28 protein-coding genes (1 of these 28 running past the window's edge) are annotated in these 41,103 nt (G+C 34.6%); 9 read left to right on the forward strand and 19 right to left on the reverse strand.

Annotation, left to right across the window (positions count from 1 at the left end):
• The 4 genes in view from HNQ00_RS05790 to mraZ are tightly spaced (at most 9 nt apart) and all read right to left on the reverse strand, a layout consistent with a single transcriptional unit that may run on beyond the window.
• Window positions 1-1,517: the 5' portion of a penicillin-binding protein gene (locus HNQ00_RS05790; protein WP_173837370.1), read on the reverse strand. The gene continues 487 nt to the left of window position 1, outside the view; only the first 1,517 of its 2,004 coding nucleotides appear in the window; its start codon is at window positions 1,515-1,517; the stop codon falls past the left edge of the window.
• Window positions 1,508-1,855: an FtsL-like putative cell division protein gene (locus HNQ00_RS05795; protein WP_173837371.1), complete on the reverse strand. Its 348-nt coding sequence runs from the start codon at window positions 1,853-1,855 to the stop codon at window positions 1,508-1,510. The genes HNQ00_RS05790 and HNQ00_RS05795 overlap by 10 nt, the downstream gene beginning before the upstream one ends.
• Window positions 1,856-1,864: 9 nt before the next feature.
• Window positions 1,865-2,773, reverse strand: a complete 909-nt coding sequence (gene rsmH / locus HNQ00_RS05800; RefSeq protein WP_173837372.1) for a 16S rRNA (cytosine(1402)-N(4))-methyltransferase RsmH — start codon at window positions 2,771-2,773, stop codon at window positions 1,865-1,867.
• On the reverse strand, window positions 2,748-3,221 hold the full coding sequence (mraZ, locus tag HNQ00_RS05805) for a division/cell wall cluster transcriptional repressor MraZ (protein WP_173837411.1): 474 nt from the start codon (window positions 3,219-3,221) through the stop codon (window positions 2,748-2,750). The genes rsmH and mraZ overlap by 26 nt, the downstream gene beginning before the upstream one ends.
• A gap of 385 nt (window positions 3,222-3,606) precedes the next feature.
• Between mraZ and HNQ00_RS05810 the strand changes: the two genes are divergently transcribed.
• From HNQ00_RS05810 to HNQ00_RS05820, 3 genes are read left to right on the forward strand one after another with little or no spacing between them, the layout of a single operon-like run.
• Window positions 3,607-4,371 (forward strand): alpha/beta fold hydrolase, encoded by a 765-nt coding sequence (locus tag HNQ00_RS05810; protein ID WP_173837373.1) that lies wholly within the window; start codon window positions 3,607-3,609, stop codon window positions 4,369-4,371.
• Window positions 4,372-4,410: 39 nt separating this feature from the next.
• Window positions 4,411-5,031, forward strand: coding sequence for a ribosome biogenesis GTP-binding protein YihA/YsxC (yihA, locus tag HNQ00_RS05815; RefSeq protein WP_173837374.1), 621 nt, complete (start codon window positions 4,411-4,413; stop codon window positions 5,029-5,031).
• Window positions 5,032-5,047: 16 nt separating this feature from the next.
• Window positions 5,048-5,689 (forward strand): hypothetical protein, encoded by a 642-nt coding sequence (locus HNQ00_RS05820; RefSeq protein ID WP_173837375.1) that lies wholly within the window; start codon window positions 5,048-5,050, stop codon window positions 5,687-5,689.
• 37 nt (window positions 5,690-5,726) lie between these two features.
• Here HNQ00_RS05820 and gldC read toward each other — a convergent pair whose 3' ends face one another.
• The gene (gene gldC, locus HNQ00_RS05825; protein ID WP_173837376.1) at window positions 5,727-6,065 is read right to left on the reverse strand and encodes a gliding motility protein GldC; all 339 of its coding nucleotides are present in this window, start codon (window positions 6,063-6,065) and stop codon (window positions 5,727-5,729) included.
• Window positions 6,065-7,021 (reverse strand): gliding motility lipoprotein GldB, encoded by a 957-nt coding sequence (gene gldB, locus HNQ00_RS05830; protein ID WP_173837377.1) that lies wholly within the window; start codon window positions 7,019-7,021, stop codon window positions 6,065-6,067. Before gldB ends, gldC begins: the two co-directional genes overlap by 1 nt.
• A 100-nt stretch (window positions 7,022-7,121) precedes the next feature.
• Here gldB and nadE point away from each other — a divergent pair, with 100 nt between their 5' ends.
• Together nadE and HNQ00_RS05840 are read left to right on the forward strand one after the other, a co-directional pair.
• Window positions 7,122-7,925 carry an NAD(+) synthase gene (nadE, locus tag HNQ00_RS05835; RefSeq protein WP_173837378.1) on the forward strand — a complete coding sequence of 268 codons (804 nt, stop codon included), beginning with the start codon at window positions 7,122-7,124 and terminating at the stop codon, window positions 7,923-7,925.
• Window positions 7,926-8,013: 88 nt separating this feature from the next.
• On the forward strand, window positions 8,014-8,643 hold the full coding sequence (locus HNQ00_RS05840; protein ID WP_173837379.1) for a response regulator transcription factor: 630 nt from the start codon (window positions 8,014-8,016) through the stop codon (window positions 8,641-8,643).
• Here HNQ00_RS05840 and dnaG read toward each other — a convergent pair whose 3' ends face one another.
• The 5 genes from dnaG to HNQ00_RS05865 all read right to left on the reverse strand — a co-directional run bounded on the left by dnaG (window position 8,644) and on the right by HNQ00_RS05865 (window position 14,778).
• Window positions 8,644-10,617 (reverse strand): DNA primase, encoded by a 1,974-nt coding sequence (dnaG, locus tag HNQ00_RS05845; RefSeq protein WP_173837380.1) that lies wholly within the window; start codon window positions 10,615-10,617, stop codon window positions 8,644-8,646.
• A gap of 111 nt (window positions 10,618-10,728) precedes the next feature.
• Window positions 10,729-12,345 carry a hypothetical protein gene (locus HNQ00_RS05850; RefSeq protein ID WP_173837381.1) on the reverse strand — a complete coding sequence of 539 codons (1,617 nt, stop codon included), beginning with the start codon at window positions 12,343-12,345 and terminating at the stop codon, window positions 10,729-10,731.
• 52 nt (window positions 12,346-12,397) lie between these two features.
• On the reverse strand, window positions 12,398-13,147 hold the full coding sequence (locus HNQ00_RS05855) for a hypothetical protein (protein ID WP_173837382.1): 750 nt from the start codon (window positions 13,145-13,147) through the stop codon (window positions 12,398-12,400).
• On the reverse strand, window positions 13,113-13,673 hold the full coding sequence (locus HNQ00_RS05860; RefSeq protein WP_173837383.1) for an RNA polymerase sigma factor: 561 nt from the start codon (window positions 13,671-13,673) through the stop codon (window positions 13,113-13,115). Before HNQ00_RS05860 ends, HNQ00_RS05855 begins: the two co-directional genes overlap by 35 nt.
• Before the next feature lie 127 nt (window positions 13,674-13,800).
• Entirely contained in the window at window positions 13,801-14,778 is a 978-nt protein-coding gene (locus HNQ00_RS05865; RefSeq protein WP_173837384.1) for a polyprenyl synthetase family protein, read from the reverse strand.
• Between the two features lie 193 nt (window positions 14,779-14,971).
• Between HNQ00_RS05865 and HNQ00_RS05870 the strand changes: the two genes are divergently transcribed.
• The 3 genes from HNQ00_RS05870 to HNQ00_RS05880 are packed head-to-tail and all read left to right on the forward strand — an operon-like array spanning window position 14,972 to window position 20,577.
• Window positions 14,972-18,061 (forward strand): SusC/RagA family TonB-linked outer membrane protein, encoded by a 3,090-nt coding sequence (locus tag HNQ00_RS05870; protein ID WP_173837385.1) that lies wholly within the window; start codon window positions 14,972-14,974, stop codon window positions 18,059-18,061.
• A gap of 10 nt (window positions 18,062-18,071) precedes the next feature.
• Entirely contained in the window at window positions 18,072-19,481 is a 1,410-nt protein-coding gene (locus HNQ00_RS05875; protein WP_173837386.1) for a SusD/RagB family nutrient-binding outer membrane lipoprotein, read from the forward strand.
• A gap of 13 nt (window positions 19,482-19,494) precedes the next feature.
• On the forward strand, window positions 19,495-20,577 hold the full coding sequence (locus HNQ00_RS05880) for an alkaline phosphatase family protein (RefSeq protein ID WP_173837387.1): 1,083 nt from the start codon (window positions 19,495-19,497) through the stop codon (window positions 20,575-20,577).
• Between the two features lie 93 nt (window positions 20,578-20,670).
• Here the strand turns inward: HNQ00_RS05880 and HNQ00_RS05885 are convergent, their stop codons facing one another.
• From HNQ00_RS05885 to HNQ00_RS05900, 4 genes are all read right to left on the reverse strand, one after another.
• Window positions 20,671-22,935, reverse strand: coding sequence for a glycoside hydrolase family 3 N-terminal domain-containing protein (locus HNQ00_RS05885; RefSeq protein ID WP_173837388.1), 2,265 nt, complete (start codon window positions 22,933-22,935; stop codon window positions 20,671-20,673).
• Window positions 22,936-22,998: 63 nt separating this feature from the next.
• Entirely contained in the window at window positions 22,999-24,450 is a 1,452-nt protein-coding gene (locus HNQ00_RS05890) for a glycoside hydrolase family 30 protein (RefSeq protein ID WP_173837389.1), read from the reverse strand.
• A 117-nt stretch (window positions 24,451-24,567) separates the two neighbouring features.
• Window positions 24,568-26,085, reverse strand: a complete 1,518-nt coding sequence (locus tag HNQ00_RS05895) for a RagB/SusD family nutrient uptake outer membrane protein (RefSeq protein WP_173837390.1) — start codon at window positions 26,083-26,085, stop codon at window positions 24,568-24,570.
• A gap of 16 nt (window positions 26,086-26,101) precedes the next feature.
• Window positions 26,102-29,224 carry a SusC/RagA family TonB-linked outer membrane protein gene (locus HNQ00_RS05900; RefSeq protein WP_173837391.1) on the reverse strand — a complete coding sequence of 1,041 codons (3,123 nt, stop codon included), beginning with the start codon at window positions 29,222-29,224 and terminating at the stop codon, window positions 26,102-26,104.
• A gap of 313 nt (window positions 29,225-29,537) precedes the next feature.
• Between HNQ00_RS05900 and HNQ00_RS05905 the strand changes: the two genes are divergently transcribed.
• Window positions 29,538-32,414: a triple tyrosine motif-containing protein gene (locus HNQ00_RS05905; protein ID WP_173837392.1), complete on the forward strand. Its 2,877-nt coding sequence runs from the start codon at window positions 29,538-29,540 to the stop codon at window positions 32,412-32,414.
• 89 nt (window positions 32,415-32,503) lie between these two features.
• Here HNQ00_RS05905 and rlmN read toward each other — a convergent pair whose 3' ends face one another.
• The 4 genes from rlmN to HNQ00_RS05925 all read right to left on the reverse strand — a co-directional run.
• Entirely contained in the window at window positions 32,504-33,547 is a 1,044-nt protein-coding gene (rlmN, locus tag HNQ00_RS05910) for a dual-specificity RNA methyltransferase RlmN (protein ID WP_173837393.1), read from the reverse strand.
• 172 nt (window positions 33,548-33,719) lie between these two features.
• Window positions 33,720-35,309, reverse strand: coding sequence for an OmpA family protein (locus HNQ00_RS05915; RefSeq protein ID WP_173837394.1), 1,590 nt, complete (start codon window positions 35,307-35,309; stop codon window positions 33,720-33,722).
• A 12-nt stretch (window positions 35,310-35,321) separates the two neighbouring features.
• The gene (locus tag HNQ00_RS05920) at window positions 35,322-36,227 is read right to left on the reverse strand and encodes a PorP/SprF family type IX secretion system membrane protein (protein ID WP_173837395.1); all 906 of its coding nucleotides are present in this window, start codon (window positions 36,225-36,227) and stop codon (window positions 35,322-35,324) included.
• A 70-nt stretch (window positions 36,228-36,297) separates the two neighbouring features.
• Window positions 36,298-41,103: T9SS type B sorting domain-containing protein (locus tag HNQ00_RS05925; RefSeq protein WP_173837396.1), on the reverse strand; the 4,806-nt coding region annotated here is incomplete at its 5' end.

Consider the following 41,103-nt stretch of genomic DNA (forward strand, 5'->3'; position numbering starts at 1 on the left):
AAATCTTTCGAATATAATTTTGCTGCAGTTCCTTTTTTGACAACATTAGCCAGTACAGCTTTTAATTTTTTTATTGTTTCAGGCGAACAAACTCTAGGATTGATTACTTCTTTTTCGACCTTTAAAATTGTTTTATTCCATTCTTTAATTTCCGAGATAAATTGCGGTTTAACCATAACACCGTTGTTAGCAACTGCATTATAAAAAGTTAAGGTTTGCATTGGTGTTACCGAAACACCATATCCAAAGGCCATCCATTGCAATGAAATATTACTCCAGTGTTTATCTGTAGGTTGCGGAATGTGCGGTCTTCCTTCTCCTTCAAAATCCATGTGTAACTTTTTATTGAAACCCCACGAATTAACATGGTTTACAAATTTAGAAGGGCGGTCTTTATAGTTATCATAAACAGATTGTACCATAACTGTATTAGAAGACAGTTCAAATCCTCTAGCTAGAGATATTTTACCATATCCACCATGATGTGAGTCTCTAACTACTTTACCCGAATAGCGAATTTCACCGTTAAATGTGTTATACACCGTACTAGTATCGGCTACCTTGTCCTCAAGAAGCGCCATCATATCAACCAACTTAAACGTAGATCCAGGTTCGTGTGACTCTGCTACTGCATAATTTGTCGTTTCGTAATAGGTACCATCATTAGCTCTACCTAAATTAGAAATTGCTTTTACTTGACCCGTTTCAGTCTCCATAACAACAACACAGCCATGATCTGCTTGATATTCTTGTAATTGCTTTAATAAGGCATGGTGTGCAATGTCTTGAATATATACGTCGATTGTTGAAATCACATCGTATCCATCCTGAGGATCTACCTCATTAATATCACGAATAGGTTTCCACTGTCCTTTAGCAATTTTTTGTTTTAAAATTTTACCGTCTTTACCATTTAAATATTTACGATAAGCCCACTCAATTCCTTTTCCATCAGACTCACCATTTGCAGAGGTGCGCTCGTATCCTATTGTACGTTCCGCAATTTTACCTATTGGGTGCTCTCTAACTGTTTTTTGTTCGACAATAATCCCTCCTTTATAAGCACCTAACTTAAACATAGGAAAGCTTTTAATCTTGACGTAATCAGTATAACTTAAATCTCTTGAGATCAAATAATACCTATTATTGTTAGCGCGTGCTTTTCTTAATTCATTTTGATAATACGAACCCGATTTCCCTAGCACCGTAGTAAGAGAATCTGCTAATGCACCTACATTTTTTTCGAATACTTCAGCAGTGGGAGCCTTAGCGTCAAAACGGATTTCGTAATTAGGAATCGAAGTAGCTAGCAAGCTACCATCTGCCGAATAGATATTCCCTTTATTTGCAGGGATAACAAAATTTCTAACCGTGCGTTCTTTGGCTAATTTTCGGTAATAATCACCATCAACCCACTGTATATTAGTCAGTTTTACAGCGATTCCCGCAGCCATTATAAAAATGAAAATAGCTACGACATAAATGCGATATGATATGTTTTTATCTTCTAATGCCATATTTTTTTCAGAAAAGATTTTTCTGCTTCTTTTTTAACTTTGATTTTTACTGGAGGAACGGTAGAAGGATAAATTTCTTTTGCAATCATTTTATCCGAAACAGTCGATTCCATCCTCAACTTCATTAATTGTGATCGTCTGTCAACAAACTCTGATCGTAGTTCTTTTACTTCACTCGTAAGCTCAGCAATTTTAAATACTTTTTGCTCAAACCGCTGCGTATTTGCAATCATTATTATTGCTAATAGAATTACAAAAACTATAAAACGCCAGTTCTTTATCGCATCGTCATCAATTAAAAACCGTGCTTTTAATATGCCGTAAATACCCGTTTTCATAAATCTAGTTTATATTTTTTGAGCAATTCTTAATTTTGCACTACGCGCTCTATTATTCTCTTTAATTTCAACCGCGTTAGGAATCACTAATTTTCCAACAGTTTTAAAGGGAACTGAAAAATTCCCAAAGAAATCTCTCTCAGGCTCACCCTCAAACATTCCGTTTTTCATAAACCTTTTAACTAATCTATCTTCTAAGGAATGATATGATATCACACTTAATCTACCCTCTGGTTTTAAAACTTCTAAGGATTGCTCTAAAAATTCCTTTAAAACATCCATCTCGTGATTCACCTCAATTCTTATCGCTTGGTAAATTTGTGCTAAGATTTTATTTCGAACCTTCTCAGGTAAAAATTTTGCCAATATATCTTTTAATTCATCTGTAGTTTTCACAGGATGAACCTCTCTAGCTTCAACAATTGTTCTTGCTAATGCAGGAGCACTTTTTAATTCTCCGTAATCTAAAAACACTCTTTTTAAATTAGCTTCATCATACTCATTAACAACCTTATAAGCATTTAAGTCATTTTTTTGACTCATTCTCATATCTAGATCAGCGTCAAAGCGAGTAGAAAATCCTCTTTCAGGAACGTCAAATTGATGCGATGAAACCCCTAGATCTCCTAGAATACCATCTACACTTTTTACGCCATTAAATCTAAGGAAGCGCTTTAAGTGTCTAAAATTCTCATTAATCAAAACAAAACGATCGTCTTGCAAAGCATTTGCTAGCGCATCTTCATCTTGATCAAATGCAAACAACCTACCTTCTGGCCCGAGCCTACTTAAAATCTCTCTCGAATGACCACCGCCACCAAAAGTTACATCTACATATATACCGTCAGGTTTAATCGCTAAACCGTCAACTGATTCTTTTAATAATACTGGATTATGATATTCCATTGTCATCGTCATTTAAATTTCCCATTACATCTTCTGCTAAGTCAGCAAAATCTACATCATCACCACTTATCGATTTTTCATACAAATCTTTATCCCAAATCTCCACGATATTTACCGCAGAAGAGAAAACAACATCTTTAGCAATTGTTGCAAAAGAGACTAAATCCTTAGGAATCAATAATCGCCCTAATGAATCAATCTCAACCATTTTAACCCCTGCAGTAAAGCGACGGATGAAATCATTGTTCTTTTTTACAAAGCGATTTAGTTTATTGATTTTTTGCATCATCACATTCCATTCTTCCATTGGGTACAACTCTAAACAAGGTTGAAATACAGAGCGCTTCAAGACAAAACCGTCTTGAAGAGAAGTCGCCAACTGCTTTTTAAGAGGTGCAGGCATTAATACCCTCCCCTTAGCATCGACTTTACACTCGTATGTACCTACAATTGAATTCAAATGAAATTGATAAAATGATTTAAGCAAAAATATAAAATATTTACCACTATTTACCACTATATCCCACTTTGTTGATAAGTTTACCCACTTCCCACTGTAACCCCCTAATTTTTAGTAAATCAAGCTGTTAACATCTTAAAAAGTTAGCTGTAAGAATATTCATTACGACTCATTTCTTACTGAATTATCGCCATACTTTTAACGAAATAGAGGGAGGATTTGCGAAATTTAAAGCTATCGAAAAGTAGAATTAGCGGCTTTTACAGCGCTATCAAATAAAATTCTAACAACAGCTAAAATATTCTCTTCAAAAAGGGTTAACAAAAATTCATATTAATGTATTAAATCCTATATTTGTCAAAATTGAAAATTCGCATTTTAACACATGGATAAAAACTATAAAAAAGAAGGTAAATACAGCTATTATGAAGCTGGAGAAGGAACGCCTATTGTAATTTTGCATGGTCTAATGGGAGGGCTAAGTAATTTTGACGCTGTTGCTAGTTACTTTTCTGAAAAAGGATATAAAATAGTTATTCCAGATTTACCAATTTACACTCAGAATATCTTAAAAACCAACGTGAAGAGCTTTGCAAAATATGTGAAAGACTTTATCACTTTTAAAGGGTTTAATCGTGTTATCCTTTTAGGGAATTCTCTTGGTGGACATATCGCCTTATATCATACAAAAATGTATCCTGAAAAAGTTGCAGGCTTAGTAATCACTGGAAGTTCTGGTCTTTATGAAAGCGCAATGGGAGACAGCTATCCTAAAAGAGGAGATTATGAATACATTAAAAAGAAAGCCGAAGATGTATTTTACGACCCTAAAATAGCCACGCCAGAATTAATTGATGAAGTATACGCCACAGTAAATGATCGTATAAAACTAATCAAGACACTTACAATAGCTAAAAGTGCTATTCGTCATAATATGGCAAAGGACCTTCCTAATATGAATGCAGAAACTTGCATTATCTGGGGAAAGAACGATAAAGTAACACCACCTGATGTAGCCGAAGAGTTTAATAAATTGTTACCAAATTCCACTTTATACTGGATTGATAAATGTGGCCATGCTGCAATGATGGAACAACCTGAGGAATTTAATCGTGCTCTTGAAGAATGGTTAATCAAATCAAAGCTATAAGCACTTTCGAAAAAAAGAAAGGCCTTAAAAAATAAAATTATGAAAATTAATACTGCCGAATTTATAATAAGCAATTCTGATGTATCTAAATGTCCTAAAGACTTTTTGCCAGAGTATGCATTTATAGGTAGGTCAAATGTTGGTAAGTCATCATTAATTAATATGATTACGAACCAAAAAAAATTAGCAAAAACGTCTGGTCGTCCTGGGAAAACCCAGCTAATAAACCACTTTTTAATCAACAATAATTGGTTCTTAGTAGATTTACCTGGCTATGGTTATGCTAAAGTTTCGAAAAAAACAAAATCGGTTTTTCAACAATTCATTACTGATTACTTCGAGACAAGACAACAACTAGTATGTGCCTTTGTATTAATAGACATACGTCATGAAGCCCAAGCTATTGACGTAGAATTCATGTCGTACATGGGGGAAAGCGAAATTCCGTTTTGTATTATTTTCACAAAAGCAGATAAAATCAGTAAAGTAAAAATTGATTCGCATATCGCTGCTTACAAGAAAAACATGTTTGCAAACAACTGGGCCGAGATGCCACAATACTTTGTAACATCAGCAACAGAATCTATTGGAAAGGAAGAATTACTAGGCTATATAGACGAAGTAAATCAGGAGGTTTTCAAGAACAATAATCAGTTCTAGTATAAAATCAACATTTATGAAAAAAACTATTATTACTCTTATTAAACTATTAGTAATAATAGTTTTTTTTGTTTCATGCAAAAGCAGCAGTTATTTGCTCACCAATAATGACTATTCAACAGGAGTAGATTTCACCACTGGAAAATGGCTTTTAAACAACCTTGACTTTCCTGCAAACAATAATGAAAAACTTACTAATACGACCACTTCATATTTTATCGAACAATTAAACGACCGTTACCATTATAGAGAGAATACTACTGGATTATTAATTCCTCATCAAATAGCTTTTAATCCTAACAAACAAAAATTAAAAGAATTAAAGATAGGTACAGGATTCGATTACTTTATCAATATCACCAGTAAAAAAATTAAAGATGACATAGGTAGTATTGGTCTATACGAGGATGATTATTCCGAAGGAAAAAATCAAAGTGAAGTATCAATAGAGATATACGATTTAAACTTGTTAGAAATCATCTACAAGCAAAGAGTAATAAGTACTGTACATGCCAACCAACAAAAATCAGTATGGGACGATCAAAAGTCAGATAAATTAATTGACAACATCACATTTCATAAAAGCGCTGATAAATTACTGCTTGGCTCATTAAAAAAAGTTCTTAAAGATTTAAAAAACAAATCTATCAAAAACTAAAAAAGACTGCCTTTTCAGACAGTCTCTTAACTCTTTCTTACTTCTTTGTAAGCTCTAATTTTTCAGCAAAATAATCACAAAAATCTTTCATGGTGTCTGCCATTTTCTCATCACCTGTAGCTCTATGAAAAGTATCTGCCATAGCCACTAATGTTTGATGAAAGAAAATCTTCATTTCGTCTACAGGCATTTCTTTTGTCCATAAATCAATGCGCATACTCTCTTTAGCCTTACTATCCCAAACTGAAAGCATGATTGCTTTTGCTTCTTCTAATTCTACCCCACCGTCTTTTGCTGACCACAACAACTTTTCTGGTACACGATTATCATCTAGTTCTACTAGAAACTTAATTTCTGATCTATTTTTATCTGACATTACTTCTTAGGTTTATATTTTGATTTTTCGAATAATTCTTTAGCATCCATATCTAATAATTGTTGTAACGGACTTTCGTTACTATTCATGTATGAACGTACGATTTGCCACCCTATCCACGCCCCTACTCGTCCCGGAGATTCATTATCTATTTCGAGATAGAATTTTGAAAATGGAGCAGGCTCTATAAATCGCGAACTTAATTTTGCATCGTCACTGTACAACAATTCTCTTTCGATAAAATAACGCCACATATAACTCTCATTTTCTTGGCACCATTTTAATTGCTCTGCTGTATATCCCATTTTATCTTCATCACTATACGACGGCAATAAAACGTCTTTTAAGTACAACTTCTTTCCTTCTTGAACTATCTTAGTGATGAAATTTTTACTCTTTTGGGGCTTTATTTTACCATTTGCAAAACTATTTACAACATCAGGCATTATTTGTTTTGGTTCAAAATTAGCTTTTATATAATTTGGAAATTGATAAAAGCGATGCTCTTTTCCCAAATAAAGTTCGAGTGAAACAATCACCAAACTATCGGCATAAATACTTTTATTAGTATAATCCATTTCTGAGATCACTGTGACTAACTTTGGCGTTTTTGTTTCAGGAAAATAATACTTCATTCGCTTCACTAAATCCGTCAAATCAGTGGTAACAGGGCTTAAGTCGTTAAATTTCTTTTCTACCTCACCATATAATTCTCTCCATTGTGGATTTGTCATTTTATCAATCCAGACTTGATCATCATTTCCTACAGGAAAAAAATAAGGAAATTGCTTTTTAACTTCAGATAAGTTTTCGGGAGCTGTTTCAAAGAAAATTTTATCAAATCGCTCTACCTTTATTGTTACAGAAGTCTCATTTATCTCTCTTTCAATCTTATCTTTCTTTCCACAAGACACAAAAAAGACGCATAGAACCAAACTATAAATATATATTTTCATTTTTTTTAATTAAATTTGCATCAGAAATACCACTCAAAAACAAAATCCTAATATTTGATCTTGCAAATATACATTGCTCGTAGTTAAAAGTTAAACTATTATGACTAAAAAAAGTACTATTCAAGTTGAAGAAGTAAATGATCATATTGTAAGCTGGCTAAAAGATTATGCCAAAAACGCAAACGTAAACGGGTTTGTCGTAGGCATATCAGGGGGAATTGATTCCGCAGTTACCTCCACTCTTTGTGCCCAAACGGGACTAAAAGTTTTATGCATTGAAATGCCCATACATCAACATGCTAGCCATGTGAGTAGAGGCAAAGAACACATTAAGCAGTTGCAAGACAAATTTACTAATGTTTCAAGCGTAGAAGCAGACTTAACTGCTAGTTTTGAAACGTTTAAAAAAGCATTACCCACAGAACAAGTTGACGAGACCAAGCTAAATCTTACTCTAGCTAATACTAGAGCTAGACTACGCATGACCACTCTTTACTATTTTGCTGGAATACACGGCTTACTAGTTGCTGGCACAGGAAACAAAGTCGAAGATTTCGGCGTTGGTTTCTATACTAAGTACGGTGATGGCGGCGTAGATTTAAGTCCGATAGCAGATTTAATGAAATCAGAAGTTTTTGCTTTAGGCGCTTATTTAAAAGTACCACAATCTATTTTAATTGCACAGCCATCTGATGGTTTGTTTGGAGACGACAAGTCAGACGAAGATCAGTTAGGCGCGAGCTATGATGAATTAGAATGGGCTATGATAAGCGACGAAAAGGGAGTTAGTTTAGATGGTTTTACTGAGAGAGAAAAAGTTGTGTTTTCGATCTACAAAAAATTAAATAGGATAAATCAACATAAGATGAACCCTATTCCGGTATGTTTAATAAATAGAAAGTAAGATAATTACTTATTAAATTTGGAATTCTCCAATATTTTAACTATTTTTAATAAAACATTCCACTAACAACTCTTAAAAAAATAAAATTATGATAAAAGTTTGTTTAGCTGATAACTATCCCGTGGTACACTTTGGGGTGAAATCTTACTTTAAAGACCATTCAGACATTTCAATTACTGCCAATGTAGGTAGTTTTTTAATGATTCGTGACATTCTTCTAACAAAGGAGATAGACGTATTGTTACTAGACCTAGAACTAGAAGGACTTGCAAGTATTTTTGAAGTAAAAGCAATGTTAAAAAATTTCCCCAATACTAGAATTATCATTTATAGTGGTCTTTCTGAACAAATTTATGCCCCTAATGCGATTAAAGCAGGAGCTTCTGGATATGTTCACAAGAAGGAAAAATTAGAAACATTAGGTCAATCGATTGTAAAGGTTTACCAAGGAAAAATAATCATGAATGAAACCGTTAAGAAAAACTTGGCTCTTATTGCTAAGCAAAGTAAAAGCGAACGTTTATACCGTAAATTATCTAACCGTGAAGTTGAAGTATTACGTTACTTAAGCGGTGGTAAAAAGAACCATGAAATTGCTGAAATTTTAGGACTTAATGAAAAAACAATTAGTACTTATAAATTGCGTCTTTTGACAAAGTTAAACGTAACCAACCTTGTTGATTTAGTAAACAAAGCTAAAACGTTAGAAATTGTCTAATTAAAATCGCGACATTACCCTCCCCAACTTTTTAGAAAATGCTAGCGTTAGTCCGTTATAATCTTGAATCATAGTCATCGACTCAATATTATCTGCGCCTGGAGCAATAGTAGCTTTCAATTCTTCTATAATTCTACCTACGAGGTACCATCGCATAGTCAATATTGTTTCTGCAACATTCTGTGCTATGGTATCGTTTTTAGATTTCGGAAAAATATTTTGACCTTCCCAATTATGCATAATTAGTCGCTCGTCTTCCATTAGGATATCTGTGACTTCTTGTGCAAATTCTGGTTGTAGATGCATCAAATATTGTTCTAGACTAAAAGCTTCATTTTGTAGATAATAATTTATTAAGTCATTAAATATATCTTTGAATAAAGGATTAGCAAGTTCGACCTCATCCTCTTGCAGACTAAGATAAATTCTTTGAAAAACTTTATATTCCTTCTTCTCAGTTACCATTACAATCTCACCATCTTCATTGGTACGCATAAAGGTATCTTCAAACTCTTCAGTTTTATTACCATACAACAATAAAATCTCGATGATCTTTCGCTCCAAGCGATATAAAATATCTACTTTTTCAACTTCACCTTGCTCCTCATTTCTAACAACTTCAAAAGCTTGTTTCCCTTGTTCTTGTTTTTGTTTCTTACTAATCTCGGCACTATCTTTTTGAGACAGCTGCGCTAATGTACTTACTAAAACCTGTTCTGAAATATCCATGATACGCGAACACTCTTGTATGTAAACTTCGCGTTGAATACGATCTGGAATTTTAGAAATACTCGTGACCATATCTCTAATCAGGTCGGCTTTTTTAATAGGATCGTTCTTTGCCTCATCCATTAAGGTCGATGCTTTGAACTGTATAAAATCTTTAGCGTTTTCATCTAAGTACGCAACCAATTCGTCATGAGAGGTTTTCTTGGCAAAGCTATCAGGGTCTTCTCCATCAGGAAAAGTACACACTTTTACATTCATACCTTCTTCAAGAATCAAATCAATTCCACGAATTGCGGCACGTAAACCTGCAGCATCACCGTCAAATAGCACCGTAATATTCTTAGTCAATCTATTAACCAAACGAATTTGATCCGGAGTTAAAGCAGTTCCTGAAGACGAAACGACATTCTCTATACCCGCCTGATTAAACTGAATCACATCAGTATATCCTTCAACTAAATAACAATTATTCAATTTTGCAATGGATTGTTTCGCTTGAAAAATACCGTATAGTACTTTACTTTTATGGTAAATATCACTTTCGGGTGAATTGAGGTATTTTGCGGCTTTCTTATCATTAGTTAAAATTCGACCACCAAAACCCAATATACGGCCAGACATACTTTGAATAGGAAACATTACACGCCCTTTAAAACGGTCAAAAGGTCGGTCTTCACGAGCAATAGTTAAACCTGTACTTTCTAGAAATTCTAATTTATATCCTTTTCCAAGGGCTTCTTTAGTAAAAGCATCCCATGATTCTGGTGAATATCCTAAGCTAAATTTTTCGATTGTTTCAGCCTTAAAACCCCTTTCTTTAAAATAAGAAAGTCCAATTGCTTTACCTTCTTCTGACTTTAAAAGTGTTTTATGAAAATATTCTTTTGCAAACTCTGATACAAGATACATACTTTCACGAACATCAGTAATAGCTTTTTCGGCATCTGTTTGCTCAGTTTCTTCGATTTCGATATTGTACTTGTTAGCCAAATATCGAATAGCTTCTGGATAGGTAAAATGAGAATGCTCCATTAAAAACGCAACAGAATTTCCTCCTTTTCCAGAACTAAAATCTTTCCAAATTCCCTTTGCAGGCGAAACCATAAAGGATGGTGAACGCTCATCAGAAAACGGACTCAAGCCTTTGAAATTACTACCGGCACGTTTTAAATTAACAAAATCACCAATAACTTCCTCTACTCGAGCAGTTTCGAAAACAGTATCTATAGTCGCTTTTGAAATCAATTTATTTTGGGGTAAAAGTTATAAAAAGTCAAAGTTACAAAGTTTTTAAATAGCAAAACCCTTTCGAGATTTATTATCTGAAAGGGGTTTGCCAACTAACTCAAAAACGTTCTAATTAAAATCAAAACGAACACCAAGTGACACGTTATTTTGTTTTACTACATTGTCTTTAAACAAAGGATTTAGATCATATTTTAAGTATAAACTTGTCGCTCCATAACCTACGTAAGTACTTAACCCATATATAAAATTACTGGTATTAAAACCTCCTTTGTACTTATCCGTAACATCATGATTATCTACCTGATATTCTAGTATTTGTTTCGTTTTTAACCTTGCTCCAGCGTAACCTCCAAAACCTATTCTCCAGGATTGATGCGATTTATAATAGATACGATCTTCTTTTACCGTTTTCCCTGAAAAATCAAGTTCTAAATGCAGTGGCACTACTAAATAGACATTTCTCAATCGCGCATCATCAATTCGAATACTATTAAACGCTGGGTTAGAGCTATTCGTTTGAAGAATAGTTTGCTTGCCGCTCGTTTCAAAAAATCGATTATCAGTAGGTTTCAAATTATTATACATTAAAGACAAACCATATTTTGCATGCAATAAATTATTATTTTCAACAAGTCGAGTATTGTACGTAACTCCCCATTCGTAAAAATGAGAAGCGGCATATCTAAAATCAGATTTGTTTACTGAGCCATTAGTTACAAGATTATTTAATCCCGCTGCTACAACAAGCTGACTTGTGGTACGTTTAGATTGACGTTCCTCTTTGTCCTCTTGTCCATTGTACACTTTTAAAGAAGTGATATTGATCTCGGTTTGTCTCTCCCCTATTTCACCAGTATTATTCCCCATAATGATTGTCCTGCCCCCACTACGGGTATCTTTTTCCTCGGTTATTTTTCCATTTACTTTATCTTGAACTAATTGATTCAGTTTTCCTTGTTCTAAAGTTACTCGTGTTTCGATTACGGCGGCATGAACTTTTGCTCTTTCCAGTTTCAGTTCGTCTGCGTTTGCTTTAGTAATTACACCATCAGCAAGATCTTTATCGATTTTTTCAATTTCAGTTTTTAAGGCTTCTTTCTCACCTTCAGTTATTTTCTTGATTTCATTAGCGATTGCCTTTGCTCTTTTCTCGAATGAAATGACTTTATGATCTCTACCTTTGTTGTAACCAGTCTCAGGAATGCTATCGTCAACAATCTCTAATTTTACATCTTTAAACCAAATTTGTCCTGTGCCATCTAACAATACACCGTATGAAATAGAAGTTGCTTCTTGAGGAACAAATAAAACCACTTCGTATTTTTCCCAATCGTTAGTTCTTTTAATTCCTCTATTTTGCATGTTATCGAAAGCTAGAACATCGGTACTGTAATAATCAACACGCATCCATAAACCAGCCCAGCTTCTTACATTTTCGCTTTTTACATAGCCCGTCATTTTAACTGTTTTACCTAAATACCCCTCTGATTTTATCGTTTTCATAAGTGTGCCAAACCCATAAACCTTATTTTTGATTGATTTAATTTTAAATGTATTTTGATTATCAGACGCTGCATTTTTTTCAAGGCTCATTTCATAATTTGGTGATTCTGCTTGCCAATAGCTCCAGTCTTGAATATATTTATAACTGCCTTTATCCTGGGCATGTATTTTTACAGCAAAAGCCGACAAAAATAGGATGCTAAATAAAATAATTTTTTTCATGATTTTCGTTTTTTGATTATTGTTCGTTTTTTGATTGATGATTGATTTATGCTTATTCTTCGTAATTTCTATTCACTAAAACTGTTTTAATACTATTGAAATTTTTACTCAACTTTATCAACGCAGTCTCTCTAAAAGTTTGATTTAATTCGGTTTCTGCACTAGAAAGCAAGCTTTTCGGATTGACGGCATAGCTTTGTTTTGGAAAATTAGTAGTTTTTTCAGTTCCAGATTTATCTAATTTTGTGTTAGTAACTGTTGCTAACAATTCAGTCGCTGAAATGTATTTATTATTACTTGTAGTTGCGATGTCTTTAGTGGCAAGATCCGATGCTAAGTTCTCTTTCTCCTTAACAATAGTAGCAACTGTTGTAACTAAAAGCTGACCTTCTTTACCATTTGTTATTTTTTTAGGTGTCACTTTAGTTACGACAACTTGCATCGGCTTACTGTTTTGAGTTCTCTCTTTTTCAGCAGCTACTCCTTCTTTTTTCACCATTTCCTCTTTTTTAGGAAGCACTATCTTATTTCGATCCACGACTACAGGCGCACTCTTTAGGATCAGCTTGCTATCAAAATTCAAATTAAAGACCGTGGTAAGAAATAAAAAACCAATAAGGCCAGCCGCGATGAATACCCAAGTACGTCTCTTTTTTTTACTTTTAGAAGTTTCTGAATTCGCTAGCATGGATTCCAACTCACCCCAAGCATCAGCCGAAGGCGCAATCGTTCTTGCCTCCATTTTTACTTTGATATTCTTATCGAATTTATTTGGCTCCATAATCATATTTTTTTGTTGCATTAATTTTCTGTTGCAAAATCTTTCTTGCATGTGACAATTGCGATTTTGACGTCCCCTCATTTATCCCCAGCATCACCGCTATTTCTTTATGTTTGAATCCCTCAATCGCATAGAGATTAAAAACCATCTTATACCCTTCAGGTAAATTATCAATCAATAATTGAATGGGGCCCACTTCTAAATCGCACTCATTATCAACTGTGCTTTCTTCTATATAAAAACTATCTTCTATGAAATTTACTTTTTTATGCACACGCAAAAAAGAAATGCATTCGTTTACCATAATTCGCCTAATCCAACCTTCGAAGCTTCCATTGTGTTCAAAATTTTTCAAACTAGTGAAGGCTTTCATAAAAGAAGTAATCATAACATCCTCAGCTTGCTGCACATCTTTTACATACAAACGACAGATGCTTAACATTTTTGGAGAAAACCTAGAATAGATTTGTTGCTGCGCTTGCCGATTGTTATCGACAGCTAGCTGAATCATTTTTCTTTCCTCTTGATGTAAGTTGATTACTTTCAAAGTTGTTGTAAAGGGTTTCTATAACTATAGACGAATGTCGATGCAAAAAGGTTGCATGAAGGTAAAAATAAATATAAAAAATTATCCTTAGTCAGGATTCTTGTTTCGTCAGAAAGATAAAACGAAACTATTTCTTTCTCTCAATAACGTAATTCACCATTAAGATTAAAGCGTCTTTAAAATCAGAAGCAGGATAGTTGTCTAATAGCATTAGTGCTTCTTGCTGAAAGTCAGTCATTTTGTCTTCGGCGTAAGCCAAACCATTGTGATCCTTTACAAAAGCAATTACTTCTTTGACTCTTTTTTTGTCTTTGTTGTGGTTTTTTATTGAGTTGATTAACCACGACTTTTCTTTAGCAGTGCAGGTACTTAAAACATGAATTAAAGGAAGCGTCATTTTTTGTTCCTTGATATCAATTCCGGTTGGTTTCCCAATAGCTTCATCTGTGTAATCAAACAAGTCGTCTTTGATTTGGAAAGCCATCCCGATCAGTTCGCCAAATTTCCGCATATTTTCCACTTGCACGGCATCTTCAATTACAGATTTTGCACCAAGAGCACAGCAAGCCGCAATAAGGGTAGCGGTTTTTTTTCGAATAATTTCGTAATAAATATCTTCTGTAATATCAAGTCGTCGCGCTTTTTCGATTTGGAGTAACTCGCCTTCGCTCATTTCGCGTACAGCGACAGAAATAATTTTTAGTAAATCAAAATCGTCATTATCTATTGACAGCAACAACCCTTTTGACAACAAATAATCTCCAACTAGTACCGCAATTTTATTTTTCCAAAGTGCATTGATCGAGAAAAAACCGCGACGGCGATTACTATCATCTACTACGTCATCATGCACTAAAGTGGCTGTATGAATAAGCTCAATAACACAAGCTCCACGATAAGTTCGTTCATTTATTGTACCACCAGAAACCATCTTAGCAGTAAGAAAAACAAACATAGGACGCATTTGCTTCCCTTTGCGGTTTACAATGTAATAGGTAATTCTATTAAGTAAAGCCACTTGTGAAGTCATCGATTCATAGAACTTTTTTTCAAAAAGTTCCATTTCGTTAAAGATGGGCTGTTTTATTTGTGAGGTAACATTCATTTAGACATCAAAGTTACAGCTTTTAAGAAAAAAGAAAGCCATTTTAGACAAATTTAAACATTGAATTCACGAAAAACATCTAATTAACATTGGTAACCTATTCTTAATTGCAACTATTGTTTTGTTAAAGTTTTCTTAATCACATCCCGTGAGTAGACCGATAGTTTTGCACGACAAACATAACTACTAAAAAATGAAAACTTTAAAACAAAATCTACTCTTATTCTTAATTGTACTTTGTGGGCAATTGCTGCATTCGCAATCTATTATAATTCAAGGAAAAGTAACAGATTCAGCTGGCTTCCCGCTAACAGGCGCAACCATTCTCGTAAAAGGGACTCAAAACAGCACAATCGCTGATGGAAATGGAAGCTACTCCATTGCAACTGAAAAAGGAAAAACCCTAGTTTTTAGCTACATGGGTTTTACAACTAAAGAAGCTATAGCAACCAATCAAGAAAAATTAAATGTTAGTCTTCAAGACGATTCAGTAGTACTAGGTGAAGTAGTCGTTACAGCTTTGGGTATTAAAAGAGACAAACGCGCTCTAGGATATGCATCCCAAGAATTAAAATCAGACGATATCAATAAGGTGAACTCGACCAATTTTGTTTCTAATCTTTCTGGAAAAATATCGGGAGTTCAAATTTCTGGCTCAGGAAACGGAATCACAAGTTCTTCTAGAATTACTATTAGAGGCGACAAGTCATTGAACATTAACAACAACGGGCCATTATTTATTGTTGATGGTATTCCTATTAATAACAATGTATACGGTGTTGGGAGTTCGGCAACAACTCAAACCGATTTGCCTACTGATTATGGTAATGGTGCCGCCGAAATCAATCAAGAAAATATAGAAAGCGTCAATGTATTGAAAGGTGCTGCAGCATCTGCACTTTATGGATCTAGAGCAGCAAATGGTGTGATTGTCATTACCACAAAATCTGGTCGCAAAGGTAAAGGTTTGGGTGTTTCTATCTCTTCTTCTTTTATGACTAGCGAGGCTTTGCGTTTGCCAGAGATTCAGGGTGTTTATGGTGCAGGCTCTAAACAAGTTTATGATCCGGGTGCTGATACCAACTTAGGGCCTCGTTTTGACTCTGGCCTTTCAATTCTTCAAAATGGTAGCCCAGGCTATTCTGTAGGTGAAGGTGAAGTGTTGCCCTTCGAATTTAGATATAACTTAAAAGACTTTTTTAGAAAGGGAAATTCTATTTCGAATACCGTTTCGATTTCTGGATCAGATGAAAAAACAAATTTCAGACTAAGCTACGGCAAAACGACTAGCGAAGATATTGTACCTAATTCTAATTTAAAAAGAGACAATATAAGTCTAAACCTTAATTACAATATCTCAGACAAATGGAAATTTGCCACGGTAGCAACCTATACAAAAAGCGCCAGTGACAATACGCCAGTTTCAGGTTATGGAAGTCAAGGAATCATGTACAATTTATTATGGAACCATACCAACGTTGACCTTGACTGGTTAAAGGATTATTGGATCGTGAAGGATGTTACACAAAACAGCATGTTTGGATGGGGTGATAATCCTTTTAAAATTGCGTACGAAAACATCAATGCCTTCAAGAAAGCAAGAATTTTTGGAAACATGTCTTCGACTTACCAAATTAGCAATGATTTCTCTTTTATGGCTAGAATAGGAATGGATAATTCAAACGATTTTAGATGGTCACGCAGACCTATAGGTTCGTCTCGCTACACTAACGGTATGTACCGCGAGCAAACGATAGGGTTTACAGAGTATAATGCGGATATGTTATTGAGTTACGACCACACTTTTGGTGATTTCTCTATTAAAGTTTCTTACGGAGCGAATAGCATGAATCAATACACGAGTGAAAGTAAGATTGAAGGTCAAGGAATTAGTATTCCCGGAATTTACAATTTACAAAACATCAATGTAATGCCTATTCAATCTAGAAATATTTATAAAAAACGTATTAATAGTATGTATAGTCTAGCTAATATTGGGTACAAAGATTATTTGTATTTAGATGTTACCGCTAGAAACGATTGGTCATCTACCTTACCAGCAAACAACAATTCGTATTTCTATCCTTCGGCTTCTTTGAGTTTCATCCCTACTTCTTTTTTTGAAATGAATAAGAACATTGATTTCTTAAAAGTGAGAGTTAATGCGGCTTCTGTAGGAAATGACACTGATCCTTACCGATTAGTAAAAACCTACGACAATGGTTCATTAGCTGGAACATTGACCAATCCCTCTTCAATTTTAAATAGTAATTTAAAACCTGAAATTGCAACATCATACGAAGCCGGGATCGAAGCGCAGTTTTTCAAGAAGAGAATCACACTAGATGCAAGTTATTATGTAACTAACTCTAAAAACCAAATTGTAGGTCTTGATATTTCGCAAGCAGCCGGATTTAATTCGAATGTAATCAATGCAGGTAAAATTCAAAACAAAGGAATCGAAATAGGATTAGGATTAACCCCAATTCGCACTATTGATTTTGAATGGACGCTTAATACCAATTTTACTCGAAACCGCGGAACTGTAAAAGAATTAACTCCAGGAATTGACAATTACATCATTGCTCAAGGTCCTAACGGGGGAACAATCGAAGCTCGTGTAGGAGAACGAATGGGTGACATGTACGGCCGCGGATACCTAAGAAGTCCAGACAACCAAATCGTTTATGACAATGCTGGTTCGCCAATATTAGATACAAAAATCAAGAAAATAGGAAACTACAATCCAGACTGGATGTTGGGTCTTTCAACAAACATTAGATACAAAAACCTGAGTTTAAATGCGCTTGTTGATGTGCGTCATGGTGGTAAAATTTATTCGATGACCAATGCAATTGGAATGGAAAGCGGTATCCTAGCCGTTTCCTTACCAGGAAGAGAGACAGGGATTGTAGGTCAAGGAGTAGTCCAAAACACCGATGGTTCCTACAGTCCAAACACAACCTCAGTGACTGCAGAAAACTGGTATTATTCAAACGCTTTTAGAAGAGACAATATTGAAGCCAACTCCTTTGATGCTTCTTATGTAAAATTAAGAGAAGTGAGTTTAAATTACAGGTTATCTTCAAAATTCACTAAGGCTGTGCACATGCAAAACTTAAGCATAGGATTAGTAGGGAACAACTTGGCGCTTTGGACGAAAGTTCCAAACATTGATCCCGAAACTCAAGCAATTAGCGGCGGTACTCTTTTACCTGGTTTTGAGGTGTTGCAATTACCCTCTTCAAGAAACTACGGAATAAAATTAAATGCTTCATTCTAAAAAAAACATCATGAAAAAATTCATAACCTTATTATTCTTCTGCGGTCTAGGCATCTCTTGCACCGATGGATTTGAAGAAATCAACACCAATAAAAACCAACCTACGGTTTCGCAACCAAAACAGTTATTACCTAATGTGATTTTTAACCTAGCCAATACCAATGTAAATAATTCATTCAATTTTGGGGATATTGTGGCTCAATACGGTGGCAATTACGAGTACAATGAACTAGATGTTTACAATTGGGGTGCTGATGCTCGTTTTTGGGGCATGTACAAATGGCTCAATGATATTTATGACATTAAAAAACAAGCCTTATTGCTACAAGATAAGAATTACGAAGCTATCAGTTTGATTCTAGAAACGTATACCATGCAAGTAATCACAGATGCTTATGGAGACGCTCCATACTCAGAAGCCTCACAAGGCGAAGAAGGAAATTTGAAACCAAAATACGATACACAAGAAGAAATATACACCCAATTGCTTTTAAATCTTGATAATGCAAATGCGATCATCGATACCAAGCTACAAGTAGAAGGTGATAATTTATTCAACGGTGACATGTTGAAATGGAAAAAATTTGCCAATTCGTTGCACCTAAGGTTATTGATGCGTATTTCGAATAAAATAAATGTGAGTGCCAAATTGAACGAAATTATTTCAAAACCAGACCAATATCCTTTATTTACATCGAATGCTGATAATGCTACTTATTTTTATTCGGGAAGTTTTCCTAATATTTCGCCTATGAGTGATGGAATCAACAGATTATATGGTTATAATATTGTTATCCCCACAACAAATTTGGTAAACACTTTGATCACCAACAATGACCCAAGACTTGCCGAATGGATTGATCCTATCGAAGGATCTACCAACCAATTAGGATTGCAGCCGGGATTGACTTTAGACCAAATTGGAGAGCCATCAAATTATTCAAGAAGAGCGGAAGATTATTTTTATACCAAAACAAAAATCGCAGCACTTTTTATGACTTATAGTGAGCTAAACTTTTTACTAGCCGAAGCAAGTCAGCGCAATTTAATCACAACTGGATCAGCGCAAGCCTATTATAACACAGCCGTTGAAGCATCGTTCGCACAATGGAATGTGGTGATGCCAACTGATTACTTGACGACAACAGCACCATATAGCGCTACGACCGAAGTTTTGTACACTCAAAAATGGTTGGCCTTGTATCATACAGGAACCGAATCATGGTTTGACTGGAAAAGAACAGGGAAACCTAGTTTTATTCAAGCTGGTCCAGGATCAAAAAATGGCAATAAAGTTCCAAGACGTATCATGTACCCTAGTTTAGAGCAATCTGTAAATGCACAAAATAACATTGCTGCTTTGCAAAAATTAGGAGGGACAGATGATATTAATGCTAAAGTATGGTGGGATAAATTTTAAATATAACAAGAAAATGAAAAGAATAATTATAATACTATTACTTGCTTGCGGTACAATAGCTCAAGCTCAAAAAGCCGAAAACATCATTATAATTACCACTGACGGTTTTAGATGGCAAGAAGCTTTTAAAGGGATGGATGAAACGCTCGCCAGAGACAAAAAGTTCAATCAAAACGACAGCAGCTATATTTATAAAAAATATTGGGCCGAAACCCCAAAGGAACGTAGAGAAAAACTAATGCCTTTTATGTGGTCAGTTTTGGCCAAAAAAGGGCAAATTTATGGCAATAGAACAGTAGGTAACAAAGTGAATAATGCCAATCCGTATTGGTTTAGTTATCCTGGTTATAACGAAATCATGACAGGTTATGCAGATACTTTAATCAATTCTAACCATTATCCTGCAAATCCCAATATTACGATTTTAGAATTCTTGAATAAGCAACCAAAGATAAAAGGTAAGGTAGCTGCTTTTGGTGCTTGGGATGCTTTTGACAACATTTTAAATGAAAAAAGAGCTGGTTTCCCTGTGGTATCTGCCTTCGATAACGTGGGAGGTAAAACGCCAAATGAAAAACAGAAACTAATCAATGCCATGCGCACCGATTCTTTTAAACCTTTTCATGAAGAAGAATGTTTGGACGTGTTTACGCATTATGGCGCATTAGAAGAATTGAAAACCAACAAACCTCGCGTACTATATATTTCCTACGGTGAAACAGATGAATGGGCACATTATGGCTTTTACCGTTCGTACTTAGATGCTGCGCATCAAGTAGATGCTTGGATTAAGGAAATTTGGGACTTTGTAGAAAGTGACCCACAATATAAAGGAAAAACGGCATTAGTATTCACCACAGATCACGGACGTGGAGATATCACAAAAGCAGAATGGACAAGTCATGGTCCGCAAATAAAAGATGCTAGCGAAATTTGGTTTGCTACTATGGGACCACAAATTGAACCTAAGGGCGAAATGAAAAACGAAAATCAATTGTACCAAAATCAATTTGCACAAACTATGGCCAAAATAATGGGATACACTTTTGAAGCCAATCATCCTATTGCTAATGAAATACAGGGAGTGATAAAATAAAACCCTAGTTTCCCCAAATCAAAAGGGTTTGACATTATTGTCAAACCCTTTTTTACAAAAAAGCAAAACCATAATTATTCTAAGCTAAACCCCTTACTGTAATAAGAAGTCCGCTTTTTGATCTCCTATTTGGATCGTAAACGTTCCTTTTTCTGAAATCCATTTTAAGTCGTTGTTTACAAATTTTAAATCTTGTGGATTTAAAGTAAATGAAACTTTTTTAGTTTCTCCTGGCGCCAATTCAATTTTTTCAAAACGTTTTAGCGATTTAAATTCAGGCGTAATTGACGCTACATTATCTGATAAATACAACAAAACTGCTTCTTTACCCTGTGAAGACCCTGAATTAGTCACCTCAACAGAAACTGTAATATCATCTGAACTGCTTATCTCTTTTTTATCAATTTTTATATTGCTGTATTTAAAAGTCGTGTAGGATAAACCGGTACCAAATTCATATTGTGGCAAGTAACTTTTTTCATATTTAGCATCGTCATTTTGCTCCCCTTCTGAAATACTTTCGGTATATTTTCTATTGTATTTTTCTAATGAATTTGGATATCTTGGGTAATTATAAGGCAATCTTCCGCTTGGATTCACCTCTCCATACACTATATCTACTAAAGCTCTTGCTCCTTCGTTTCCGGGAAGGTAACATTGAATGACCGCATTCATTTTTGATTCAAAATCACTAATCAACCTTGGACGGCCTTCATTCAAAATTAAGATAATTGGCTTGTCTAATTTGGCTAAAGCCAAAGCTAATTTTATTTGTGAATCACTCATGTATATATTACTAATATCCCCCGGTGTTTCGGTATAATTTTTTTCCCCTAAACACAAAACAATTTTAGAGGCTTGTTTTGCAAGAGCAACTGCTTTTTCTATTTCAGCATCATTTTCAATTTCTAAATCTGCGCCTGGTGTATACAATACATTTTCTTTCCCAATTTTGTTTTGAAAAGCCTCCAGAATTGTGAATTTATCCGCAGCATAAGTATCTGAATTTTCTCCTTGCCAAGTATAAGACCAACCTCCGTTAAGGTACTTCATACTGTTTGCCGTAGCACCTGTAACTAATATTTTTTCGTTTTTATCTAAAGGTAAAATAGCTTCTTTATTTTTTAATAAAGTAATTGATTCCGCTGCCGTTTGATACGCTTTTTCAATGTGTTCCTCACTACCAAAAGCAGGGTAATCTTTGGGATCAGCTACTGTATTCTCAAATAAATTCAGTTCAAATTTCATTTTTAAAATTCGAGAAACAGCATCATCAATACGAGAAATAGGTACTTCACCTTTATTAACAAGGTCTACTAAATCAGTATAGAAAGTAAAGTCTTCAGGAACCATACTCATATCAATACCTGCCATAACAGCAATTTTAACGGCATCTCTATTTGATTCAGCCACTTTATGACGGGTATATAAATAAATAATATCCTTCCAGTCCGTTACCACAACGCCTGAAAAACCCAACTCGTTTTTTAAAATATCGGTAATTAAATGTTTGCTTGCATGCACTGGAGTTCCGTTGATCTCCCCTGAACTTACCATCACACTTTTGGCACCCACTTTAATAGCAGCTTGGTAAATTGTCAAGTCATACTGACGTAAAATACGTTCAGGAATAATACTTGGCGTACGGTCTTTTCCACTAGTGGTGCTTCCGTAACCTATGTAATGTTTCATACACGATGCTACTTGATATTTAGATCCCACTCCGTCTCCTTCATAACCTTCAACTAAAGCCACAGCCATTTTTGATGATAGATAAGCATCTTCACCAAAAGTTTCCCACATTCTTGACCAAGCTGGATTTCTAGGGAAATCTAAATCAGGTGAAAAAACCCAAGGTATAGAAGAAGCACGTGTTTCATAAGCTGAAATTTGCGCTCCTTTTTTAACCAATTCGGTATTAAAGGTTGCTGCCAAACCTATTTGCTGCGGGAATAAAGTCGCTCCTTGTGTATAACTTGCACCGTGAATGGCGTCAATACCATATAAAACAGGGATTTTCAATCTCGTCTTATTAGCTTCAGTGCTAATGGTTGAGATCACTCCTTTCCATTGTTCAATAGTTTGAGCTCCTGGATTAGGAACGTTTAAAATGGATCCTATATGGTATTTTTGAATTCCTTCTTTTAGTTTTGCAGCATCAAGAATTCCTTTTTTTCCAGTTACTTCAAAATTAGTAACGGTTATTTGAGTCATTTGACCTACTTTTTCTTCTATACTCATTTTAGACAATAAAGCAGCTACTTTATTATCTATTGCTGATTTATTGTTTTTTACTTCTTGGCTCCAAACGGTTCCTGCAAACAAAAAGACAACTAATAACACTACTGTATTTTTCATATTTAATTTTAAATTTTATACACTTTTAAAAGCAATTTTTGCTTTCGCGAAAGCGATCTTACACTAATAAACTAGGGTTTGCATGGCATGAGGAGGTATTACAACCTCGGCTTGATTAGCCGATACCATTAAACTATACGTGATACTTTTATCAGAATCATTCATAACCACAGTCACTACAGTTCCATCTAAATTAAGAAAAGAAGTACTTATTAAAGCGCTTCTGCTTACTGCTGAACTGATTCTTTTTGCACCAACTCGAATAAATTTAGAAAAATGTCCAATATAATAATACGAAGGCGTATAGATTAGTTCTCCCGTATTGGTATTTGCATGAACAGGTGCAAAACAGAAATTCCCCACATGATTTGGGCCTCCATTTTGATCTAGTAGAATATTCCAGTCTGTCCAGCCCACGGTTCCATTATTAAAATCATTAATCATTGCTTTACCATATCTTTCGGCATTAGGCCAAAACTGGTATTTATTTGCATCAAAACGTTCTACACAGCCTTCAGTAAACAATAGCTTTTTATCGGGATAGGCTTCATAAACTTTTCGAACATTATCAAACATTTGTTCTCCTCCAGACCAGTTTTCGTACCAATGAAAAGCAGTTCCCCAAACATATTTTGCTGCTTCAGGGTCAGAAAGAATTGTATTTGCTCTTTCATACATTAAATCTCTGTTGTGATCCCAGATAACAATATTTTTATTTCCTAAACCTTCTTTTTTTAGTGTTGGTCCTAAATAATTTTTTATAAAATCTCGCTCCTCATCGGCAGTATACAAACACGATTCCCATGTTTGTTTAGCCATAGGTTCATTTTGAATTGTTAATCCCCAGATAGGAATACCTTCTTTTTCATAAGCGTTAATAAATTTCACATAATAATTTGCCCAAGCTTGGTCATATTCTGGTAAAAGAACACCTCCTTGCAGCATGTTATTTGTGCTTTTCATAAAAGCGGGGGGACTCCATGGAGACGCATAAGTTGTTAATTTACCACCAGCTGTTTTTATTGCTTGCTTAATTAACGGAATTTTATATTGCTGATCGTGAGCAATAGAAAAACTTTTTAAATCCTTATCTCCTTCTCTAATATAAGTGTAGCTTTCGCTGCTAAAATCAGAACTATGTATCGTTGTCCTTAGCAGAGAATAGCCAATACCTTTTTCTCTATCGTAATAGGATGTCAAAAATTCTTGCTGTTTGTCCTTTGGTAATTTTGCAAAAACTTCGGCACTTGCATCAGTAATTGCACCTCCAATACCTAAAAAATTTTGAAACGTTTTTCTAGGTTCCACCACGATTGCTAATTGTGTTTCTAAAGGCTGCATTGCTTTCGAAAAAAACAAATTAGCTGTAGGACTCAACTTGAGTTTTGTATTTTCGGCAGTGGTATATACTGTGATTTTTTTAGCTGCTGTAGCAATATCTTGTTTACTTTGCTTTTGCGAAAATGCTACAAACGAAAACAGCAAACATAGTAATGTGTACTTTGGAATTTTCATTATTGTATTTTTAAATTCTTGTAATACTACTTTAAAAGACATTATTTAAAAATAGCCCATAAACAAAATGAATATGGGCTATTTAAACCTAACTCAATTAAACTAACTCAAAATGTATTAATAACCTGTATTTTGAACCATCTTAGTGTTATTAAACTCACTGTATGGTATTGGCATTGACTCGTTTTTATTAGCAGTAAAACCTTTAAAAGCTAATTTTGCAGCTGCTTCACCCGTACGTACTAAATCATACCAACGGTGTCCTTCACCGGCAAGTTCTAATCTTCTTTCATTCATAATTGCAGCCATAGAAACAGGAACTGATGGTAAACCAACTCTAGCTCTAACCGCATCAAGAAGCGCTTGAGCTCTTGCTCCACTTCCGTTTAAAGCTTCTGCTTCCATTAAATAAGTATCGGCCAAACGAATAATATAGGTATTAATAGAAAAATTCAAGAAAGGATTAGCCGCAGTAATATCACTGTTAACCGCTGCATATTTTATAAAATGAAACCCTTTTTCGTTATAACTATCTGTGTAAGTGATACGTCCAGCAGTTCTTTCGGCTGCTGCATCAAAAAGCGTCGATGCAAAACGAGGATCTGTTTTTAAAGCAGTTGCTAAGTCAGTCATTGCAGTCATAAAACCCCATCCATTAATATAATCAGGTAATCCAGCTGCTTTTCCTGTTGCAGTTCTAGAGTAATCTCTCATTCCCATTAATTGAGAAGCCACATTTCCTTCGTCATTTCCTAACTCAAAATTCCCCCAATCAGCATTGGATTTATCCGAATAAGCAATTTCAAAAATAGACTCTGTATTAAATTTATTGATGTGATTCCATAAATCAGCAAAAGCAGGCATTAATTTATAACCATAACTACTTGTTGCTCCTGGAGTTCCATTTACTTTAGCAAATTCAACCGCAGCCTCTGTTTTTTTATTGTCATACAAATATATTTTTCCTAACAGTGCCGTTGCAGCTCCTCTTGAAAAACGTCCTGATTCCCCTTCGATAATAGTAATAGGTAAATCACCAATGGCTTCATTTAAGTCTTTTTCCATTTGGATGTAAACATCTTCCGGTTTTGCTTGCATTACATCTGGAACCTCATCTTTAGAGAGTGGCGCTAGAATTAAAGGAACATTTTTAAACATTCTAACAAGGTCAAAATAATAATAAGCACGTAAGGTTTTTACTTCGGCCATGAACCTTGCTTTCTTGGTTGCATCCATAGGGACATCAGGAAGTTTTTGGATCATGACATTGCACCTAAAAACACCTTGATAATAATTTGACCAAATAGCTGGCGGAATATTAAACGGACTCACCGTATAGTTTGATGCTACCTGAAGACCGGGTTGATCTCCTGAATTACCTCCTCCCGCGTAAAAGTCATCTGAAGCAGAATTTAAGAATAACAACGGAGCAGTTTCCATTGAACCAGCAAACTTCCCTACTTTATCATAGGCTGCTACTAAACCAGAATAAGCTTCGGTCTCATTTCTATAAAAATTACTTTCTAATACTACTCCATCCCCTTTTACCTCTAATTTTTCGTCAGTATCACACGATCCAAGTGCTAATAACACTCCAACAGCGACGATTGATTGTTTAAAACTTATAAGTTTCATAATATCTTATTTTTAATTAAAATTGCAAATTAACTCCTAGCATGTACGATTTTGCCTGAGGATAATACCCTCTATCAACACCTTGTACATTGTCCATTCCAGCCGTGGTTGGCCCTCCAACTTCAGGATCAAAACCAGTATACTTAGTAATTGTGATTAAGTTTTCTCCTGTGATGTAAAACCTCACTTTTTGTAAAGAAGCTTTGTTAACTAAATCTGAAGGAAGAGAATACCCTAACTGGATTGTTTTGAATCTAAAGAAATCACCTTTCTGTAAATTAAAATCAGATGGATTACTGAAGTTTCTATTAGTATCATCAGTAGTCACTCTAGGGTAACTATTTGTAGATCCTTCACCAGTCCAGCGGCCTAAAACCTCTGTTTGGTAATTTGCATTTATGATATCTAGTCTTCTTAACCCTTGGTAAATTTTATTCCCTCCTGCTCCTTGACCAAAAACTAATAAATCAATTCCTTTGTAATCTAAATTTAGTGTAAGTCCGTAAGTATATTTAGGCAACGATGTCCCTAGGAACGTTCTATCCTCACCACCGATCACACCATCTCCGTTTAAATCTTGCCAACGAAAATCCCCTGGCTTAGCATTTGGTTGAATTACAACTCCTGCAGTATTTTTATAAGAATCAATTTCTGCTTGATTTTGAAAAACACCATTGGTTTTAAAACCATAGAAAGAATTGTAAGCCTGACCAACCTGTGTTCTATTAATTTCATAAGAACTAGATTGTACCGTTTCATCCCCTGCAATAAAATTAACCCCTTTATCAAGATAGGTAATTTCATTTTTGATATAAGAGAAGTTACCATTAACAGCAAGGTTTAAAGCTCCTATTTTTTTACGGTATCCTAGCTCGACATCTATACCTTTATTTTCCATACTCGCAAGGTTTGCGTAAGAATCTCCTGTCGCACCCACATAACCAGGATTAGGTACTGGCATGATGATACCCTCTGTTTTTTTATTAAATAAATCAACAGTTAAATTGAAGTCTCGAAGAAAATTCATCTCAAATCCAATGTTTGCTTGTTTGGTTTCTTCCCATTTTAAATCAGGGTTAGGCAAAGCGTTTGGACTTTGTCCTGGAATAGGAATTCCTCCAATGGTATAATTTCTCTTAATACCAACAGTTGAAATGTATAAGAAGTCAGGTGAAGAGTCATTTCCTGTAACTCCGTAACCACCTCTAATTTTTAAAGTGCTAACGGCACCATCAGTATTCCAAAATCCTTCTTTTGAAGGCACCCATCCTAACGAAACTGATGGAAACGTTCCATACTTATTGTTTGGTCCAAAGCGAGTAGAACCATCACGACGAATAATTCCCGTGAAAATATATTTCTCTTTGAAATCATAATTTAATCTAGCAAAAATAGATTCAACTCTGTGTTCATAAGCTTGAGAGCTATATGCATTTGCAATTTTATCAGTAATAGGGATTTCAACATTAAAGGAAGCTTCACTATGCGTTGTTGCAGGTACACCTTGATACGTCACATCATTTCCTGAAGAAATATTATCTACGTAAGTACCTTTACCAAGTAAAACACTAAAGTTATGATCACCAAGTTTTTTAGTATAATTTAATGTGTTTTCCCAGTTCCAACTAAATGATTTTTGATACGATCTAAATAGTTCGTTCTTGTCTCTTTTTGTCGCACCATTCAAGAAAAATACAGGCGTAAAATTATCTGAACCGTAAAAAGCTAATTTTCCCCCTGCTGTAGATCTAAATTTCAAACCCGGTAAAACTTCTGCTTCAATAAAAATATTCCCCACAAAATTATCAGAGAAACTGTTATTACCCAATCTCGTTTTAGTATACGCTAATGGATTCGTGTTTTCCTGAGTTACAATTGTAGATATTCCGTAATAGTTTCCGTTACCATCTCTGATCGCGTTTGGATTATTCTGATAAATTGCTTGGTTTGGGTTCGTTTCAAAAATTGGGGTCAATGGGTCTAAATTAATTGCCGAAGATAATGGTCCCCCAAACTCGTCATTTGTATTACCAATACCAATCGTTTTTTCATTAGAGTATCCTAATGTTTGTCCAATTTTAATATACTTTCCTGGTTTGTGATTTGAGTTTAAACGAATATTTTTTCTAGTATAGTTCGAAATTTCAGAAGTCACAATCCCTTCTTGATCTAATAATCCAAAAGACATATAAAAAGTTGAAGCTTCGTTACCACCACTGAAACTTAATTCATGAGAAGTACGTTGCGCACTATCATTAAATATAGCATCCTGCCAGTTCGTTCCTTTACCGTAGTTAGTGGTAGTAGAATAAGGTGCTGGTTTTCCTCCATTAGTATAAGCTTCATTCATGATTGTTGTGTACTGTGTTGCATCTAACAAATCAATTTTTTTAGCAGCTTGAGATACTCCAGTAAAACCAGTATAGTTAACACTTATTTTTCCTGATTTTCCTTTTTTAGTAGTTACTAGGATTACCCCAGCAGCTGCTCGAGAACCATAAATAGCACCAGAAGCACCATCTTTTAAAACTTCAATAGACTCAATATCGGACTGGTTTAAATATCCAATTCCTCCGTTGTCTATAATAACTCCATCAACAACCCATAAAGGATCATTATTATTTAACGTTGTAAATCCACGAATACGAATAGTAGATGCTGATCCTGGTTGTCCTGCATTTGCAGCTATCGAAACTCCTGAAACTCTACCTTGTAATGCCTGTTCTACTCTAGTGATTGGCAAACTCTCTAAATCTTTAGCTTTGACACTAGAAATCGATCCTGTTACCACACTTTTCTTTTGAGTACCATAACCTACAACCACTACCTCATTTAGATTTTGAGATTCTGGTGTTAATTGTACTTTAACTGATGTACGCTTATTAATAGGTTCTTGAACGGTACCATATCTAATAAAGCTAATTAGAAGCACGCCGTTTGAAGGAGCAAGAATCTGAAACTTTCCGTCAAAATCAGAAGTTGTAGACTTATTTGTTCCTTTCAATAATACAGATGCCCCTGGTATTGGCATCCCACTTTCATCATTTACTATACCATTAACAGATACATCTTGAGCTTGCGCTATAACTGAGAATAGTAACGATGAAAAACAAAAAATAAGTGATTTTATTAATTTCATTTTTCTAAAAATTTTGGTTAATTAATTAGTAATTTAATGCTAAAGTATCTACATTATTTTGATATTGGTATTTTAAATTACTTACAAAAACACATCATTTTGATTTTTATTACCTTACAAAAACACATCAAAAAAATTACAAATAGCTTAAAATCAAAGTTATACAATCAAAAAATCACTGTTACAAAAATGTTAATAAATAAAAATAAACACTACATTTATATTTTATTAACTATTTAACTTATAAATGCAACAAATGTTGCATTTAGTTCGTGTTTCATAATTTTAAAAACATCATTTCACTTATATAAATATGAAATTAATTATTAAAAAATTCTTACTATTATTAAGTGTATTTAGCCTTTTATCTGCAAAAAGTCAAGTAAAAAACATTGGTCTACCTGACATTAAAAACTATAAACGTACAGTATACAACGCCGGAACTCAAAACTGGAATATTGATCAAGATAAAAACGGTATTATTTACTTTGCGAATAATGAAGGTTTAGTTCAATTTAATGGAACTAGCTGGAAAAATTATCAACTCCCAAATAAATCTGTTATAAGAAGTTTAAAAGTAGACAAGCACGGCGTAGTGTTTGTGGGAGGTAACAACGAGTTTGGCTATTTTAAACCCAACAGTAAAGGAAAATTAGTATATCAATCATTATCCAGTAAACTTAATACTGAGGATAAGAAAGATATCAACTTGATATGGCGTGTTCACCTCTACAATGAAACAATCATTTTTCAGTCATTTACCAAAATTTTTATTTTCAAAAACAACAAATGCAGTACTATAAATGCACCCACAAAATTCCAGTTTTCATTTGTACTTAACAACAAACTTTACGTTCAAGACAAAACAGAAGGTGTTTTAGAATTACGTGCTGGAAAATTATATCCTATAGCTGGAACTAAATATTTTAACGGAACCGAAATTTGGTCTATGCTCCAACTAAGTCAAGAACGCTTTCTAATTATGACTCTTGAAAAAGGCCTTTTTATATATGAAGACGGAAAAGTAACTCCTTGGAATACCGAAGCAAATAATTTCGTCTTAAAAAACACCTCTTTGGGAGGGATAATTATCGATAAAAAATTCATAGTACTAAATACTGTTTTAAACGGAATCGCTATTTGTGATTTAAACGGCAAAATAACACAACATCTTAACCACAATAAAGGAATCCAGAACAACACTATATTAACCTCCTTTATTGATGACCAAAAAAACCTATGGCTAGGTCTCGACAATGGTATTAGTTTTATCAACATTAATTCGCCTTTTACCTTTTTTGATTATAGCTATAACCTCAGCACTGTTTACTCATCTGTAGTATTTGAGAATAACTTATACATTGCCACAAATCAAGGCTTGTTTTATCATCCTTGGGATAAAGACTTCAAAGACGAACCGTTTAAACTCGTCCCAGGAACAAACGCACAAGCTTGGAATATACAAGTATTTGACACTATTTTATTGTGTGCCAGTAATAGAGGCGCACTAGTTATCAATAATAAAACGGCAACTAAACTAGATCCTAATGGGTATTTTGGCTTTAGAGCAATCCCCAATAAGCCCAGTTACATCCTAGGCCTCAGTTATACTGGTTTTAGCATTTTCAAAAAAGAAAACGGAAAACTCATTTTAGTAAACCATGTAAAAGGATTTAATGAAATCATAAATAGTTTTGAAATAGAACTCGATAATGATTTTATATGGCTTCATATGGAACAGTATATTTATCAAATAAAACTAACCGCTAATTTATCCGAAATTGAGACCATAACAAAACACCATAAAATTAGCAATACTATTCCTGGCATAAAAAGTCTCCAAAAAATTAATAACAAAGTTTACTTTCAATCACAAAATCAATTTTATAGGTATTCAAAGGAGCAGGAAATATTTTTTAAAGACAAACAAATGACGGCGCTTTTTAAGAAGGTACCACTCATCAGTTCCATTAAAGAAGATTCTCATGGCAATTTATGGTACACTTACAATGAGTCATTAGGCGTTTTAAAGAAAAATTACGCACAAAAATATATTAATAGCGTTGCTCCTTTTGCCAATCTAAAAGGAAGTTTGGTTAAAAACTTTGTTTCGATTAATACTGTTGATTCTAAAAATATCTTCATAGGACTCATAGACGGATTAGCACATTATGACTCTGAAATATCCAGTAAGTATATTTCGAAACCACGGGTATTTATTACTAACTTTTCATACCCTGGAGAAAGTATCAATACCAACTATAAAAACAACCAAACAACCGAATATACGATTCCCTATCGCTCTAATCATGTAAAATTTTCTTTCTCCTCACCCACCTATGAAAACCAAGAAAACGTTAAGTACAGTTACAAACTGGTTCCTTTTGAAACAGAATGGCATCCATGGACAACGTTATCTATAAAAGAATATACAAATTTGAAAGAAGGGGATTATACGATGGAAATTAAAGCCAAAAATGGCTACGGAATAGCATCAAACGTAGCTTCATTAGAATTTGAAATTTCACCACCATGGTATCGCCATTATTTCGCTTACATTTTTTACGTAGTATTACTGATTAGTTTATTTATAATTACATCTAACCAGATAAAGCTAAAAATAAGAAAGAACAAATATTACGAAACTATTGAACAACGCCGTTTATATCTTGAAAAAGAGGCGAAAATTAGGCATGAGCAACATGAATTAGAAAAAGAAATTGAAAAACTCAAAAATGACAAGTTACAAATTCAGATTTTATCTAAAGACAAAGAACTAGTAAACAACTCACTACAAGTCGCTAAGAAAAACAAAGTCCTTAACGGTATCATACATAAACTGAAAGAAATTGACAACAACCAATTAGACGAAGCAACTAAATTTCAAGTTACAAAACTTAACAAAAGTATTGTCAAAGAGGTAAACAACGACAAAAGCTGGAAAGATTTAGAAAAACACATTAAAAACGTACACTTTGAATTCTTAAAACGCCTTAAAGAAAAGCATCCTACAATTTCACCTAGAGAATTAGATTTATCTACTTACCTACTAATGAATATGTCTACCAAAGAAATTGTTGAGATTATGAACATTTCTTCTGGTGGCGTAGAGTTAGCCCGTTACAGACTACGTAAAAAATTAGAACTTAACAAAAAAGAAAATCTTACGGGCTATTTAATGAGTATCTAATAATGCTGAATATCTTATTTTTAATCGCATAAAAAAAGGGTTTGACATTATTGTCAAACCCTTTTTTACATATTTTAAATAAAACTAAATTAAGCTTCTTTATTAGCCAATTGTCCACAAGCGGCATCAATATCTTTCCCTCTACTCCTTCTTACTTTGACTACAATTCCACTAGCTTCCAGAGCCTTTATGTAAGCGTTTGTAGCTTCTTCAGAGGCTTGTTGAAACTCACCATCATCAATTGGATTATATTCAATTAAGTTTACCTTACATGGGACGTATTTACAAAACTTTACTAAGGCATCAACTGATTCTTTATTGTCATTGATTCCTTTCCAAACTACGTACTCATAAGAAATTTTTGATTTGGTTTTTCTATACCAATATTCTAATGACTCTCTTAAATCGGCCAAAGGAAAATTAGCACTAAAAGGCATGATTCGAGCACGTATTTCATCTATAGCCGAATGCAATGATACCGCTAGTTTGAATTTTACATCATCATCAGCTAGTTTCTTAATCATTTTAGGTACTCCTGATGTGGAAACCATAATACGTTTAGGCGACATTCCTAATCCTTCTTCAGAAGTAATCATTTCAATCGCTTTTAATACATTATTGTAATTCATCAATGGTTCACCCATTCCCATGAAAACAATATTAGAAAGCGGATGATTGTGATACAAACGACTTTCCTTATCTATAGCTATCACCTGATCATAAATTTCGGCAGGTTCTAAGTTTCGCATTCTTTTTAATCGTGCTGTAGCGCAAAAGTTGCAATCTAAACTACAACCTACTTGACTAGAAACACAAGCTGTTGTTCTTGTATTAGTAGGAATCAATACTGACTCAACCACTAAACCATCATGTAAGCGAACGGCGTTTTTTACTGTACCGTCTTCAGATCTTTGCATGGTATCTACTTTAATGTGATTGATCACAAAATTTTGTTCCAGCATGGCACGCGTTTCTTTAGAAATATTTGTCATATCCTCAAAACTGTGCGCTCCTTTACTCCACAACCACTCATATACTTGATTTCCACGAAAGGCTTTGTCTCCACTGGTTACAAAAAATTCGCGTAAAACTTCTTTTGATACTGCTCGTATGTCTTTTTTCTCCATTTGCATGGTACAAATTTAATGACTATTTCTTGATTTGTTGTTTTTAATGCTTAAATATCTTCTCGAGAATTTTTTGATAAATATATTTAAGTATAAAAAAAGCCACTTCTACATGAAGTGGCTTTATATTATTACAATCCTTAAAACTGAAAGTCCTAAAAATAGTATTTTACTTTACTTATTTTATAACCTCGGGATTTGTTATTACAAATTCCGTTCGTCTATTCAACTGGTGATCAAATTCAGAACAAGAAACTCCATTTGAGCATGTATTTACGAGTTCTGTTTCACCATAACCTCTAGCGGTAAGTCTACTAGGATCGATACCTGCTTTGACTAACCAATCTTTTGATGATTTTGCTCTTCGATTAGATAGCGCCCAGTTATAGGCGTCAGCAGCTCTACTATCTGTATGTGATCCTAGACTGATTTTAATCAAAGGATATTTCTGCATTATAGTAAGTACTCTCTCTAACTCTAACGCAGCATCAGGTCGAATAAATGATCTATCTAAATCAAAGTAAATAGGATTAATCTTAATCATTAGTTTATCTCTTACAAAAACAAACTCATTAGACCCTAAATCTAAACCAATTGATAAGGCTAGATCAGCAACGTTTGAAGTTGTAAATGACTCTTCATCCATATCATAGAATTCTTTTGCACCTGTAACTCTATAGCCTGCCTCACAGTCTACATTAAAAGCAAAGCTTGCAAATTTATCGGCTATAACACTTTCAACTTTTTCTCCTTTAGCATTATATAAGGTTACTAAGGCTCCTGGAAGTAAAGCTCCAGTTTCTTTTTCACGAACAACACCTTGAACAAGTTGCTTACAATTTTCTATTATTGGATTAACTAGTTCTTCGAAATAATAAATATCGTCATCTCCCTTTCCACCATCTCTATTAGATGAGAAGTGTCCTGTTTTCTTGCCTTTTTGAAAAACCATTGAAAAATCATCTTTCAAACTGTTCAGAGGCAAACCTAGGTTGACAGCCTCATTCATTCCCAATCGATCTTTAATTTTTACAGCATAAAGATCTAAACCTCCATTACCATAATTTTTACCATCAGAAGAATAGTAAAGTACATTATCAGTATCAATGTATGGAAACATTTCACTTCTCGTACTGTTCACATTAGGACCAAGATTGTACGGCTCGCCATAGCTATCTTCTCCCAAAACATCTACAGCCCAAATATCTGTTAAACCATATGAACCAGGTCTATTTGATGTAAAATATAAGATCGAATTATCCGCATTTAATGATGGATGACCCGTATCAAATTCATCACTGTTGAAAGGTAGTTTTTTAACATCTACCCATGTTCCAGTACTATCAACTGTAGCCTTGTAAAGCTGAATTAAAACCCATCCATCTTTATCAGTATGTCTTTTCTTATCTGTGTAATTATCGCTAGAGAAGTAGATTGTTTTCTCGTCGTTTGTAAAAGCAACATTTGATTCGTGATACTTTGTATTCAGGTTTTTTGAAAATAAATTAGATTCCACAAATTCTCCTGTACTATCAACAGTAGCTTTGTACAATTCTAAAAATGGCTGACTGTTTTTGTACCACGTTTTATTCCTCTTTCCTTTCACTTTTCTCGACGAGGCATAAATCACTTGATTATCGCCATAATAAGTAGGACCAAAATCGGAGTATTTACTATTATCTTCTATATTTTTAATAGTATAATTGGCATCTTGAGCATGACCCAGAACTACAAAAAGCAGTAATATAATAAGAGTATTTTTTTTCATGTTTGTTTGTTTTTAGAAGAAACGAGGGCTTTTCAATTTTTTCTTATTAATATCAAAGATCAACATAATTTCGTGTGAACCAGAATTGAAATTTCCAAATCTAGTTGTGGTGTAATCGTATGCATATCCTACTCTAAGCGAATTGCTAACTTGGAAACCTACCATGGCACTAACAGAGTCATCAATTCTCATTGATAAACCTAATTCCAGTTTTTCCTGAATCAACATATTAACAGACAAATCAACTGAAAGCGGTGCACCTGTCGTCGCTTTAACTAAAGCGGATGGCTTTAATTTTAAGTTGTAATCAAGATCAAAGACATAACCAGCAGTAGCAAAGTAGTGTATCCTTTCTGAAGCTGTAGAAACAATTCCATTGCTTTTATCTAGATACCTTGTTTCTAAAATATTTGGTGCAGAAACACCAAGATAAAAACGCTCCTTATAGTAAAGCAATCCCAAACCAAAATTAGGTGCTATTTGGTTTATTGGTGTATTTAATGGATCTGGATCAACTGTAATAATCTCACGAACATTCAAAAAAGTAGCTCCCGCTTTTACACCAAATGCTAATCTACCTTCATCTGAAGTGTGTATCGTATATGAAAAGTCAGCATAAACGTTATCTTCCTTTACAGGACCAATTTCATCATGTATTACCGAGAATCCTAAACCTACATTTCGTCCCACAGGTCCATTGATAGACATTGTTGCCGTTTGTGGCGCTCCATCAACTCCTACCCACTGGGTTCGTCCAAGTATACCAATAGTTGTATATTCCTTGGAACCAGCATAAGCGGGATTTAGAATATTCATATTGTACATGTACTGCGTATACTGTGGATCTTGCTGGCTGTAAACGCTAGATGTAAATAGTATGAAAACAAAAATTGCTGTCAGTAATTTAAATAGTTTCATATAGACTGTATGTTAAATTTAAAATTAAGAGAGAGAAATGGTATCATTCCTCTCCCTTTATTATTTTGGTTTATTTTCTTAAATATATCCACCCTGTTTGCGGCGCTCTATCATCATTATTAAAGTAGATAGTATAGAAATACGTTCCTGCTGGAAGAGTGTCATTTGTTAAATTCCATCTACCGTTAGAGTAACCATCCCACCATTTAGGCGTTGTAAATTTATCCCCATTGTGTTTGTATTGGTAAACAATGTTTCCGTATCTGTTTACAATTTCCATACTAAAATTAGGGTATAGTACTTGTAAATGTTGGATTTCGAATACATCATTTATACCATCACCATTAGGTGTAAAACCTTCTGATAATACAATCGAAATTTCAGGTTCAATCGTTACAGCATCTTGGTCATCTTCAAGGATTTTGTTATTTCCTGGTGTAGAGTCAATATCAAGTTCATTTGCAGCTATAACTTCAGCTACGTTTGTAAACTCTCCTACTGGCAATACAAAGGCTACAACTTTTAACACTTGTGTTTGATCGATAGCAATGTTACCTACGTTCCATAAACCTGTAACCTGATCGTAAGTTCCAGTTGTTGTAGTTGCATTCACGAAAGTAAATCCACTAGGCAACAAATCTTTAACCACTACTCCTGTTCCATTACTTGGACCTCTGTTTGTCAACGTAATTGTAAACTCAACATTAGTCTCGGCTATAGGTTGTATGTTATCTACAGTTTTACTTAACTCTAAATCTATAACTGCTATTGGTTCAGCAGCGATACAACTCACATTGTTATCTGGATTAGTATCTGTTTGATGTAATGCCGTGATAGTAGCACAGTTTAAGTAACTACCTGACTCATTTACCAGAACATCAACAATTAGAATTTCAGTTTCTCCATTCAGTATTTTACTTACTTTCCAGTCTCCAGTCACATAATCATAGATTCCTTTAGTTGAACTATAATTTACAAATGTATAACCTGCAGGAAGTAAATCTGACACGACAACATCAGTTGCGTCTATATTTCCATTGTTAGTTAATAAGATCTCAAATGATATTTCTGAATCTACTTCAGGGTTACTATTATTTTTAAGTATCGTTTTAACTACTGCAAGATCTACAGATTGATTAGGTGATACCGAAGCACACGCATAGTCATCTTCACTCACATTACCGTTCCCCGGTGTTGAATCAACGTCTGGTTCATTAGCTCTTGTGATTTCAGCACAATTTAGATAATCACCTGAATTAAGAACTTCGACATCTACTAACAAGATTGCTGTATTATCAACTTCGATGAAGCCAATGTTCCATAATCCCGTTGTAGGAGTATAAGTTCCAATAGAAGAACTGTAGTTTATAAACTTATAACCAGAAGGTATAAGATCAACCACTTGAACCCCTGTTGCTTTTGTAGGACCATCATTAATCACTCTAATTTCAAAAGTAATCATATCGCCAACTTCAGGAGCAGTAACGTTAGCTACTATTTCTTTAGTAAGACGCAGATCAATGAACGCCGTTGGAACTATAGCTACTATACCAATATTATTTGACAAGTTAGAATCAGATTGATCTGCCTTAACCGCCGTTGTGGTATTGGTTATTGTAGTACCGTAAGTACCTTCATTTACTTTAGCACTTAAAGTAAGAGTTGCTATTGAACCGTTAGTCATATCACCTACTGTCCATAATCCTGATCCTGCGTTAAAGAAACCGCTTGAAACAGTATTGCTTATGTAAGTAACTCCTACTGGTAAGTTATCAGTTAAGCTAACATTAGTAGCATCACTAGCACCATTATTCGTAATTTGAATTGTATAAGTTATTGTATCACCAATGTTAGGTGTTGCATTACTTACAGTTTTAACAACAGCCAAATCTAAACTTGTAACAGTTATTGTCTCTGAAGGATCATCTGGTGTTAAATTAACATCCATTTGATCTTGAGTATTTGTAACTGTATTAGTTAATACTTGACCTCCTTGATCCATACCTACAATAGCTTTTATAACTATTGACCCTTTTTCACCAGGAAGCAAAGTTCCCACTGTCCAATTAGGTGATGTCCAAGTTCCTTTTGCAGGAGTTCCAGAAACATATGTTAAACCTGCAGGTAAGTCATCTGTTACAACCAAGTTTGTTACTAAAGTTGTACCATTATTTGCTACTGTAACAGTATAAGTTACGGTGTCACCTACATTAGGAGAATTATTATCTACTACTTTAGTAAGTACTACATCTGCATTGTTTTGAACAATCATTGTCTCATCTAAATCATTACCAACATTTGTTGGATCTGATTGATCTCCTTTAGCTGCTGTAGTTGTATTTACAATTGTTTTTCCTGCCATTCCAGCTTTAACTATTACGTTAATATCAAGAACTTTAATCTCTCCAACTGCTAGATCACCTACTAACCAAAGACCTGAGCCATAATTATAATCTGCTCCTTGACTATTACTAGTATAAGTAACTTCACTAGGAAGAATATCAGTTAAACTTACTGCTGTTGCAGGGCTTGGTCCATTATTAGTAACTTTTATACTATAGGTAACCGTTTCTCCTTCGGCAGGAGTTGCATTACTTACTGATTTCTCAGTTACTAAATCTGCGCTAGTTACAGTAATAGGTTCAGTTAAATCATCGCCAACTGTAGTTGGATCTGACTGATCCCCTGAAGCAGCGGTTGCTGTATTAACAATTGCTGTTTGAGCAGTTGTACCCGCAGCAGTAACTTTAGCATCAATTACCAATGTTGCAGAAGATCCGATATTAATACTTCCGATTGTCCATAGACCTCCAGAATATGTATTGACCGTTCCTCCAGTCGCAACATGTGACATGTAAGTCACACCAGCTGGTAGATCATCAGTAAGATTCACTCCCGTAGCTGTACTAGGCCCTTTATTTACAACCGTTAAAGTATACTTAACGATATCTCCTTGATTAGGACTAGAATTATCAACTGTTTTAGTCGTTACCAAATCAACAATTTTGACTGGAACAATAGTAACATCTGACTGGTCAATTTCACTTGGAGTATTGTTACCATGAACAATACCATTTGGATCTAACTGATCAACTTTAGTTACCTCTGCACTATTGGTATAATTACCTGTTTCATTTATTGTAGCAACAACTGTTAATGTAGCAGAAGATGTATTAGTCAATCCACCTACGTTCCATAATCCATTTGCTGGAGTGTATGTTCCTATACTAGGAGTAACACTAACTAAGTTATAACCACTAGGTAATTTGTCAACGATATTTATACCCGTTGCATCACTAGGACCATTATTAGTTGCTGTAATTAAGAACTCAATGTTCCCACCAACCTCATATGGACTTGTACTAGCTACTGTTTTAACTACTGCAATTTCAGAAAGCGCAGCCATAGTATCGATATCCGTTTGACTATTATTAGTAGTATCCGGATCTTCAACATCTGAACTAACAGACGCCGTATTAACTAGCTCTCCAGTGTAATTACTTGGCACCGCTATCGTTACCGTATAAGTTACTGTCTCTCCTACTGCAACAGTTGCTATTGTAGCATTTACTGCTGTAATATCACCTGATCCACTTGCATTTGGCGGTACCGAAGTTCCCGTTCCTACAGCTGACCATGTGGTTACAGCTTCTAGAATTGGACTTGTAATATCGTCAAGTACTACCACATTAGTAGCTACTGCCGGACCATTATTTTTAACAACGATTGTATAAACGCTGTTCGTTCCAGGTGTATACTTCTCTTTGCTATCTGTTTTAGTTACAACTAAATCAGCTTGCGGCTTCATCTCTATAGTAATCAAACTATTATTAGATGGATTTCCTTCATTATCCTCCACATTATAATTAATTGGAGTTGGGTTTGTAATGAAGCCTGGGTTCGGTGTAAACGTTACCGTTCCAGTTACTAAATCAACGTTCCAAGTTCCTTCTCCAGGAATTACTAAACTTGTAATGTCTCCGTTGGCATCCGTTACAATGTTTGTAGCGCTTCCAGGATTTACTAAGCTTACTGTTGTTGGATCAATTACGTCTCCATTGATGTCATTTGCAATCACATCAATTACAACAGGCGTATTAATTGGATTTCCAGTCGAAAGATCTGGCGAAGAAATTGGAGCATAATCTAAAGTGATTGTACTCGGATTTGAAACATTTCCTTCATTATCTTTTACTGTATACTTGATTACCGGAGGATCAAGCGTATAAGCTGGATCCGGAGTAAAGGTTACATTTCCTGCATCATCTGCAATCCATGTTCCAACTCCTGGTACGTTAACCTCTTTTGGAGATATCGCAATACCGCCTGGTACACTCAATGGATCAAGTTCAACAGTTGTTATATCAACTAAGTCTCCTGTTGTATCGTTAGCAATTACATTTATTGTAACTGGCTGACCAATGGTAGCAGGAATAATGTTTGTATCATTTGTTGCGATAGGGCTATAATCAATAGTTACCGTAGCATCATTTGATTGGTTTCCATCATTGTCTTCAACATTATATGCTATTGGTGTTGGATCTGCATTGAAAGTTGGTAAAGGTGTAAATGTAATTACTCCAGTTACCGGATCAACACTCCATGTACCTTCACCAGGTATCACTAAGCTTGTAACATCTCCATTACTATCCACTACAACAGCTGTCGCCCCTGCAGGTGCTACTAAACTAACAGTAGCCGGATCTATAGTTCCATCAGCATCGCTATCTAATCCAGATGGATTTAAAATAGGATTTATTGACACTGCAGTATTAGGTGTGTTTCCTGAACTTAAGTCATTCTCTGCAGTTGGGAATATTTTATCATAAGTAACAGTTACAATTGCAGTGTCACTTAATCCTGTAAGTACCTCTGT

It is taken from the genome of Flavobacterium aeripolare, assembly GCF_013294025.1.
Taxonomy (GTDB): domain Bacteria; phylum Bacteroidota; class Bacteroidia; order Flavobacteriales; family Flavobacteriaceae; genus Flavobacterium.

Bases quoted from the DNA above. Each gene is read 5' to 3' on its own strand.
- gldC (WP_173837376.1), bottom strand. From the start codon at position 6,065: ATGTCAGATAAAAATAGATCAGAAATTAAGTTTCTAGTAGAACTAGAT.
- HNQ00_RS05905 (WP_173837392.1), top strand. From the start codon at position 29,538: ATGAAATTAATTATTAAAAAATTCTTACTATTATTAAGTGTATTTAGC.
- HNQ00_RS05890 (WP_173837389.1), bottom strand. From the start codon at position 24,450: ATGAAAATTCCAAAGTACACATTACTATGTTTGCTGTTTTCGTTTGTA.
- HNQ00_RS05900 (WP_173837391.1), bottom strand. From the start codon at position 29,224: ATGAAATTAATAAAATCACTTATTTTTTGTTTTTCATCGTTACTATTC.
- HNQ00_RS05850 (WP_173837381.1), bottom strand. From the start codon at position 12,345: ATGAAAAAAATTATTTTATTTAGCATCCTATTTTTGTCGGCTTTTGCT.
- yihA (WP_173837374.1), top strand. From the start codon at position 4,411: ATGAAAATTAATACTGCCGAATTTATAATAAGCAATTCTGATGTATCT.
- HNQ00_RS05920 (WP_173837395.1), bottom strand. From the start codon at position 36,227: ATGAAACTATTTAAATTACTGACAGCAATTTTTGTTTTCATACTATTT.
- HNQ00_RS05840 (WP_173837379.1), top strand. From the start codon at position 8,014: ATGATAAAAGTTTGTTTAGCTGATAACTATCCCGTGGTACACTTTGGG.
- HNQ00_RS05810 (WP_173837373.1), top strand. From the start codon at position 3,607: ATGGATAAAAACTATAAAAAAGAAGGTAAATACAGCTATTATGAAGCT.
- HNQ00_RS05915 (WP_173837394.1), bottom strand. From the start codon at position 35,309: ATGAAAAAAAATACTCTTATTATATTACTGCTTTTTGTAGTTCTGGGT.
- HNQ00_RS05855 (WP_173837382.1), bottom strand. From the start codon at position 13,147: ATGCAACAAAAAAATATGATTATGGAGCCAAATAAATTCGATAAGAAT.
- rsmH (WP_173837372.1), bottom strand. From the start codon at position 2,773: ATGACGATGACAATGGAATATCATAATCCAGTATTATTAAAAGAATCA.
- HNQ00_RS05895 (WP_173837390.1), bottom strand. From the start codon at position 26,085: ATGAAACTTATAAGTTTTAAACAATCAATCGTCGCTGTTGGAGTGTTA.
- gldB (WP_173837377.1), bottom strand. From the start codon at position 7,021: ATGAAAATATATATTTATAGTTTGGTTCTATGCGTCTTTTTTGTGTCT.
- HNQ00_RS05795 (WP_173837371.1), bottom strand. From the start codon at position 1,855: ATGAAAACGGGTATTTACGGCATATTAAAAGCACGGTTTTTAATTGAT.
- HNQ00_RS05820 (WP_173837375.1), top strand. From the start codon at position 5,048: ATGAAAAAAACTATTATTACTCTTATTAAACTATTAGTAATAATAGTT.
- HNQ00_RS05865 (WP_173837384.1), bottom strand. From the start codon at position 14,778: ATGAATGTTACCTCACAAATAAAACAGCCCATCTTTAACGAAATGGAA.
- HNQ00_RS05875 (WP_173837386.1), top strand. From the start codon at position 18,072: ATGAAAAAATTCATAACCTTATTATTCTTCTGCGGTCTAGGCATCTCT.
- HNQ00_RS05885 (WP_173837388.1), bottom strand. From the start codon at position 22,935: ATGAAAAATACAGTAGTGTTATTAGTTGTCTTTTTGTTTGCAGGAACC.
- HNQ00_RS05870 (WP_173837385.1), top strand. From the start codon at position 14,972: ATGAAAACTTTAAAACAAAATCTACTCTTATTCTTAATTGTACTTTGT.
- nadE (WP_173837378.1), top strand. From the start codon at position 7,122: ATGACTAAAAAAAGTACTATTCAAGTTGAAGAAGTAAATGATCATATT.
- HNQ00_RS05880 (WP_173837387.1), top strand. From the start codon at position 19,495: ATGAAAAGAATAATTATAATACTATTACTTGCTTGCGGTACAATAGCT.
- rlmN (WP_173837393.1), bottom strand. From the start codon at position 33,547: ATGCAAATGGAGAAAAAAGACATACGAGCAGTATCAAAAGAAGTTTTA.